This window comes from Ruegeria sp. CG8 (assembly GCF_056537165.1).
On record NZ_JBQFRA010000003.1, the window covers coordinates 288,428 to 342,218 of the forward strand.

60 protein-coding genes (2 of these 60 cut by a window edge) are annotated in these 53,791 nt (G+C 62.8%); 36 read left to right on the forward strand and 24 right to left on the reverse strand.

Translation table 11 applies throughout. From position 1 onward, the window contains the following. The 4 genes in view from ACR0EF_RS11540 to ACR0EF_RS11555 are tightly spaced (at most 34 nt apart) and all read left to right on the forward strand, a layout consistent with a single transcriptional unit that may run on beyond the window. Window positions 1–434 carry the end of an ABC transporter permease gene (locus ACR0EF_RS11540; protein WP_170370295.1) on the forward strand. It extends 514 nt beyond the left edge of the window, so 434 of the gene's 948 nt are visible here — the last part of the coding sequence; the start codon falls outside the window, past its left edge; its stop codon occupies window positions 432–434. Continuing rightward, window positions 431–1,246, forward strand: coding sequence for an ABC transporter permease (locus tag ACR0EF_RS11545; RefSeq protein ID WP_170370294.1), 816 nt, complete (start codon window positions 431–433; stop codon window positions 1,244–1,246). The genes ACR0EF_RS11540 and ACR0EF_RS11545 overlap by 4 nt, the downstream gene beginning before the upstream one ends. Further along, complete coding sequence (locus tag ACR0EF_RS11550; protein WP_170372842.1) at window positions 1,243–2,841, forward strand: ABC transporter ATP-binding protein; 1,599 nt, start codon at window positions 1,243–1,245, stop codon at window positions 2,839–2,841. Before ACR0EF_RS11545 ends, ACR0EF_RS11550 begins: the two co-directional genes overlap by 4 nt. A 34-nt stretch (window positions 2,842–2,875) precedes the next feature. Further along, a complete protein-coding gene (locus tag ACR0EF_RS11555; RefSeq protein ID WP_170372844.1) occupies window positions 2,876–4,321 on the forward strand; it encodes an aldehyde dehydrogenase family protein in 1,446 nt (481 codons plus the stop codon). A 6-nt stretch (window positions 4,322–4,327) separates the two neighbouring features. Here the strand turns inward: ACR0EF_RS11555 and pncB are convergent, their stop codons facing one another. Then, window positions 4,328–5,620, reverse strand: coding sequence for a nicotinate phosphoribosyltransferase (pncB, locus tag ACR0EF_RS11560; RefSeq protein ID WP_170372845.1), 1,293 nt, complete (start codon window positions 5,618–5,620; stop codon window positions 4,328–4,330). A gap of 166 nt (window positions 5,621–5,786) precedes the next feature. On the opposite strand from pncB, the gene ACR0EF_RS11565 reads away from it, so the two are divergent. Continuing rightward, a complete protein-coding gene (locus ACR0EF_RS11565; RefSeq protein ID WP_170364630.1) occupies window positions 5,787–6,320 on the forward strand; it encodes a hypothetical protein in 534 nt (177 codons plus the stop codon). A gap of 4 nt (window positions 6,321–6,324) precedes the next feature. Here ACR0EF_RS11565 and pncA read toward each other — a convergent pair whose 3' ends face one another. Beyond that, window positions 6,325–6,918: a bifunctional nicotinamidase/pyrazinamidase gene (gene pncA / locus ACR0EF_RS11570; protein ID WP_170372847.1), complete on the reverse strand. Its 594-nt coding sequence runs from the start codon at window positions 6,916–6,918 to the stop codon at window positions 6,325–6,327. A 96-nt stretch (window positions 6,919–7,014) separates the two neighbouring features. Between pncA and trhO the strand changes: the two genes are divergently transcribed. Further along, on the forward strand, window positions 7,015–7,920 hold the full coding sequence (trhO, locus tag ACR0EF_RS11575) for an oxygen-dependent tRNA uridine(34) hydroxylase TrhO (RefSeq protein WP_170372849.1): 906 nt from the start codon (window positions 7,015–7,017) through the stop codon (window positions 7,918–7,920). An 80-nt stretch (window positions 7,921–8,000) separates the two neighbouring features. Next, the gene (locus ACR0EF_RS11580) at window positions 8,001–8,519 is read left to right on the forward strand and encodes a potassium channel family protein (protein WP_170364636.1); all 519 of its coding nucleotides are present in this window, start codon (window positions 8,001–8,003) and stop codon (window positions 8,517–8,519) included. Window positions 8,520–8,538: 19 nt separating this feature from the next. Here the strand turns inward: ACR0EF_RS11580 and ACR0EF_RS11585 are convergent, their stop codons facing one another. Then, a complete protein-coding gene (locus tag ACR0EF_RS11585; protein ID WP_170372851.1) occupies window positions 8,539–8,868 on the reverse strand; it encodes a hypothetical protein in 330 nt (109 codons plus the stop codon). A 187-nt stretch (window positions 8,869–9,055) separates the two neighbouring features. Between ACR0EF_RS11585 and betB the strand changes: the two genes are divergently transcribed. From betB to ACR0EF_RS11600, 3 genes are all read left to right on the forward strand, one after another. Next, a complete protein-coding gene (gene betB, locus ACR0EF_RS11590) occupies window positions 9,056–10,510 on the forward strand; it encodes a betaine-aldehyde dehydrogenase (protein ID WP_170372853.1) in 1,455 nt (484 codons plus the stop codon). Window positions 10,511–10,652: 142 nt separating this feature from the next. Then, on the forward strand, window positions 10,653–13,097 hold the full coding sequence (locus ACR0EF_RS11595; protein ID WP_170372855.1) for a GcvT family protein: 2,445 nt from the start codon (window positions 10,653–10,655) through the stop codon (window positions 13,095–13,097). Continuing rightward, complete coding sequence (locus tag ACR0EF_RS11600) at window positions 13,094–14,452, forward strand: MmgE/PrpD family protein (protein ID WP_170370285.1); 1,359 nt, start codon at window positions 13,094–13,096, stop codon at window positions 14,450–14,452. Before ACR0EF_RS11595 ends, ACR0EF_RS11600 begins: the two co-directional genes overlap by 4 nt. Here ACR0EF_RS11600 and thpR read toward each other — a convergent pair. The 6 genes from thpR to ACR0EF_RS11630 form a co-directional block, all read right to left on the reverse strand. After that, a complete protein-coding gene (gene thpR / locus ACR0EF_RS11605; RefSeq protein ID WP_170370284.1) occupies window positions 14,425–14,988 on the reverse strand; it encodes an RNA 2',3'-cyclic phosphodiesterase in 564 nt (187 codons plus the stop codon). The genes ACR0EF_RS11600 and thpR overlap by 28 nt on opposite strands. Window positions 14,989–15,111: 123 nt before the next feature. Further along, complete coding sequence (locus tag ACR0EF_RS11610) at window positions 15,112–17,256, reverse strand: hypothetical protein (RefSeq protein ID WP_170370283.1); 2,145 nt, start codon at window positions 17,254–17,256, stop codon at window positions 15,112–15,114. Then, window positions 17,253–18,122 (reverse strand): flagellar motor stator protein MotA, encoded by an 870-nt coding sequence (gene motA / locus ACR0EF_RS11615; protein WP_170341910.1) that lies wholly within the window; start codon window positions 18,120–18,122, stop codon window positions 17,253–17,255. Before motA ends, ACR0EF_RS11610 begins: the two co-directional genes overlap by 4 nt. A gap of 46 nt (window positions 18,123–18,168) precedes the next feature. Further along, window positions 18,169–18,684, reverse strand: a complete 516-nt coding sequence (locus tag ACR0EF_RS11620) for a MotE family protein (protein WP_254433996.1) — start codon at window positions 18,682–18,684, stop codon at window positions 18,169–18,171. A 65-nt stretch (window positions 18,685–18,749) separates the two neighbouring features. Beyond that, on the reverse strand, window positions 18,750–19,304 hold the full coding sequence (locus ACR0EF_RS11625; protein ID WP_170370280.1) for a hypothetical protein: 555 nt from the start codon (window positions 19,302–19,304) through the stop codon (window positions 18,750–18,752). 9 nt (window positions 19,305–19,313) lie between these two features. Beyond that, window positions 19,314–19,811, reverse strand: a complete 498-nt coding sequence (locus ACR0EF_RS11630; protein WP_170370279.1) for a flagellar basal body-associated FliL family protein — start codon at window positions 19,809–19,811, stop codon at window positions 19,314–19,316. 119 nt (window positions 19,812–19,930) lie between these two features. On the opposite strand from ACR0EF_RS11630, the gene fliF reads away from it, so the two are divergent. The 4 genes from fliF to fliP are packed head-to-tail and all read left to right on the forward strand — an operon-like array spanning window position 19,931 to window position 23,130. After that, on the forward strand, window positions 19,931–21,526 hold the full coding sequence (gene fliF, locus ACR0EF_RS11635; RefSeq protein WP_170372857.1) for a flagellar basal-body MS-ring/collar protein FliF: 1,596 nt from the start codon (window positions 19,931–19,933) through the stop codon (window positions 21,524–21,526). After that, window positions 21,526–22,122 carry a FliH/SctL family protein gene (locus tag ACR0EF_RS11640; RefSeq protein WP_170341921.1) on the forward strand — a complete coding sequence of 199 codons (597 nt, stop codon included), beginning with the start codon at window positions 21,526–21,528 and terminating at the stop codon, window positions 22,120–22,122. Before fliF ends, ACR0EF_RS11640 begins: the two co-directional genes overlap by 1 nt. Beyond that, window positions 22,115–22,402: a FliM/FliN family flagellar motor switch protein gene (locus ACR0EF_RS11645; RefSeq protein ID WP_170370277.1), complete on the forward strand. Its 288-nt coding sequence runs from the start codon at window positions 22,115–22,117 to the stop codon at window positions 22,400–22,402. Before ACR0EF_RS11640 ends, ACR0EF_RS11645 begins: the two co-directional genes overlap by 8 nt. Then, window positions 22,402–23,130, forward strand: coding sequence for a flagellar type III secretion system pore protein FliP (gene fliP, locus ACR0EF_RS11650; RefSeq protein ID WP_437342731.1), 729 nt, complete (start codon window positions 22,402–22,404; stop codon window positions 23,128–23,130). The genes ACR0EF_RS11645 and fliP overlap by 1 nt, the downstream gene beginning before the upstream one ends. A gap of 17 nt (window positions 23,131–23,147) precedes the next feature. Here the strand turns inward: fliP and ACR0EF_RS11655 are convergent, their stop codons facing one another. Both ACR0EF_RS11655 and ACR0EF_RS11660 read right to left on the reverse strand, forming a co-directional pair. Next, window positions 23,148–24,587, reverse strand: coding sequence for a sensor histidine kinase (locus tag ACR0EF_RS11655; RefSeq protein ID WP_170370276.1), 1,440 nt, complete (start codon window positions 24,585–24,587; stop codon window positions 23,148–23,150). Next, the gene (locus ACR0EF_RS11660) at window positions 24,584–25,321 is read right to left on the reverse strand and encodes a response regulator transcription factor (protein ID WP_170341928.1); all 738 of its coding nucleotides are present in this window, start codon (window positions 25,319–25,321) and stop codon (window positions 24,584–24,586) included. Before ACR0EF_RS11660 ends, ACR0EF_RS11655 begins: the two co-directional genes overlap by 4 nt. Window positions 25,322–25,539: 218 nt before the next feature. On the opposite strand from ACR0EF_RS11660, the gene ACR0EF_RS11665 reads away from it, so the two are divergent. Genes ACR0EF_RS11665 through ACR0EF_RS11680 form a run of 4 tightly spaced genes read left to right on the forward strand, consistent with a single transcriptional unit; the run spans window position 25,540 to window position 29,707 of the window. Beyond that, window positions 25,540–26,784 (forward strand): ABC transporter substrate-binding protein, encoded by a 1,245-nt coding sequence (locus tag ACR0EF_RS11665; RefSeq protein ID WP_170360522.1) that lies wholly within the window; start codon window positions 25,540–25,542, stop codon window positions 26,782–26,784. A gap of 57 nt (window positions 26,785–26,841) precedes the next feature. After that, window positions 26,842–27,714, forward strand: a complete 873-nt coding sequence (locus ACR0EF_RS11670; RefSeq protein WP_170360524.1) for a carbohydrate ABC transporter permease — start codon at window positions 26,842–26,844, stop codon at window positions 27,712–27,714. Continuing rightward, complete coding sequence (locus ACR0EF_RS11675) at window positions 27,707–28,606, forward strand: carbohydrate ABC transporter permease (RefSeq protein ID WP_170372860.1); 900 nt, start codon at window positions 27,707–27,709, stop codon at window positions 28,604–28,606. The genes ACR0EF_RS11670 and ACR0EF_RS11675 overlap by 8 nt, the downstream gene beginning before the upstream one ends. A gap of 3 nt (window positions 28,607–28,609) precedes the next feature. Next, complete coding sequence (locus ACR0EF_RS11680; protein WP_170372862.1) at window positions 28,610–29,707, forward strand: ABC transporter ATP-binding protein; 1,098 nt, start codon at window positions 28,610–28,612, stop codon at window positions 29,705–29,707. A 60-nt stretch (window positions 29,708–29,767) separates the two neighbouring features. Here ACR0EF_RS11680 and ACR0EF_RS11685 read toward each other — a convergent pair whose 3' ends face one another. Next, a complete protein-coding gene (locus ACR0EF_RS11685) occupies window positions 29,768–30,376 on the reverse strand; it encodes an MlaC/ttg2D family ABC transporter substrate-binding protein (protein ID WP_170364106.1) in 609 nt (202 codons plus the stop codon). Further along, window positions 30,366–31,193, reverse strand: a complete 828-nt coding sequence (locus tag ACR0EF_RS11690; RefSeq protein WP_170341043.1) for an MlaA family lipoprotein — start codon at window positions 31,191–31,193, stop codon at window positions 30,366–30,368. Before ACR0EF_RS11690 ends, ACR0EF_RS11685 begins: the two co-directional genes overlap by 11 nt. 296 nt (window positions 31,194–31,489) lie before the next feature. Here ACR0EF_RS11690 and ACR0EF_RS11695 point away from each other — a divergent pair, with 296 nt between their 5' ends. Genes ACR0EF_RS11695 through ACR0EF_RS11710 form a run of 4 tightly spaced genes read left to right on the forward strand, consistent with a single transcriptional unit; the run spans window position 31,490 to window position 34,234 of the window. Further along, entirely contained in the window at window positions 31,490–31,945 is a 456-nt protein-coding gene (locus ACR0EF_RS11695) for a RidA family protein (RefSeq protein WP_170372864.1), read from the forward strand. Beyond that, entirely contained in the window at window positions 31,942–32,709 is a 768-nt protein-coding gene (locus ACR0EF_RS11700; RefSeq protein ID WP_170372866.1) for a glycerophosphodiester phosphodiesterase family protein, read from the forward strand. The genes ACR0EF_RS11695 and ACR0EF_RS11700 overlap by 4 nt, the downstream gene beginning before the upstream one ends. Window positions 32,710–32,756: 47 nt before the next feature. After that, window positions 32,757–33,944 carry a GNAT family N-acetyltransferase gene (locus ACR0EF_RS11705; RefSeq protein ID WP_170341939.1) on the forward strand — a complete coding sequence of 396 codons (1,188 nt, stop codon included), beginning with the start codon at window positions 32,757–32,759 and terminating at the stop codon, window positions 33,942–33,944. Next, window positions 33,941–34,234, forward strand: a complete 294-nt coding sequence (locus tag ACR0EF_RS11710; RefSeq protein ID WP_170341049.1) for a 4a-hydroxytetrahydrobiopterin dehydratase — start codon at window positions 33,941–33,943, stop codon at window positions 34,232–34,234. The genes ACR0EF_RS11705 and ACR0EF_RS11710 overlap by 4 nt, the downstream gene beginning before the upstream one ends. Here the strand turns inward: ACR0EF_RS11710 and ACR0EF_RS11715 are convergent. The 4 genes from ACR0EF_RS11715 to ACR0EF_RS11730 all read right to left on the reverse strand — a co-directional run bounded on the left by ACR0EF_RS11715 (window position 34,231) and on the right by ACR0EF_RS11730 (window position 35,803). Then, window positions 34,231–34,542 (reverse strand): hypothetical protein, encoded by a 312-nt coding sequence (locus ACR0EF_RS11715; protein ID WP_170360533.1) that lies wholly within the window; start codon window positions 34,540–34,542, stop codon window positions 34,231–34,233. The genes ACR0EF_RS11710 and ACR0EF_RS11715 overlap by 4 nt on opposite strands. Window positions 34,543–34,591: 49 nt before the next feature. Beyond that, on the reverse strand, window positions 34,592–34,939 hold the full coding sequence (locus tag ACR0EF_RS11720) for an EF-hand domain-containing protein (protein ID WP_170372871.1): 348 nt from the start codon (window positions 34,937–34,939) through the stop codon (window positions 34,592–34,594). An 11-nt stretch (window positions 34,940–34,950) separates the two neighbouring features. Continuing rightward, window positions 34,951–35,196, reverse strand: coding sequence for a glycine zipper 2TM domain-containing protein (locus tag ACR0EF_RS11725; protein ID WP_093964393.1), 246 nt, complete (start codon window positions 35,194–35,196; stop codon window positions 34,951–34,953). A gap of 121 nt (window positions 35,197–35,317) precedes the next feature. Beyond that, a complete protein-coding gene (locus ACR0EF_RS11730) occupies window positions 35,318–35,803 on the reverse strand; it encodes a peroxiredoxin (RefSeq protein ID WP_170360950.1) in 486 nt (161 codons plus the stop codon). Window positions 35,804–35,902: 99 nt separating this feature from the next. Between ACR0EF_RS11730 and ACR0EF_RS11735 the strand changes: the two genes are divergently transcribed. Genes ACR0EF_RS11735 through ACR0EF_RS11750 form a run of 4 tightly spaced genes read left to right on the forward strand, consistent with a single transcriptional unit; the run spans window position 35,903 to window position 38,505 of the window. Further along, window positions 35,903–37,114, forward strand: a complete 1,212-nt coding sequence (locus ACR0EF_RS11735; RefSeq protein WP_170372873.1) for an NAD(P)/FAD-dependent oxidoreductase — start codon at window positions 35,903–35,905, stop codon at window positions 37,112–37,114. Beyond that, window positions 37,111–37,674 (forward strand): 16S rRNA (guanine(966)-N(2))-methyltransferase RsmD, encoded by a 564-nt coding sequence (gene rsmD / locus ACR0EF_RS11740; protein WP_170372874.1) that lies wholly within the window; start codon window positions 37,111–37,113, stop codon window positions 37,672–37,674. Before ACR0EF_RS11735 ends, rsmD begins: the two co-directional genes overlap by 4 nt. Then, window positions 37,667–38,302: an HAD family hydrolase gene (locus ACR0EF_RS11745; protein ID WP_170372877.1), complete on the forward strand. Its 636-nt coding sequence runs from the start codon at window positions 37,667–37,669 to the stop codon at window positions 38,300–38,302. Before rsmD ends, ACR0EF_RS11745 begins: the two co-directional genes overlap by 8 nt. A gap of 23 nt (window positions 38,303–38,325) precedes the next feature. Next, window positions 38,326–38,505, forward strand: coding sequence for a hypothetical protein (locus ACR0EF_RS11750; RefSeq protein WP_093964114.1), 180 nt, complete (start codon window positions 38,326–38,328; stop codon window positions 38,503–38,505). On the opposite strand, the gene map is transcribed toward ACR0EF_RS11750, so the two are convergent. Further along, a complete protein-coding gene (map, locus tag ACR0EF_RS11755; protein WP_170360548.1) occupies window positions 38,493–39,305 on the reverse strand; it encodes a type I methionyl aminopeptidase in 813 nt (270 codons plus the stop codon). The two genes, ACR0EF_RS11750 and map, sit on opposite strands and share 13 nt — an antisense overlap. A 251-nt stretch (window positions 39,306–39,556) precedes the next feature. On the opposite strand from map, the gene ACR0EF_RS11760 reads away from it, so the two are divergent. Next, window positions 39,557–39,952 (forward strand): RidA family protein, encoded by a 396-nt coding sequence (locus ACR0EF_RS11760; protein WP_254429964.1) that lies wholly within the window; start codon window positions 39,557–39,559, stop codon window positions 39,950–39,952. Between the two features lie 29 nt (window positions 39,953–39,981). Here the strand turns inward: ACR0EF_RS11760 and sfsA are convergent, their stop codons facing one another. Then, the gene (gene sfsA / locus ACR0EF_RS11765) at window positions 39,982–40,689 is read right to left on the reverse strand and encodes a DNA/RNA nuclease SfsA (RefSeq protein WP_170372879.1); all 708 of its coding nucleotides are present in this window, start codon (window positions 40,687–40,689) and stop codon (window positions 39,982–39,984) included. A gap of 50 nt (window positions 40,690–40,739) precedes the next feature. On the opposite strand from sfsA, the gene ACR0EF_RS11770 reads away from it, so the two are divergent. From ACR0EF_RS11770 to ACR0EF_RS11785, 4 genes are read left to right on the forward strand one after another with little or no spacing between them, the layout of a single operon-like run. Further along, complete coding sequence (locus ACR0EF_RS11770; protein WP_170372881.1) at window positions 40,740–41,462, forward strand: competence/damage-inducible protein A; 723 nt, start codon at window positions 40,740–40,742, stop codon at window positions 41,460–41,462. Further along, window positions 41,459–42,169, forward strand: a complete 711-nt coding sequence (locus tag ACR0EF_RS11775; protein ID WP_170372884.1) for a GNAT family N-acetyltransferase — start codon at window positions 41,459–41,461, stop codon at window positions 42,167–42,169. The genes ACR0EF_RS11770 and ACR0EF_RS11775 overlap by 4 nt, the downstream gene beginning before the upstream one ends. Window positions 42,170–42,181: 12 nt before the next feature. After that, window positions 42,182–42,754 (forward strand): peroxidase-related enzyme, encoded by a 573-nt coding sequence (locus ACR0EF_RS11780; protein WP_170372886.1) that lies wholly within the window; start codon window positions 42,182–42,184, stop codon window positions 42,752–42,754. Continuing rightward, window positions 42,751–43,650 (forward strand): OmpA family protein, encoded by a 900-nt coding sequence (locus ACR0EF_RS11785; protein ID WP_170372888.1) that lies wholly within the window; start codon window positions 42,751–42,753, stop codon window positions 43,648–43,650. Before ACR0EF_RS11780 ends, ACR0EF_RS11785 begins: the two co-directional genes overlap by 4 nt. Window positions 43,651–43,706: 56 nt before the next feature. Here the strand turns inward: ACR0EF_RS11785 and ACR0EF_RS11790 are convergent, their stop codons facing one another. Continuing rightward, window positions 43,707–44,612, reverse strand: a complete 906-nt coding sequence (locus ACR0EF_RS11790; RefSeq protein ID WP_093964122.1) for a LysR family transcriptional regulator — start codon at window positions 44,610–44,612, stop codon at window positions 43,707–43,709. A gap of 229 nt (window positions 44,613–44,841) precedes the next feature. Between ACR0EF_RS11790 and ACR0EF_RS11795 the strand changes: the two genes are divergently transcribed. Together ACR0EF_RS11795 and ACR0EF_RS11800 are read left to right on the forward strand one after the other, a co-directional pair. Further along, the gene (locus ACR0EF_RS11795; protein ID WP_170372890.1) at window positions 44,842–45,279 is read left to right on the forward strand and encodes a DUF4399 domain-containing protein; all 438 of its coding nucleotides are present in this window, start codon (window positions 44,842–44,844) and stop codon (window positions 45,277–45,279) included. Window positions 45,280–45,404: 125 nt separating this feature from the next. Beyond that, entirely contained in the window at window positions 45,405–46,337 is a 933-nt protein-coding gene (locus ACR0EF_RS11800; protein WP_170372892.1) for a glycosyltransferase family 8 protein, read from the forward strand. 107 nt (window positions 46,338–46,444) lie between these two features. Here the strand turns inward: ACR0EF_RS11800 and ACR0EF_RS11805 are convergent, their stop codons facing one another. Beyond that, complete coding sequence (locus ACR0EF_RS11805; protein ID WP_170370259.1) at window positions 46,445–48,472, reverse strand: NADPH-dependent 2,4-dienoyl-CoA reductase; 2,028 nt, start codon at window positions 48,470–48,472, stop codon at window positions 46,445–46,447. 135 nt (window positions 48,473–48,607) lie between these two features. Between ACR0EF_RS11805 and ACR0EF_RS11810 the strand changes: the two genes are divergently transcribed. Then, the gene (locus ACR0EF_RS11810) at window positions 48,608–49,093 is read left to right on the forward strand and encodes an RNA pyrophosphohydrolase (RefSeq protein WP_170341971.1); all 486 of its coding nucleotides are present in this window, start codon (window positions 48,608–48,610) and stop codon (window positions 49,091–49,093) included. 35 nt (window positions 49,094–49,128) lie between these two features. On the opposite strand, the gene ACR0EF_RS11815 is transcribed toward ACR0EF_RS11810, so the two are convergent. Then, a complete protein-coding gene (locus ACR0EF_RS11815) occupies window positions 49,129–49,827 on the reverse strand; it encodes a glutathione S-transferase family protein (protein ID WP_170364121.1) in 699 nt (232 codons plus the stop codon). A 246-nt stretch (window positions 49,828–50,073) separates the two neighbouring features. On the opposite strand from ACR0EF_RS11815, the gene ACR0EF_RS11820 reads away from it, so the two are divergent. Continuing rightward, entirely contained in the window at window positions 50,074–51,339 is a 1,266-nt protein-coding gene (locus ACR0EF_RS11820) for a SulP family inorganic anion transporter (RefSeq protein ID WP_170370258.1), read from the forward strand. A 225-nt stretch (window positions 51,340–51,564) separates the two neighbouring features. Here ACR0EF_RS11820 and ACR0EF_RS11825 read toward each other — a convergent pair whose 3' ends face one another. Both ACR0EF_RS11825 and nth read right to left on the reverse strand, forming a co-directional pair. Then, entirely contained in the window at window positions 51,565–52,554 is a 990-nt protein-coding gene (locus ACR0EF_RS11825) for an adenosine kinase (RefSeq protein WP_170370257.1), read from the reverse strand. Continuing rightward, window positions 52,551–53,195: an endonuclease III gene (gene nth / locus ACR0EF_RS11830; protein WP_170360575.1), complete on the reverse strand. Its 645-nt coding sequence runs from the start codon at window positions 53,193–53,195 to the stop codon at window positions 52,551–52,553. The genes ACR0EF_RS11825 and nth overlap by 4 nt, the downstream gene beginning before the upstream one ends. Window positions 53,196–53,327: 132 nt before the next feature. Here nth and ACR0EF_RS11835 point away from each other — a divergent pair, with 132 nt between their 5' ends. Then, window positions 53,328–53,791 carry the 5' portion of a bifunctional helix-turn-helix domain-containing protein/methylated-DNA--[protein]-cysteine S-methyltransferase gene (locus tag ACR0EF_RS11835; protein ID WP_170370256.1) on the forward strand. The gene runs 388 nt beyond the window's last position, so only the first 464 of its 852 coding nucleotides appear in the window; its start codon is at window positions 53,328–53,330; its stop codon lies off the right edge, out of view.

Below are 53,791 nucleotides of genomic sequence, written 5' to 3' on the forward strand. Positions count from 1 at the left end.
ACGGCCTGTGGGCCGGGCTGCACTCGCTGACCCTGCCGGCGATTGCGCTGGCTCTGCCACAGGCGGCGATATTGGCGCGGGTCATGCGCTCGGCGCTGCTGGACATTCTGGGTGAGGATTTCATGCGCACCGCCCGCGCCAAGGGCCTGTCGCGCCGCCAGGCGCTGTGGCGGCACGGGGTGCGCAACGCGCTGATCCCGGTGCTGACCATCATCGGGCTGCAGTTTTCCTTCCTGCTGGCCGGGTCGATCATCATCGAGCAGGTCTTCTATCTGCCCGGGCTGGGGCGGCTGGTGTTCCAGGCGATCTCGGCGCGGGACCTGATCGTGGTAGAGTCGGTGGTGATGCTGCTGGTCTTTGCGGTCATCACGGTGAATTTCCTGGTCGATCTGGCCTATGCCGCGGTCGACCCCCGGTTGCGGAGCCGCACATGAGCCGGTCTCTGATCCTGGGGGCGGGGCTGTCCTCGGTGGTGGTGCTGATGGCCCTGCTGTCCTTCGTCTGGACACCCTATGACCACGCCGCGCTGAACATCCCCGAAAAGCTGCAGCCGCCCAATGCGCAGCACTGGTTCGGTACCGATCATTTCGGGCGCGATATATTCTCGATGATCATGGTCGGCGCGCGCACCTCGATCGCGGTGGCGCTGGTGGCGGTGGGCATCGGCATGGCGCTGGGCGTGCCGCTGGGGCTGACGGCCGCGGCGCGCAAGGGGTCGTGGCTGGACGAACTGATCATGCGTGGCAACGATCTGGTCTTTGCCTTCCCCTCGCTGGTCATCGCCATCCTGATCACCGCCGTCTTCGGCCCTGGTGCGGTGAACGCGATCATCGCCATCGGCATCTTCAACATCCCCGTGTTTGCCCGCATCACCCGCGGCGCGGCGCTGTCCCTGTGGGAGCGCGAGTTCATCCTGGCGGCCCGCGTGGCGGGCAAGGGCGCGGCGCGCATCTCGGCCGAGCACATCCTGCCCAACGTCGCCAATCTGCTGATCGTGCAGGGCACCATCCAGTTCAGCCTGGGCATTCTGGCCGAGGCGGGGCTGTCCTATGTCGGCCTCGGTGCGCAGCCACCCACGCCCAGCTGGGGTCGGATGCTGGCGGATGCGCAGACGATGGTCAGTTTTGCCCCGCATTTGGCTCTGATTCCGGGGCTGGCGATCATCGTGTCGGTGCTGGGGCTGAACCTGCTGGGCGACGGGTTGCGCGATTGGCTGGATCCCCGAATTCGGGTGGCCCGCGCATGAGCCTGCTGGAAATCCATAACCTGTCGCTGTCGATCCACGGGGTCCCCGTTCTGGACCAGGTCAGCCTGTCCATCGACCCCGGGCAGATCGTGGCCGTCACCGGTGAGAGCGGCTCGGGCAAGTCGATGACCGCGCTGGCGGTGATGCAGTTGCTGCCCGCAGGGGCCGAGGCAGGCGGCTCGGTCCGCCTTGACGGGCACGAGGTTCTGAACAGCCCCGAGGACGAGATGTGCCGCCTGCGCGGCGCGGCCGTCGGGATGGTGTTTCAGGAGCCGATGACGGCGCTCAATCCGGTGAAGACCATCGGTGATCAGGTGATGGAGACCATCCTGATCCACAAGGCCATGCCCCCTGACGCCGCCCGCACGCGCGCCCAAGAGGTTCTGACCCGCGTCGGCCTGCCGCCCGACCGCCTTCCCCTGTCGCGCTATCCGCACGAACTGTCGGGCGGGCAACGGCAGCGTGTGGTGATCGCCATGGCCATCGCGCTGCGTCCCCGGCTGCTGATCGCGGACGAGCCGACGACGGCGCTGGACGTGACCACGCAGGCGCAAATCCTCGATCTGCTGCGAGGGCTGGTCACGGAATACGGCATGGGCCTTCTGATGATCACCCACGATCTGGCGGTGGTGGCCGACATGGCCGACCGGGTCGTGGTGATGCAGAAGGGGCGGGTGGTCGAAACCGGGGCCACCGACCACCTGCTGCGCCACATGCAGCACCCCTATACGCGGATGCTGTTTCAGGCCTCGGGCCACCGGGTCGCATTGCCTGCGCCGCCCGCGCCTGCGTCGCTGCTCGAGGTCCGCAACGTGGTGCGCGACTATCGCCTGCCGCGCACGCGGCTGTTCGAAAAGCCGGGTCATCACCGGGCCGTGGACCATGTGAGTTTCACGCTGAACCGAGGCGAACGCCTTGGACTTGTGGGCGAGTCCGGCTGCGGAAAATCGACCCTGACACGGGCTATTTTGGGGCTTGAGGAGGTGCAGGGCGGTCAGATCCTGCTGGACGGCCAGCCGGTATTTACCGGGCACAAACCCAATCTGGCCGTGCGCCGCAAGATGCAGGTGGTGTTCCAGGACCCGTTCGGCAGCTTCAATCCCCGCCACCGGGTCGCCCGCCTGATCACCGAGCCTTTCCACCTGCTGGAAACGCCGCCCACAGGCGCGGAACGGCAGGACCGGATCGCCGAGATGCTGACCGCCGTAGGGCTCTGGCCCGATGATGCGGGGAAATACATCCACGAATTTTCGGGCGGGCAGCGCCAACGCATCGCCATCGCCCGCGCCCTGATCATCCGGCCCGAGCTGATCCTGTTCGACGAGGCCGTCTCGGCGCTGGATGTCTCGGTCCGGGCGCAGATCCTCGACCTGCTGGCCGAGCTGTGTGCGGCCTATGACCTGACCTACCTGTTCATCAGCCATGACCTGAGCGTTGTGCGCACCATCACCGACCGGGTGATGGTGATGCAGTCGGGAAAGATCGTCGAGCAGGGCGAGACCGAGCGCGTGTTCGCGGACCCGCAGCACCCCTATACGCAAACCCTGATCCAAGCCGTGCCGAAATTGCCCGAGATCGGGCAGGGCGCAGCATGAAACCCCTTAGTTAGAGCCTGTTTTGGAGGCAGATATGCAAAATCCTATCTGGTTTGATCCCACCCTGTGCCTGATCGGCGGCGATTGGGTCGCGACCGAAGACACGCTTGATCTGACCAACCCGTCCGACGGCTCGCCGCTCTGCCGGATTGCGCGCGGTGAGGCGCCGCAGATCGATGCCGCCGTGCAGGCCGCGCAGGCGGCGCTGGACGGTGACTGGGGCCGGATGACCGCGCTGGAGCGGGGCCGCATCCTGACCCGACTTGGACAGTTGGTGCAGAACAGGACCGAAGAGCTTGCGTTGCTCGAAGCGTTGGACGTGGGCAAACCGCTGACCCAGGCGCGCGCCGATGCGTTGGCGTTGGCGCGGTATTGCGAATTCTACGGCGGTGCGGCGGACAAGGTGACGGGCGAGACCATCCCCTATCTGGACGGCTACACCGTCTATACCCTGCGCGAACCGCATGGCGTGACCGGCCATATCGTGCCGTGGAACTATCCGATGCAGATCATTGGCCGCTCGGTGGGGGCGGCGCTGGCCATGGGCAATGCCTGCGTTCTGAAACCGGCGGAAGAGGCCTGTCTGACCGCACTGGCCTTTGCCCATCTGGCCACCGAGGCGGGGCTGCCCGCCGGTGCGCTGAACGTGGTTCCCGGCATCGGAGCCGAGGCGGGCGCGGCCCTGTCGGCGCATCCGGGTGTGCATCATATCTCGTTCACCGGGTCCGTGGCGACGGGCGCGCTGGTGCAGCAGGCGGCCGGGGCCAACGTGGTGCCGGTGACGCTGGAACTGGGCGGGAAATCTCCGCAACTGGTGTTCGATGATGCCGATTTGCAGGCCGCGTTGCCGTTTCTGGTGAATGCGGGCATCCAGAACGCGGGTCAGACCTGCTCGGCCGGGTCGCGTGTTCTGGTGCAGCGCGGGGTCTATGCCGAGGTCAAGGCGCGCATGGCCGCCGCCTATACCGACCTGACCGTCGGCCCCGCGACCGAAGATCTGCGGGTCGGGCCGTTGATCTCGGACCGGCAGAAGCAGATCGTAACCGGCTTTCTGGCGCAGGGGGCCGATCTTGAAATCGCAGCACAAGGCCGGATCGTGGATCACGCGCCGCCGGGCGGGGCCTATGTGCGCCCGACGCTGTTTGGGGACGTGCCGCCCGATCATCCGCTGGCGCAGCAGGAAATCTTTGGCCCGGTCCAGGTTCTGATCCCCTTCGACACCGAGGAACAGGCCATTCAAATCGCCAACGGCACCGATTACGGACTGGTGGCCGGGGTCTGGACGCGGGACGGCGCGCGGCAGATGCGGCTGGCCAAACGTCTGCGCGCGGGGCAGGTGTTCATCAACAATTACGGCGCAGGCGGCGGGGTCGAGCTGCCGTTCGGCGGGGTCGGAAAATCGGGCCATGGCCGCGAAAAGGGGTTCGACGCGCTGTATGGGTTTTCCCAGTTGAAAACCGTGGCCGCCCATCACGGCTGAGCCGGGCTAGACGATCACTTCGATCGCTTCTTGGTCCCCTACGCCAAAGACGCGCTTGTAGCGTTCGATCTCGTCTTTCGGCCCCATCGCCTTTTCGGGGTTGTCCGACAGTTTCACCGTCGGCCGCCCATTGGCCGAGACCGCCTTGCACACCAGCGAGAACGGCGCCAGCGCATCCCCCGGCACCAGACCGCGGAAATCGTTGGTCAGCAACGTGCCCCACCCGAACGAGACCTTCACCCGGCCCGCGAATTGGCCATGCAATTCGCGGATCTTGTCCACGTCGAGCCCGTCCGAGAAGATGATCCGCTTCTGGCTGGGATCCTCGCCGCGCGATTTCCACCAGTCGATGGCGATCTCGGCGCCCTTGGCCGGATCGCCGCTGTCGATGCGGATGCCGGTCCAGCCGGCCAGCCAGTCGGGCGCGCGGTCCAGAAACCCCTTGGTGCCATAGGTGTCGGGCAGGATGATCCGCAGGTTGCCGTCATGTTCGTCATGCCAGTCGCTCAGCACGTCATAGGGCGCGCGGGCCAGTTCCTCGTCGGTTTCGGCCAGCGCCGAATAGACCATCGGCAGTTCATGCGCATTGGTGCCGATCGCCTCGACCTCGCGGCGCATGGCGATCAGACAGTTCGAGGTGCCGGTAAACGCCGGGCCCAGCCCTTCGATCATCGCCTGCACGCACCAGTCCTGCCACAGGAAGGAATGCCGCCGCCGGGTGCCGAAATCTGCGATCCCCAAACCGGGAATGCCGCGAAGCGTTTCGATCTTTTCCCAGACACGGGTCATGGCGCGGGCATAGAGAACCTGCAACTCGAACCGGCGCATGTCATTCAGAACCGCACGCGAGCGCAACTCCATCAGAACTGCAAGGGCCGGGATCTCCCACAGCATGACCTCGTGCCATTTGCCCTCGAAGGTCAGCTCGTACTGGTCGCCTCGGCGTTCCAGGTAATAGGGCGGCAGGCGCAGATTCTCGAACCATTCCATGAAATCGGGGCGGAACATCTGGCGTTTGCCGTAGAAGGTATTGCCCCGCAGCCAGGTGCTTTCACCCCGGCTGAGGCTGAGCGAACGGATGTGGTCCAGCTGTTCGCGCAGCTCGCCCTCGTCGATCAGCTTGGCCAGCGGGACGTGATTCGACCGGTTGATCAAGGAAAACTCGACCGTTGTTTGAGGTCGGTTTCGAAACACTGACTGGCACATCAGCAGTTTGTAGAAGTCTGTGTCGATCAAAGACCGGACAATCGGGTCGATCTTCCATTTGTGATTGTAGACACGGGTCGCGATGTCGACCATGGGGAACTCCTGCCATTTCCGTTGTTAGATCAATCAGGGCGGTGAATGGCAAGAGTCGCGGATTTGGTAACAATGCCAAGGACAGGCCATAATGCGGGCATAATGTCTGTTCTTTTCGCGGTCTAGTTAAACGGTGGGATGGTACGAGAAGGTAGTAGTTGGTTGAATGGGTCTGGCTTACGACTTTGATATTGTAACGATTGCAAAAGATGGGGGCGATTGCGGTTCGTCGGCTAAGACCGAGCCGAAAACCGTAACGGTCTGTGCGCGTTTTCGCGACGTGAAGACGGCCGATGCTCTGAGGGGGGCGTCACCGAAGCTGCGTCAGGTGTTCGTGGATGCCGGGTTCATTCTGGACAGCCACGGCAGTGGTGAATCGCGTGGTTTCTATCCGCCCGAAGACGCCGCGGCCCGCGAAAAGATCCTGCGCCAGCTGTTTGCAAATATTCGGGCCACGGGATTGCGCGGCCAGTATTGCGGTGAATTCGATCTGCGCGACTTTCTGCGCCATGTTCGCAGCGCGCAGCCTGGGATCGGCATCAAACGCCGCGATCCGGTGCGCCGCCCGCAGCCGGCCACACCTGCGCCCGCAAAACCTGACCGAAGAACCGTGCCCGGGCGCATTGGCTTCGCCCTTGGCCTTGCGGTGATCGTGTTCGTCCTGCTGAAATACCTGGCTGCGGCGGGAGCGACGCCCTGAACCGCTAGACCAGCGTAACACCCGTGTCGCGCATGGCCTGTTTCGCCGCTGCGAGCGATCCATCCAGATCGATTGCGCGGCAAGCGTCGGTTCTGACGGTCACGTCAAAGCCCAGCCGGGCCGCATCCACAGCTGAATAATGCACGCAGAAATCGGTCGCCAAGCCTACCAGCGTCAGCCGGTCGATCCCGCGCGTGCGCAGATAGCCTTCCAGCCCGGTGGGCGTGGTGCGGTCGTTTTCGAAGAAGGCCGAATAGCTGTCGATCGCGCTGCGAAAACCTTTGCGCAGGATCAGGTCGGCATCGGTACGCAGGTCGGGGTGGAATTCGGCGCCGGGCGTGCCCTGAACGCAATGGTCGGGCCACAGGACCTGCGGGCCATAGGGCATCTCGACCACGTCATAAGGCGCCTTGCCCGGATGGGATGACGCGAACGAGGAATGACCCGCCGGGTGCCAGTCCTGCGTCAGGATCACCGCGTCGAAATCGGGCATCATGGCGTTGATCGGTGCGACGATCTCATCCCCGTTGGGAACCGCCAGCGCGCCGCCGGGGCAGAAGTCGTTCTGGACATCAATCACGATCAGGGCATGGGTCATGGCGGCCTCCTTTGCGTGCCCTATCGGTAGGCGGGCGGGCGGGGGTCGTCAATGCGGTGTCTTGCGTTGCGGGGGGCCGCGCATTAGATCGCGGCCATGTACACGATCGCCGCACTGTATCACTTCACCCGTTTTGCCGACCCGGACGCCCTGCGCGTGCCGCTGCTGGAGCTATGCCGCGTGCAGTCGGTCAAGGGCACGCTGCTGCTGGCGCATGAGGGCATCAACGGCACCATCGCCGGCCCACGCGCCGGGATCGACGCGGTTCTGGCGCATATCCGGGCGCTGCCGGGCTGCGCCGATCTGGAATGGAAAGAGGCCACCGCCAGCCAGCCGCCTTTTGGAAAGATGAAGGTGCGCCTGAAGAAAGAGATCGTGACCATGGGCCAGCCGGATGTCGATCCGCGCGCCCGCACCGGCCACTATGTCGAGCCTCAGGACTGGAACGATCTGATCCGTTCGGATGATGTGGTGGTGATCGATACGCGCAATGATTATGAGGTGTCGATCGGTACGTTCGACGGCGCAATCGACCCTAAAACGGCCAGTTTCCGCGATTTTCCTACCTGGTGGGAGCATAACAAGGACCGGTTCCACAACAAGCGCGTCGCCATGTTCTGCACAGGCGGCATCCGCTGCGAGAAATCCACCAACTATCTGCTGGGGCAGGGGGTCGAGGATGTCTATCACCTGAAGGGCGGCATCCTGCGCTATCTCGAGGAGGTCCCGCCCGAGGACAGCACCTGGAAGGGCGAGTGCTTCGTGTTCGACAATCGCGTTTCCGTAGGGCACGGGTTGGCCGAGGGACCGCACCAGCTGTGTCATGGCTGCCGCCGCCCGATCCTGCCCCAGGACATGGAGCGCCCCGAATACGAGCACGGCGTGTCCTGCCACCAATGCATCCACGAGACGTCCGAGGCCGACAAGGCCCGGTTCCGCGAACGGCAGAAACAGATCTCGCTGGCAAGGGCGCGGGGCGAAGAGCATATCGGTGGCCAATAGCTTCGAATCCCGCAAAAAAGCTTGCGATGATGCGCCCGGCGTTAAAAAATGGCCGGTACCCGTGCTTGGGGAGGGGGACGATGGCGCATGATCCAACCACATTGCAGGATTGGAAGCCCACGCTGATCGCAGCGATGGGCCTTGTCATGCTAAGCGCTCTGGCTTGGTACATCCTTTCACACCTGACCGAATCCGCCGCCGGCGACACGATCGGAGCCGCAGCCACCATCGGGTTGGCGATTTGGCTGTTCTCGCAAACCTGGTACTACATTGCGCTTGTGCGCTCGCCCAAGCGGCAGTTGCTGCTGATGGGGATTTCCTTCATTCAGGTCGTGCCGTTTCTGTTCGCTGCAGTCTACGGGTCATACGGGTACTACGATCTGTGCGTTGAAGGCGCCCGCGGTCCGGCGGATGTCCTGTATTTCTCGTATGTTACCTTCACGACGGTTGGTTTTGGTGACTTGCGGCCAGTTGGTGTGTGCCGCGCGCTTGCCGTGGCTGAGGCGATTACCGGCTATATTCTACTGGGCCTGTTCGTGGCAGCGGCCGTGGGGCTGTATGGTCGGTCGCATCGCCATCGCCATGACAAAGACGCCTGAGCCCGCCGGCCACATTTCTTCACTTGTTCCGCTCAATCCATTGCGACATCGCACGTTTGTCGCGGAAGCACTCGCTGGGGATCGGGCGGCGTTTGGTGCGCGAGATCCGCTCGGCAAAGGCCACCTGTTTGCCCGTCGGGTAGTCGGCAAAGGGGGAGGGATCGTGCGGCTTGTGCGCCGAGATCCAATCGGACATGGATCGCCGGTCGCGCTGCGCCTCGACCGGGATCTCCAGAGCGGACTGCTGGGCGATCGCGCGCGCATAGCGCATCTGACGGTCTGTGACGGGCAGAATGTGGTAGTCGTTGGTCGGCCCCATCGGGGTGGATTTGCGCAATGACTGTTCCATCTGGTGATCCTCCGATCATGCAGAACAGAAATGGAACATTAACCATTTTTTTCAAGAGGGCCCCTTTTTTTGTTGGCAAGAATTCGCCCAAAGCAGTGCTTTATTGACTGATCAATCAATAATCATTACCTGCGGATGAAACCGACCGGCACCTGACTCCCCGGGGCCCGAGAAAAAAGGATCCGCAATGAATGTTCAGCCCAAGGCCAGCCACTTTGTTGATGGCGAATATGTCGAAGACACCGCAGGCACCCCGATCGACGTGATCTATCCGGCCACGGGCGAGGTCATCGCCCGCCTGCATTCGGCGACGCCGCAGATCATCGAACAGGCTCTAACAAGTGCAAAGCGCGCGCAAAAGGCCTGGGCGGCGATGACCGGGACCGAGCGCGGCCGCGTCCTGCGCCGCGCCGCCGACATCCTGCGCGACCGCAACCGCGAGCTGTCGATCCTGGAAACCCATGACACCGGCAAACCGTTGCAGGAAACGCTGGTGGCCGATGCGACCTCGGGCGCGGATGCGTTGGAATATTTCGGCGGGCTGGCCGGGTCCCTGACCGGTGAGCACATCCCGCTGGGTGGCGGTGATTTCGTTTATACCACCCGCGAGGCGCTGGGCGTCTGCGTCGGTATCGGCGCGTGGAACTATCCGACCCAGATCGCCTGCTGGAAGGGCGCCCCGGCGCTGGCCTGCGGCAATGCGATGGTGTTCAAACCCTCGGAGACCACGCCCCTGTCGGCGTTGAAAGTGGCCGAGATCCTGATCGAGGCCGGCGCCCCCAAGGGTATCTACAACGTGGTTCAGGGCTATGGCGAAGTGGGCGCCGCGCTGGTCACCCACCCGCGTGTGGCCAAGGTATCGCTGACCGGCTCGGTGCCCACGGGCCGCAAGGTCTATGCCGCCGCGGCCGAGGGCATGAAACACGTCACGATGGAACTGGGCGGCAAGTCGCCCCTGATCGTGTTCGACGACGCCGATATCGAAAACGCCGTCTCGGGCGCGATCCTGGGCAATTTCTACTCATCCGGTCAGGTCTGTTCCAACGGCACGCGCGTCTTCGTGCAGAAGGGTATCAAAGAGGCCTTCCTGAGCCGACTGACCGAACGCCTTGCCAGTGTGAAGATCGGCGACCCGATGGATGAGGCCGTGAATTTCGGGCCGATGGTCAGCGAGGCCCAGATGAACATCGTTCTGGGCTATATCGAGAGGGGCAAGGCCGAGGGCGCGCGGCTGGTCCATGGTGGCGCGCGGCTGGATCTTCCGGGCTTCTACATTCAGCCCACTGTCTTTGCCGACGTGACCGACGACATGACCATCGCCCGCGAGGAGATCTTCGGCCCCGTCATGTCGGTGGTGGATTTCGAAACCGAAGACGAGGTGATGGCCCGTGCCAACGCCACCGAGTTCGGCCTGGCCGCCGGCGTGTTCACCAACGACCTGACCCGCGCCCATCGCGTGGTGGCCGGGTTCGAGGCAGGCACCTGCTACATCAACACCTACAACCTGGCCCCTGTCGAGGCCCCGTTCGGCGGGTCGAAAATGTCGGGCGTCGGGCGCGAGAATTCGAAGCTGGCGATCAACCACTATTCGGAAATGAAAACCGTCTATGTCTCGATGAACGACGTCGAGGCACCCTACTAGACGTTCCCAAATCGGGATTCCGGTCCAACTTGCCCTGTTCCCGACATTTGGGGTCGGGAACAGAGCATACGGTGTGCAGGTCCTGTGGCTGACTTCTGAGGCAGAGGGGTGACGCGTCCCCGCCAGTCAGGAGAAAAGCCCAATGAGAACCCATGCACAGGCCGTCGTGATCGGAGGGGGCCTTGTCGGTTGTTCGATCCTCTACCACCTTGCCAAGCTGGGCTGGACCGACGTGATCCTGCTGGAGCGGGACGAGCTGACCAGCGGGTCCACCTGGCACGCGGCGGCCAACATTCACGGGCTGCACGACAACAACAACGTCACCCGCATCCAGCACTACACGATGAACCTGTACAAGCAGCTGGAAAAGGAAACCGGGCAGGGCTGCGGGGTGTTCCAGCCGGGATCGCTGTATCTCGCCCAGACCGAGGCGCGCGAGCACCAGCTGCGCCTGCAAGAGGCCAAGGCGCGGTTCTACGGCCTGAACTTCCATGAAATCAGCCGCGAACAGGCGATGGAGCTGCATCCGCTGGCGCAGTTCGATGATGTCCGCTGCATCATGTATGAACCCGACGGCGGCAACGTGGACCCGTCGGGCGTGACCCATGCCTATGCGGCCGGGGCGCGGGCGCTGGGGGCCGAGATTCAGCGGTTTTGCCCCGTAATAGGGACTGAACAGCAGCCCGACGGCTCGTGGATCGTGCGAACGGAAAAGGGCGACATCCACACGCAATGGGTGGTGAACGCCGCCGGGCTGTGGGGGCGCGAGGTGGCCGCAATGGCCGGGCTGGACCTGCCGCTGCAACCGACCGAGCACCAGTATTTCGTGACCGAGGCGATTGACGAGGTCGCCGCCCTTGGCCGCCGTCTGCCCTCGATCGCCGACCGCGACGGCGAGTATTATTTCCGGCAGGAAGGCAACGGGCTGCTGATCGGCGCCTACGAGAAGGACATGCGGTTCTGGGCCGAGGACGGCACGCCGCTGGACTTCGCCCATGACCTCTTCCCTGACGATCTGGACCGGATCATGGAGAACGTGATCCGCGCGACCGAGCGTGTGCCGGTGGCCGCGACCGCAGGCGTGAAACGGGTGATCAACGGCCCGATGATCTGGTCTCCGGATTCCAACGCCATCTGGGGGCCGGTGCCCGAGCTGCGCAACTATTTCTGCTGCACCGGCATCATCCCCGGATTCTCGCAATCGGGCGGGCTGGGGCTGTTGGCTGCGCAATGGATGATCGAGGGCGAGCCGCAATACGACATGTTCGCCTGGGATCTGGCGCGGTTTGGCGACTGGGCCGACAAGAACTTCACCAAGGCGCGGGTCGCCGACCAGTATTCCCACCGCTTCGCCATCCATTTCCCGAACGAAGAGCGCAGCGCCGGCCGTCCGGCCCGCGTGCGCCCTGCCTACGAGATGCAGAAACAGATGGGCGCGGTCTTCGGCCTCAACTGCGGCTGGGAACACCCGCTGTGGTTCGCCGACCGGCCCGGGACGGTCGAGACCACCGGCTTTACCCGCCAGAGCTGGTTCGAACCGGTGGGGCACGAGGCCCGGATGCTGCGTGAAAGCGTGGGCGTGATCGACATCTCGAACTTTGCCAACTACGTCATCAAGGGGCCGGGCGCCCATGACTGGCTCGACCGGCTGGTGGCCAACCGGGTGCCGACCGAGGTGGGGCGGTCTTGCCTGACCCCGCTTATTTCCGTGCGTGGCGGCGTGGCGGGCGATTTCACCATCACCAAAACGGCCCAAGACGAATACATGATGATCGGCTCGGGTATGGCCGAACGCTATCACCAGCGGTTCTTCAACATGGTGGACCTGCCCGAGGGCACCACCTTCGAGGTCGCCACCAACCGCATCGCGGGCTTCAACATCGCCGGCCCGAAATCGCGAGAGGCCTTGCAACGGCTGACCAATGCCGACCTGTCGAACGCGGCGTTCCCCTTCATGCGCTCGGCCACGATCGAGGTTGCCGGGGTCACCTGCCTTGCCATCCGCGTCAGCTTCACCGGCGATCTGGGGTGGGAGCTGCACTGCGCCGAAGAGGACCAGATCAGACTCTATACCGCGATTCTGGACGCTGCCCGCGCCTGCGGTGGAGGGCCGGTCGGCGGCCGGGCTCTGGGTGCGTTGCGGATCGAAAAGGGCTATGGCTCATGGGGGCGTGAGTATTCGCAGGAGTACTGGCCGCACGAGGTCGGTCTGGATGGGTTGATCAAGCCAGACAAGGATTTCCTGCACAAGGCGGCTTGGCTGGCGATCAAAGACAATCCCGCGCGCGAGGTGCTGTCGATTTTCGAGGTCGATGTCCCCCACGATGCCGATGCCAGCGGGGGCGAGCCGATCTTCACCCCAGATGGTACGCCCGTCGGGCGCGTCACCTCGGGCGCTTATGGCTATACGGTCGGCAAGTCGCTGGCCATCGGATACGCCAACCCAGCCGTGGCCCAGCCGGGTGACGAGGTGCATATCTTCATCCTGGGCAAACCGCACAGGGCTCGGATCCTGCATGCGCCTGCGTTCGACCCCGAAGGCCTGCGCCTGCGAGACCAGAAACCGGCGATGGAGGGTGCCAAGTGACCGAAACCTTCGCCCGCGTCGCCGAGTTTGTTCTGAACCGCCCGGCGGACCAGATGCCCGACAGCGCGCGCGAAGCGGCAGCCCTGATGCTGCTGGATACTTTGGGCATCGTGATCGCCTCGACCCCGATGGGGGCCGGCGTGATCGCCCGCGACACTGCCGCATTGCTGTACGGATCGACCGATCCTGCATTCTCGGCGCGGATGCTGTGCGATGGGCGCCGGGTCAGTCTGGCAGGCGCGGCCTACGCGGCCGCCACGCAGACCGACAATCTCGACGGGCACGACGGCTACAACCCGACCAAGGGTCATATCGGCGTGGTGGTCGTGCCCGCGCTGTGCGCATTGGCCGAACACTGCCCTGATCTGTCCGGACCCGATGCATTGGCCGCCGTCATCACCGGCTACGAAATTGCGGGCCGCGCGGGTATCGCGCTGCACGCCACCGTCAGCGACTACCACACCTCGGGAGCGTGGAACGCACTGGGCGCGGTTGCCATGGCCGCCCGCTTGCGGGGCCATTCACCGGACCAGTTGCGCCAAGGCCTTGGTATTGCCGAATATCACGGCCCTCGCAGCCAGATGATGCGCGAGATTGCCAACCCCACCATGCTGCATGACGGCTCAGGCTGGGGCGCGCTGGTGGGCATGTCGGCGGCAATTCTGGCCGAGCGCGGCTTTACCGGCGCCCCCGCCATCACCATCGAGGAGGACCGCGCCGCACCCTATTGGCAGGACCTCGGAACGTTTTGGCAGATGGAACATCAATATGTGAAACCCTATCCGATCTGCCGCTGGGCCCATGCCGCCATAGACGGGCTGCGCATGGTGATGAACTCGCACGGTCTGACCCATCACCAGATCGCCCGTGTCGAGATCCACAGTTTTCACGAAGCGGTTCAACTGTATTCGGGGATGCCCGAGACGACGTCGCAGGCGCAATACTCGCTGCCATTTGCTGTCTCGACTTTTGCGGTACACGGGCGGATCGGGGTCGAGCACATCGGCGGCGATGGATTGTCCGATCCGATGGTTGCCGATTTCCTGAGCCGCATCACCGTATCCGAGTCGGACCGCCATAATTCCCGCTTTCCCGCTGGGCGCTGGGCCGACGTTCAGGTAACGACGCAAGACGGTCGCGTTTTCCGCTCGGGCGACATCCATGCCCGGGGCGGGCCTGAGTCTCCGATGTCGCGACAGGACGTCATCGACAAGTTTGTCGAGTTTTCTTCTCCGGAAATCGGAGGGTCTGCTGCCACGAATCTGAGCAGGGCGGTTTTGAACCTTACCGATCCCGGCACCCGGTTTAGTGACATAGTGCAGCCTCTCTACCGGTCGGTGAAGTCGTCAGCCTGACCCGACCAGCCTTGCAGTTGCAAAGGATAGGTCGACAGCGTTTCATATCGTGCGCCGTCCGGCCGAAGTGTGGAAGAGTTCAGGTTGAACTGGGTCACCACCATGGTGGTTTGGGGAACTGGGATATGCAAAATGGCCTTGTTTAGAGCCGATTCAATACCCCGAACTATGGTGATATGCGGTCGAAAGCGGCGGCGTTGCAGCGTCAGCCCGGCCCGCCCAATGCACTGCAGGACGCTTTCATGCAGGTGCAGGAGTCCAGGATCGGGCTCTACCACCATGTGCAGCGAGTTTCCGAAACTGCCCAGCCCGGACAGTCTGATGGAAAAGGCCGGGCGCTTCAGCGCTTCGAGGTGATCATTTAATTCGATCAAGGCGTTTCGGGTCTGGTCGCCCAGGAAAGCCAGCGTCAGATGAAGGTTTTCAGCAGGCAAACTTCGACCGCAATGTGCTGCGCGCGCGACGTCGGCGCATATCTGGGCGATTTCGGAAGATACGGGAATGGCGACAAAACACCGAATGAGCGCTCCGGACATCCGTTGCCCCTGATCTGGATAAGGTTGAATTTGCCGGGCAGTCTGGCGGTGCTTGCTCTTTCAGACAAGCGCATGCTCTCAATGCGAGGCGCACAAGCCGGCTGTTCGTCGCGCGGATCCTGACTATTCCAATTCAGTTGTCACGTTCAGCAATTCGGCTATCTTCTGCCGCGTGTCGGCGCTGGCCTCAAGCAGCTGTTCAGCGTCTGAAATCGGCTTGTCCGGTTCTCGCTGCACTGGCACACGCAGGGCCGAGCTCAGATCTATGACCTGCCCCAGCGCGGTGTCCTTCGCCCCAACTTCTTCCAAGTTGAACCCCGCCCACCATGACAGGCGCGCGGCGGTATCTTCATCCCCTATGTCCCGCCAAGCCTCAACGGCGGCCGTGTAATTGCCCATATCGGTCAGGGCTTGTGCCCGCAGCCTTTCAGCGACATCGGAGGGATCCTCGGCCAATTCGCGCAGGGCCAGATCCGGTCGGTTTTCCAGCAGCGCGGCCCGGGCCCGAAGGATGGCGCGGTCGCGCCTGCGTGTCCCATCCGAACCTGCATCAGTCAAGTCTCGGGCTTGCTTGGCAAAGCCGAGGTCCGCAAAACGCTTGGCAAGCAACAGCGAAGTCTCGGTCGAATTAGACTCTAGTTCATATGGTTTCAGAGTACTTGAATACAGCAGAAAGGTCAGATCATCGGCGCGCTCTGCTGTCAGATGCAAGATACGATTGCGCGTGCCGGACCAGGTCTCGTCTCCGCGATGGGCATCAATGGTATTGAAGGCCGCAGAAAACTCGCCGCCCAGGGCAAGCGCCAGGGCGTGACCGCGGGCCATGACCGGGCCCAATTCAGAATTGCGCAGTTCGATCGCGTAGCCCGAGATCAGATCGATTTGGCGTCGCGAAACGGCCCCACCCTCTGCCCACTTCTTTTCAACAAGCCGGGCCAGGGCAAGCGGGGCTTCCAAATCCGAGCTTGGGTTGTCGATGACGTCGTTCAACAAAATGTCGCTGGTGTCGGCATCTCCCTCAGCGGCGGCAACAGTTGCCTGCGCGAGTGTCGTCTCGGGGTGTTGCAGAGTTTGGACGCGATCTACCGAACGCAGTACCCGCCGGGCGGCCTCAAGCCGGCCAGAGTTGACGAATATCTCGGCCAGCCGGGGGCCGAGGATCCGGCGTAGATGCTCAGGAAGCTTCAGGTACGCCTGTTCCATCCGTTCCTGCTGCGCATCATCCCGCAACTGGCCATCCGCCATCGCGGCCCACATGGCAACCGCGCCGTCGCAGCGTTGCGACCCAAGCAGTTGATTAGGCTCTGATACAGGCTGATCATCAATTATTTGCGCGACCGCTCGAACCCATTCCTGTTCCGGCGATGCATCTTCCATCAACTGCAGAACCTGAATGGCCTCTGAACCGAAACCCCAGTGTGCCAACAGCTTTGCGAGCTTGAGCGCGATGGATCTGTCGACCCTGTCGAACTCCAGGAACAGCCCTGCACGCAGCTCAGCCACCTGATGCGCAAAGGGTCGACCGTCAGACCAGGTGTCGAACCCCAATTCGGCATCCGAAATACACGCTGGCAGCGACTCCAGAGGTTGCAGAGGTGGCTCTCCCAGTTTGCCCAACTCGTCAAGGATCGAGCTTACCTGGATATGGGCAGGCAGATCCCGCGCGATGTCTGGAAGCGCTTCCGGCACCGAAGCACGCGGACCCGGAGGTGTGACGTTCAGGTCGACAAGCTCGCGATCCGCGCCTTGCAACAGACGGGTCGAAAGGCGCTGCTGCAGGCCATCGCGATCCAGTTGCAGAAGGGGGGCAACCAATTCAATTGATGGGGCTTCGGCCTGTGGACGACGTTTGGAAGTCTGCTCTGGGATCATGATCGATGGAATGTCCAGACTTGGCGGAGGCAAGGCTTTTTGCGCCGCTATGTCCACAACGATCATCGTATCCTTGTACAAAAAAGCGGTCGCGGCGCAGTCACAGCCGAAGTCCAGCTCAAGCGGTGCGCCGGGATCGGCCTGCGATATCGCCTCAAGCCGGCCTGCGGACAATCGTGCAAAGACCGATCCGGTCTTGAATTCCACGTCGTCCAATTCGACCGCCAGGCGCGCACCGTTTTTCCGGTGGGCGAGGCTCCAGTTGGTGCCCGCAGGAACGCTGAGAACAAGCCGCGTGAAGCCGTCATGTTCGCCGGACCGCACCGGAACATCCTTTGCCAGCACTCCAGTTGCCGATGCGCTCAGGCCAAGGGTCAGGAGCAAAACCCGGATCATGCTGCTGCCTGCTTGATCTCTTTCAAGGCTTCTTCCAATTCGGTGAAGCCGGGGCGATTGTGGGTCGGCGTGTTCTGGCGACCAACCTCGATACACATTGCGGGGTTGTGATTGTGCAAGTTGGCAACCAGAACTTCCCGGATCAGTTGATAGAAGTGATTGTCTTCCTCCACGACCGCTTTCAGCTTTCCGGCGAAGGGGCCGACCAGCCCGTAGGCCAGAAAGACGCCCAGGAAAGTCCCGACAAGGGCACCACCGATCAACTTGCCCAAGACCTCGGGCGGTTGGTCGATCGAGCCCATGGTCTTGATCACACCCAGAACGGCCGCGACGATCCCCAGTGCCGGCAACCCGTCCGCCACGGTTTGCAGGGCGTGGCTGGAATGCATGGCGTGGTGGAAATTGGCATCCATCCGCTTTTCCAGAACCTCTTCAACCTGATGGGGATCGTCATAGTTCATCGCCGCCGACCGCATGGTGTCGCAAATCAGGTCCACCGCCTCTTTGTCCGCCTGTATCTTGGGGAAGGCCGCAAAAATGGCTGAGTTTTCAGGGTCTTCTATGTGCTGCTCGAGCTCGACCGGATTTGAACGGGCAAGCCGGATCAGCGAGAACAGAAGGCACAGCAGATCGCGGTAGTCTTCGGGCTTCCACTTCGGGCCTTTGAAAACCTTGCCCAGATCCTTGATCGTGTGTTTGACCGCCGACATGTCATTGCTGATCAGAAAGGCGCCGATGGCAGCCCCGCCGATCATCATCATCTCGAACGGCAGAGATTTGAGGATGATGGCCATCTTGCCGCCGGCGGCGAGGTAGCCGCCGAACACCATTACGAAAATAACGACGATTCCAAGAATTCCGATCATGTGGTCTCTCCGGCAGAGCGGTCTTTGAGGGTGGGGCTCATGGCGGCTACTCAGTGGGGGCGTTGGCGTTGCGTCCGGCCATTACGACGCTGATGGTATAGGCGGCCTCGGGGCTGAGACCGGCCATCACACCCGCAGCAGCCTCAGGCGGCATACGCGAAAGGAAACCGGCCGCAAAAACCGGATCCATCGTTTCGAACAACGCCGCGGCGTCCTTGGGATTCATGTTCTGATAGACATCGGTCAGACGGGTGAGGTCGGTTTCAGCCGCCTTGTCCGCCACGGCCAATGTCTCGCGCAGCGATGCCTCGGCCTCTTGCAAATCAGAGAGGCGCGTCGCAATGGCCTCGTTTGCAATCTCCAGGGCACGCTCCCTGTCGCGCAGCGCGCTCTCACGCTGTTTGACGGCTGCTTCCCGACGCAGCAATTCGGTCAGCAAGGCTTGCATGTCCGGTTTTTCGTCCGATTCGGTGCTGTGTGCAGAGACTTCCGAGGGGTCAGGCCCCCTTGCCAAAGCCGGCCCAGCCTCAAGCCCCAGCCGTATGATGGCGGAACTGATCATCAAGGCTGAAATGAGGGTCAGAACGCCACCACGTGGTCGACGCTGGGCAGGTTGCAGGCTGAGCATCAGGATCGGGCCTCGCTACCTTGCGCCTTGTGCCTGAAGAACAATACGCCTTTGGGAATCGGGCCCGGATCCTCTGCGGAGTCGTTGGTGGATTTGACCTTGGCTTCCGGCTTGGATGGCTTTGGTTCCACAGCCGCAGGCTCGGCGGGTTGCTCGGGTGCTTGAGGCCCGGATTCCGCTTTCAGCGAGTCCGGTTCCGCCTCGAGAGGTGACGGCTTTTTGGTTTCGGTCGAGGAAATTGCAGGCTCCCCAGTCCCGGGTTTGTCCTCGGGGATCACGTCGTGCATCGACGCCATGATCAACTCAAGCCGCTGTGCGACTGACTCGGCGCGCTCGGTCAGATCCTGCAGTTTGTGCCCGGACTGGTCAGATGCCGCACGCGCGGCATCCAGGGATTTTTTCAGTTCTTCCGCCTGTGCGGATAGCACGGAAACCGCGCCACCGACGCCCCGCTCCAGGTCCGTGAACCGCCTGAGGCGTCGGGCCAGAACAAAACAGTACAACCCGGCCCCCAAGGCGCCGGCGACCAGCAGAATGTCCGAGATCAGTTCCAATTTCGCCTCCTAGTTTAATACGAATTCCGTGACCAGAACGTCACGTACCCGACCTTCGCCAACGACGATGCCGATGCGCCGCAGCAGGTGCCCGCGGATGCGAACCAGAGCCAGCGAGTCCTCGAGGTCGGACAGGTTGATGGCCCGGAGATAGCCGTTCATCACGTCCATGATGCGGGGAATCATCTTTTCCACCTCGGCCTCGTGACCGGCGGCCACCTCAAGTTGCGCGTGGAATTTCAGATGCCGCGAATCGCCGGAATTCACGGACACGATCACGGGCGGCAGGTCGACGAACCCGACATCCGGCAACGCATCGATCGCATGTCCGGCGTCCGCGTTTTCCGCTGTGTTTCCCTCGGCCTCGGGTGCTTTGCCCAAAAGCCCGGACGCGGTCACATAGTACCCTCCCGCAGCACCCAGCAGCGCCAGAACCGCGCCAATCATCAGTCCCTTTTTGCCCGACTTCTTCTGGTCTTCTGCCTCATCCACGGTCGCGTCTGTCATGGCGTCCTCATTCTTGCGTTCGGCACCCGTCATAACCCCGCAGGGACTAACCGATTGTTAAGGGCAATCGTTCAAACAGGGCACGAGCCGCACAGAATGTCGGCGAGTCGGAGGTGAGCGTGCAGCAGATCGGAACTGTCTGGGCAAGTTTGGGCAGGCGCAAACAATTCATCGTGGCGGGGGCGGTTGTCGTCGTGTTCCTGAGTGTCCTGGCGATGTCGCGGTTGGTTACATCGCCATCCATGACACTCCTCTATGCGGGGCTGGAAAGCGGGGCAGCGGGGGATATCGTCCGGGCCCTGGATCAACGCGGTGTCACCTACGAGATTCGTGGCGGCTCAATCTATGTTCCGGGCTCGCAACGCGACGAGTTGCGCATGACCCTGGCAAGCGAGGGTCTGCCTGCAAATGGCAGCCGGGGTTATGAACTGCTGGATACGCTGAGTGGGTTCGGTACAACCTCGCAGATGTTCGACGCTGCCTATTGGCGCGCGAAGGAGGGTGAACTGGCGCGAACCATCGTCAGCAGTCATCACGTAGGGCAGGCGCGGGTTCACATTGCCAGCGGGTCCACAAGCCCGTTCCAGCCGAGCGTTTCGCCAACCGCTTCGGTCTATCTGGTGCCATCCGGGGCCAAGATCACGGTTGAGCAGGCCAAGGCGATCCGTTTTCTGGTGGCCTCCGCCGTGACCGGCCTCGCGCCCGAGGATGTCGCGGTGATCGATTCCAACGGTGCGGTGATCGGCCCGCAAGAGACGGCGGTTGCAGCCGACACTGCCGATGACAAGGCCAAGGTCCTGCGCGACCGCGTCCTGCGGCTGGTCGAGGCACGCGTCGGACCTGGCAATGCGGTGGTCGAAGTCAGCGTCGACACGGTCACCGAGACCGAATCCATAAGAGAGCGGCGGTTCGACCCCAAGGGCCGTGTCGCAATCAGCACCGATGTCGAGGAACGGTCGGATACCTCCCGCAATCAGTCGTCTGATGTGACGGTCGCGTCCAATCTGCCGGACGGGGACGGCAATGGCAGCGATGAATCGAATTCTTCAGCCACGCAAACCCGCGAGCGGATCAACTATGAGGTTTCAGAGACCGAGCTTGAAGTTCTGCGGGTGCCGGGCGCCATCAAACGCCTGACGGTTGCCGTTCTCGTCAATGGAACCCGCACAACGGACGCCACCGATGCCGAGGTTTTTGAACCGATGGCACAGCCGGAACTGGACGCTCTGGAAGAGCTTGTCGCCTCGGCCGTAGGCTTCGATGCGGATCGCGGGGATGTCATCACGCTGAAATCCCTGGAACTGCCCAATGTCGAACCGCAGGGAACACTGGCGACCGCTTCGGTCTGGCAAAGCATCCATCTGGATACGATGTCGCTGATACAGATGGCAGTGTTGGCCATCGTATCGCTGGTCATGGGGTTGTTCGTGATCCGGCCGATCCTGACCGGTTCGGCCGCAGTGCCAGCCTTGCCGCCTGCCGCAGCCTCCGCCGATGGCGGCGCGCCATTTCTTGTCGGTGAAATCTCAGAAGCTGATGGACAGGAATTCAGCGCTCTCACAGGCCAGGGTGAAAACGGAGGCTCTGTGCCTGCGATTGGGTCCACGGCAAGCGAAGATGCGGTCGGCCGTCTGCGCGCCATGATCGGGGACAAACAGGAAGAGACGGTCGAAATTCTGCGGAGCTGGCTGGAAGAAAACGAGGAGAAGGTGTGATGTCGATCGCCCACCTGCTCGAGGATTTCACCGCTCAGGCCGACGGCGCGAATCTGCGATTGCTGGACGAAGAAGCTTTGGAGGAAGAGCGGCTTGCCGCTTTCGAACGCGGATATGGTGCCGGGTGGGAGGATGCGTTGCAGGCCCAAGCCCAAGGTCGCGCTGCGCTGACCGAGGATATGCGGGCTGCCTTCTCCGATATGTCCTTCACCTACCACGAAGCTCTGACCCGGATGACCTTGTCGCTTGAACCGATGTTCAGTGCTCTGGTTCAGACCGTCCTTCCGCACGCGTTGGATCGGGGGCTTGCCGCCCGCGTGATCGAGCAGTTGAGCGAAATGGCCAAGGCGCAGGTTGCAAAACCGATCCTTCTGTTGGTTCCACCCGGTGTTGAAGGGGATGTCGAGGCGTTGTTGCCCGCCGACATCACGCCCCTCCCCAAGGTCGTCGCGGACCCCGAGTTGCTGCCGGGTCAGGCGCGGTTGCAGGTCGGCACCGCCCGGTCCGAGGTTGATTGCGCCGCGCTGCTGGACGCGATCGCCGCCGCTTTCGACGCATATGTTTTTGAGGCAAAAGAGGCTTTGTCAAATGAGTGACGCACCTGCATCCACACCTGAAAGACCCAATCCGTTCGAAGCCGTTCCCATCGAGGTGACGGTTTCCGTTGGTCGGGCGCGCCCCTTGATACGCGACCTGTTGACCATGGGTGAGAACGCCGTTCTGACCTTGGACAAACGGGTCGAAGATCCGGTGGATCTGTATGTCGGCGATCAATTGGTCGCCCGTGGTCTGCTCGAGGAAATGGAGGGGGACAATGCCGGTCAATTGGCGGTGCGTCTGACCGAGATTTCGGATTTCCAGAACGGACTTGGATGATGCGCCGAGCGGCTTGGTGTGCATTGGCGATCCTTGTGCAGACACCAGCACTGGCATCGGCACAGGAGCTGTCGCTGTCATTGGGCGACGGCGGATCCATATCGGCGCGAACCATTCAGTTGATCCTGCTGATCACGGTGCTCAGCCTGGCACCAGGCCTTGCGATCATGGTGACCTGTTTTCCATTTCTGGTCACGGTACTGGCCATTCTGCGGCAGGGGATCGGATTGCAACAGTCCCCGCCCAACATGCTGATCGTCAGCCTGGCGCTGTTTCTTACCTATTTCATCATGGAGCCGGTCTTTACCCAGGCTTGGGACACCGGGATCCGACCGATGGTCGAAGAAACACTTGCGGTAGAGCCTGCATTGGAACGTGCCATGGTGCCGTTCCGCGAGTTCATGGTGGCGCGGCTGGATGGTGACACGTTTCGGGCCATGGCGGCCTTGCGCCCCGACACCGCGTCGATGGAGCTGTCGCCGGAGGCGCCACTGTCGGTTCTCATGCCGTCGTTCATGTTGTCCGAGGTTGCCCGCGCGTTCCAGATCGGATTCCTGATATTTCTACCGTTTCTGATCATCGATCTTGTAGTGGCTGCGGTACTCATGTCGATGGGGATGATGATGGTGCCGCCCGCCACGGTTTCGCTGCCGTTCAAACTGGCGTTTTTCGTGATTGCAGATGGGTGGTCCCTGATCGCCAGTGCCTTGGTGCGAAGCTATTCCTAGCCTGCGTGTGGACGGTCTCAGCGCCGGATCTGCAGCCGTGCCCGCAGACCCTGATCACCCGCTTCAAAGCGCAGCGAGCCGCCATGCTGCTCTGCCACGGTTGCAACGATTGTCAGGCCCAGCCCAAACCCGTCGGACGACCCGATGTTCGAACCGCGCCGGAACGGGGCCATCAGCGCCTCGATATCCGAAACGGACAAGTTGGTTCCCTTGTCTTCGACGACAATCGTGGCGGTTTCCGCGTCGGTTTCCAGTTCAACCGTTGCGTGGCGCCCGTATTTCAGCGCGTTGTCGATCAAGTTCGTCAACGCCCGTTTCAATGAGATCGGTCGCGCCATGACAAGGATGCGGCGGGTTTCCGGAAGCGAGCCATGCCCGCGCCGCGACATGAAGAGCGACGCCGCGCCCTCCACCTCGACCGGGGCGACCTGTTTCAGGGTCACAGGCAGATCCATGTCCTGATAGTCGGCAACCAGCGACTCGACCAGTGAGGTGAGGGAGATTTGGCGCGGGTCCTCGATGCTCAGTTCCGAGCGGGTGTAGGTCAACACGCTTTCGATCATGCCCGTCATCTGGTCGACATCGGACTCCAGCTTCTCTCGCAATTCGGCGTCCGGAATCAGCGCCGCGCGCAGACGCACGCGGGCCGCTGGCGTACCAAGGTCGTGGCTGACGCCGGACAGGACCGTGGCACGCTTTTCCAGCTGTGCGCGTTCGTCCTCCAGATGTGTATTGACCGCCGATACGATGTCGCGCAGTTCGGCCGGCCCGGACATGTCGTAGCTGTCCGGACCCCCGCTGCGCCGGCGGTCACGCAGCGACTGGGAGAACCGCGAAAAGCTGTCTGTCACATTGCCGACCGATGTCAGAATGATCGCAAGTGCCACGACGGCCAGAAAGATCGCGGGCAGGCGCAGGTCGGCCGGGGCCGCATCGCACCCCCAGACCTGCGTACCGTCGATCTTCTGCCACGCGCCCTGTCCGAACCGGCCCACCAGAATGGGTTCGCTGCAATAGGTGGCCAGCAGGCGTGTCAGGTTGCCCATCTTCTGCGGCCCGGTCTGATCGCTGCCTGACACGATGTCGGATACCGGATAGACCAGCCGGTCGGACAAGACCGCAAGCGTCAGGTTCCGCCCGCTGAGCGGCGCGGAGCTGTCGGTCAGAATGGACAGGTTGGTCAGAAACCGGCGTCCTGCAAGGTCGGGCAACTGCTCGAATTCACCCGCATCGGCCAGACTTGCGGCCTCGGGCGGCAGTGGCGTGATCAACACGTCGGGATGCGAGGCGCGACCTTTGCGCAGATCTTCGTAGACCGAGAACCCGGCAACATAGGCCCGGGTCAGATAGGCGTCCCAGTTGCGAACGGATGAAAACCACAGTCCGGCCGCCAGTAACCCGGCAGCAAACGCACCCAGGCTCCAGGCCCAGCCCAGATCCCGCAGGCGCAGGGTCATGCCTCCTGTTCCACGGTGACCTCGCAGGCGAAGACATAGCCGACACCGCGGGCCGTGCGCAGCATCTGCGGATCTTTGGGGTTGGTCTCGATCTTGGACCGCAGCCGCCCTACTAGGACGTCGATGGCCCGACCCTGCGCTTCGGGTTTGTCACCGGTGCCGGTCACGTCCAGCGCGGCGGCGATCTCGTCGCGGGTCAGCGGAATGTGCGGGTTGGCCAGCAGCACCTTGAGCAGCGCGGTTTCGCGCTGCGACAGCGACACCTGGTACCCGTCCGGGGCATGCACCTCGTCGCGTTTGCCGTCATAGACCCATCCGCCAAAGCGGAACGTGCGGATCCGCCGGCGATAGGCCAGCGATGGCGTGCGCCGCGCGCGCTGCATCACCGCGCGCACACGCGCCAGCAGCAGTTGCGGGTTGAACGGCTTGGCGATGTAGTCGTCGGCGCCCACCTCGTACCCGGCCATGCGCTGATGATCGGCAGACAGGGCCGACACGAAGATGATCGGCACGTCCTGCTCGCGGCGCAGCCGGGCGCAGATCTCGACCCCGTTCTCGTCACCCAGCATCACGTCCAGAAGGATCAGGTCGATGCGGCCTGACTTCAGGTGTGCCTGCACCTCGCGCTCGGTGGCTGCTGGCAGGGCAATGAACCCGTTCTGGTGAAAGAACTGGGTCAACATCGACCGGATTTCCGGATCGTCATCCACAACCAGCAGACGTGGAATGCTCACGCTGTTCCTCCCCGATTTCCCCCTCGACGCTGCCCTCAATTGTAACGGACTGCAACAGATTCAAGGTCAACGTAACACGCTGTAACAAAAGGCGGGAAAATTTGCAGCCCGCGCCGGATACATGGGATATTTGCCATTGCCAGACGGCAAGCGGCTGCCGGTAATGTCCCGTATCGCTGCCTCGCGGCAGCAAACAAGGATCTGGGAGGATACCAAACATGAAACGTTTCGCACTCGCCACGGCGTCATCGCTGGCCGTTCTGGCTGGCACGTCGGTGATGGCCGAACCGCAGGCCGAAGTTCTTCACTGGTGGACGTCGGGCGGCGAGGCCAAGTCGGTCGCCGTTCTGCAGGAAGAGTTCGCGGCCAATGGCGGCACCTGGACGGATATGCCCGTTGCAGGCGGCGGCGGAGACGCGGCGATGACCGCGCTGCGCGCCCGCGTTCTGGCCGGCAACGCGCCGACCGCCGTTCAGCTGAAAGGCCCGGCGATCCAGGAATGGTACGAAGAGGGTGTTCTGGCGGACATCTCGAACGTTGCCGAGGCCGAGGGCTGGGCCGAAGTCCTGCCCGCCTCGATCGCGGCGCATATGCAATGCGAAGGCACCTGGTGTGCCGCACCGGTCAACGTGCACCGTATCGACTGGATCTGGGCAAATGCCGACATCCTGGCCGCCAATGACATCGAGATGCCGACCACCTGGGACGAGTTTAACGCCGCTGCCGAGAAGCTGCAGGCCGCAGGCATCATCCCGCTGGCCCATGGTGGTCAGGCCTGGCAAGACGCAACCGTCTTCGAAGCAGTTGCGCTGGGCATCGGCGGACCCGAGTTCTTCAAGAAGGCCTTTGTCGATCTGGACCCCGAGACTCTGACCTCGGACACGATGGTTCAGATTTTTGACCAGATGCGCACCCTGCGCGGGTTCGTTGATGAGAACTTCTCGGGCCGCGACTGGAACCTGGCCACCGCCATGGTCATGAACGGTGAGGCCGCCTTCCAGATCATGGGTGACTGGGCCAAGGGTGAATTCCTGGCCGCGGGCAAGGTCCCCGGCGAAGACTTCCTGTGTGCCTCAACCCCCGGTGACGGCTATCTGTACAACGTCGACAGCTTTGCCATGTTCGACGTGGACGGCGACGACAAGCGCGCCGGTCAGGAACTGCTCGCCAAGCTGATCGTGGCCCCCAAGTTCCAGGAAGTGTTCAACCTGAACAAGGGGTCGATTCCGGCGCGGACCGACGTCGCACTGGACAAGTTCGACATCTGCGCCAAGATCTCGGCCGAAGACATGGGCGCTTCGTCCGCCAATGGCTCGCTGCTGCCGTCCTACGCGCATGGCATGGCGCTGCGCGGTGCGCAGGCTGGTGCGATCACCGACGTCGTGACCGCACATTTCAACTCGGATATGTCCTCGGCTGACGCGGTTCAGCAACTGGCGGACGCGGTGGCAAACAGCTACTGATCCAACACGCTCTGCCCCCTATAATGCGGGGCAGAGCATCTTTCCCCGGAGGAAAAAATGTCCGAATGGCTGGAAAACCACCTTCCCAAGGTGGTGCTGGCACCGTCGTTCATCGCCGTATTGATCTTTGTCTACGGATTTATCGGATGGACCGCCTGGGTGTCGCTGACCCGATCGAAACTGCTGCCGAAATACGAGATCAAGGGCTTCATCCAATATGACCGCCTGTTTGACTCGCCCCGCTGGGACACGGCGATCAACAACCTATACGTCTTTGGCGCGCTGTTCATCGTGATCGCGATGGTGCTGGGCCTGCTGCTGGCGATCCTGCTGGATCAGAAGATCCGTGTCGAAGGCGCGATCCGCACGATCTATCTGTACCCGATGGCGCTGTCGATGATCGTGACCGGCACCGCGTGGAAGTGGATCCTGAACCCGGGTCTGGGTATCGAGGCCATGGTCCAGGGCTGGGGCTTTCCAAATTTCAAGTTCGACTGGCTGGTGAACCCGGACTACGCGATCTACACAATCGTCATCGCCGCGATCTGGCAGAGTTCGGGTTTTGTCATGGCGCTGTTCCTGGCCGGACTGCGGTCGGTGGATGGTGAGATCATCAAGGCCGCGCAGGTCGATGGCATCCCCACCTGGCGGATTTATACGGCAATCATCATTCCGTCGATGGCTCCGATCTTCCTGTCGGCCTTCATCGTGTTGGCGCACCTCGCGATCAAGAGCTTTGACCTTGTCATCGCCCTGACAGGCGGCGGTCCGGGCTACGCGACCGATCTGCCCGCAACATACATGTACGCCATGGCGTTTTCGCGCGGCGATATCGGCCAGGCGGCGGCGTCCGCGATGATCATGATGCTGGTCGTCTTTGCCATCGTGGTTCCTTACCTCTACTCAGAACTGAGGGCGAAAAATGACTGATCTGTCGATGCCCCAAACCCGAACCCGCAGCCAGAGCGCCACGGGCAAGATTGCCCTGCGTTGGTTGCTGTATGTCCTGCTTGGTCTTTTTGCGCTCTACTACCTGATGCCGCTTTTCGTGATGTTGACCACATCGCTCAAAAGCCTCGAGGAGATTCGTACGGGATCGCTGATCTCCCTGCCGCGCGAGGTCAGTCTGGATGCCTGGAAAACCGCCTGGTCGGGCGCCTGCACCGGTATCCAGTGCGAAGGTCTGCGGCCCTATTTCTGGAACTCGGTCCTGATTGCGGTCCCAGCCGTGGCAATCTCGACCCTTCTGGGGGCGTTGAACGGATTTGTCGTCGCGCAGTGGCGGTTCAAAGGGGCCAACATCATCTTTTCTCTGATGCTGTTCGGTTGCTTCATCCCGTTCCAGGTGGTCCTGCTGCCGATGGCGCGTCTGTTGGGCATGATGGGGATCGCCGGAACCATTCCGGGCCTGATCTTCGTCCACGTGATCTATGGGCTTGGCTTCACCACGCTGTTCTTCCGCAACTACTACGTCACCATCCCGGGCGAGCTGACCAAAGCGGCGCGGGTGGATGGTGCCGGGTTCTTTCGGATCTTCTGGTCGATCTTCCTGCCGCTGTCGCTGCCCATCATCGTGGTGACCGTGATCTGGCAGTTCACCCAGATCTGGAACGATTTCCTGTTCGGCGTTTCGTTCAGCCAGGCGGGCACGCAGCCCGTGACCGTGGCTCTCAACAACATCGTCAACTCAACCACCGGCGTCAAAGAGTACAACGTCGACATGGCCGCCGCGATCATCGCGGGGCTGCCGACGCTGCTCGTCTATGTCGTTGCCGGTAAGTATTTCATCCGCGGCCTGACCGCCGGTTCCGTGAAGGGATAACCCATGGCTCCCATCCTCGATATCCAAAACCTGTACAAGAATTACGGCGCGACCGAGATTCTGAAAGACATCAACATCTCGATCGAACCGGGTGACTTCCTGGTGCTGGTCGGCCCCTCGGGCTGTGGCAAGTCCACCCTGCTGAACTGCATCGCGGGGCTCGAGCCGATCTCGGGCGGGACGCTGTCGATCGGCGGCAAGGACATGACTCATGTCAGCCCCAAAGACCGCGACATCGCGATGGTGTTCCAGTCCTACGCCCTGTACCCGACCATGTCGGTGGCCAAGAACATCACCTTTGGCATGAAGGTGCGCGGGGTCGATCAGGCAACGCAGGACGCCAAGCTGAAAGAGGTCGCCTCGCTTCTGCAGATCGAGCCGTTGCTGAACCGCCGCCCCAGCCAATTGTCGGGTGGCCAGCGTCAGCGTGTGGCAATGGGCCGGGCTCTGGTGCGTGACCCCAAGCTGTTCCTGTTCGACGAACCGTTGTCGAACCTGGATGCAAAGCTGCGGGTCGAGATGCGGACCGAGATCAAGAAGCTGCATCAGACGCTGGATGCCTCGATCGTCTATGTGACCCATGACCAGATCGAAGCGATGACCCTGGCAACCAAGATCGTGGTACTGAAAGGCGGCGTGGTGCAGCAGATAGGCACACCGGCCGAGATCTACAATCACCCCGCCAACCTGTTCGTGGCCGATTTCATGGGCTCGCCGGCGATGAACCTGATCCCGGCGCGGGTCCAGCGCAACGGGACCGGCACGCAGGTCGCCATTGCGCGGGATGGGGCTGACCCGATCGTGCTGACGGATACGCGCGATCTGGACCTGCCCGAAGAGGTGATCCTGGGCCTGCGCCCCGAGGACATCGCTGAATCCGGGTTCCGCGCTGGTGCCGGTGTGCAAGAGGCCGCCTGCCTGGTCGATATGGTCGAACCGGCCGGTGCCGATACCTACGTCGTGTCGGAACTGGGCGGCAAACAGGTCACTGCGCGCCTGCATGCCGAGACCAGTGCCAGGGCCGGTCAGATGCTGAACCTGGCCTTTGACATGAGCAAAGTGTCCTATTTTGCGAAAGCGACAGGCGAACGCCTGAACTGAGCCACGAAAAACGCCGCGCAGGGATCCTGCGCGGCGTCATCACTACTCTGACCGGTTGGTTCAGCCGGTCTTTTTCAGGTCATTGATCAACTGATCCAGGTTGCCCTTGCGCGCATCCAGCATGGCGCCGATCTCGGTCCTCTCTGTCAGCAGCAGGTTCACCCCTTCGATGAACATGTTGTAGAACTTGTCGCGACCCGACTTGTCCGACACCAGGAAGGTCACTTCGAACGGTGCTTCGCCGCGCAGCTTGACGCTGCTGCGAACCTCGTAGCCGGCCTTGATCTTGCGGGCATTCTTGACGGTGACCTCACCCCCGATGAATTCGCGGAAGCGTCGACCGTATTTGCGCGAGATATACCCCTGGAAAGCCTTGGTGAATTCGCGCATCTGGGCATTGCTGGCGCTGCGGGCGTCGGCGCCCAGCGCATAGCGCGCCATGATCGGAACGTCGGCATATTGCACGAAGATTTTTTCGAAATCGCGCAGCATTGCGCTTTCGGATTTGCCCGACTCGATCACGCGTGTGATGTCGGAAACGACGCTGTTGACCAGTTGTGTCGCGCTGGCCTCGGTCAACGCCAGGGTCTGCTGCGGAAGGCCAGCCACGGCCAGCCCGGCCAGGGCGGTGGCGGCAAAGGTACGGCGGTTCATGGCGTTATTCAGCATAGGGGTCCTCATATGGGTCCTCATAAGGGTCAAGGTATGGGTCCCTGACCGGGTCAGTGCCGGTATCGGCGTAGGGATCGGAATACAGACCCAGATAGGCATCCTCATCGTCCCTTGCCAGTTCGAACCGGCGGTTTTGCAAATAGATCAGGCGGGCCTGAGCGTAACTGTCTGCGCTTTCGTACAGAATCGAGTCGACCGTGTCCGAGAATCTGCCCCGATCGCCCATCCGCCGCACCACCTCGGCATAGACGCCCAGGTTGTCGGCCGGTCGCGTCGGCGAGAAGTTGATCGGGTTCGAGAACAGGTTGACCACAACGCCGACCGCATCCCGGGTCGTCGAGGGGCCGTAGAACGGAAGTTCGACATAAGCCCCTTCGCCGAAGCCCCAGACATGAAGCGTTTCGCCGAAATCGGTATCAACCGGCGGCAGGTTCAACTCATCCGCCGGTTTGGACAGACCGAACCCGCCCACGGTCGAGTTGATCACGAACCGCAGCAGGGCGTTGCCCGACTGTTTCAGATTGCCCTGCAGCAGATAGTCGACGGCCTGTCCGGGCAACGAGATGTTTTCCGCGAAATTGTTGAAGCTGGTGACCATCGGGTCGGGTACGATTTTCACATAGCCTTTCGACGCCGGGCGGAACAGGAACCGGTCGACGCCCAGATTGAACTTGTGAATGCCGCGATTTGCGTTTTCGTAGGGGTCGAAGACCTCGCCGCGGGCCGCTGCGTCCTGGGGCTGCGACGCGCAGGCCGACAGAACCGCGAACAGCGACACTGCGACGATGTGCTTGAAACGGATCCGGTTGGACACGGTCTTGGTTACTCCCGATCGTCCGGATGTAATCCAGCCGGACACTCAATCAATACGTTTTCTCGTTGGCACAACGGACCAATTCAACGGCACATAGTCGTTTCGCACCCGAAAGGAAACTCCTAGCGTTTAACCCGCGTGCCGGACCCGGGTAAAGTGGCCTGCATTCAACACATCCGCATGAGTGGAGACCTGCCCAAATCGCGGGCAAATGCGAAATTGCCGGTTTCCGGCTTTCCGTGGGCGGTGTTCCCGGTTAGCGTCCGCCAAAGTCACATGAAGTTGAGGACAATCACATGAGCATCGCAGCCAAACTGGAATCCCTGGGCGTCAGCCTGCCGGACGCCCCTGCACCGGCGGCCAATTACGTGCCGTTCGTGCGGGTGGGCAACATCGTCTATGTGTCGGGTCAGATCTCGAAGGACGATGCGTTGATCACCGGCAAGCTGGGCGCCGATATGGATGTGACCGCTGGTGCGGCGGCGGCCCGGGTCTGCGCCATCAACCTGCTGGCCCAGGTCAAGGCGGCCTGCGGCGGGGACATCGACAAGCTGGTGCGGGTGATCAAACTGACCGGCTTCGTGAACTCGACCGCCGATTTCACCGACCAGCCGCAGGTGATCAACGGCGCGTCCGACTTCCTGGTCCAGGCGCTGGGCGATGCCGGCCGCCATTCGCGCTCGGCCGTCAGCGCCGCGTCGCTGCCGTTGGGCGTGGCCGTCGAGATCGAAGGGATTTTCGAGATCCAATGACACCGTCTCTGCCTCGTGTGTTCATGGGCGCGCCGATCGCACATCGGGCGTTGCATGACATCCGCCAGAACCGCCCAGAAAACAGCCGGGCGGCCATCCGGGCCGCCATTGCTGCGGGCTACGGGATCGAGATTGACCTGCAGTTGACGTCGGACGGCCATGCCATGGTGTTCCACGACTATGATCTGACGCGCCTGACCGGCCGGTCCGGCGCGATCCAGCAGATCACTCGGGCCGAGGCCGCGGACCTTCCGCTGCTGCACGGGGACGAGGGTATCCCCTCGCTTGAGGAAGTCCTGGAACTGGTGGCGGGCCGCGTGCCGCTGCTGATCGAGTTCAAGGATCAGCACGGTGCGATGGGGCCTGTGGACGGGCGGCTGGAACGGGATGCGGTCGCGCTGCTGAAGTCCTATGACGGTCCGGTCGCGCTGATGTCGTTCAACCCCAACTCCGTGGCCGAGCTGGCCCGGCTGGCGCCGGAGATTCCGCGTGGGCTGACGACCTGTTCCTACAAGCCCGAAGTCGAGCATCTGCCGGCCGAGGTCTGCGACCACTTGCGCGAGATCCCCGATTTCGACCGGGTTGGCGCCAGCTTCATCAGCCACGAGGTGCAGGACCTGTCCCGCCCCCGCGTGGCCGAGTTGAAGGCGCAAGGCGTGCCGATCCTGTGCTGGACGGTGCGCTCGGCCGAACAGGAGGCCGAGGCGCGCAAGGTGGCCGACAACGTGACCTTCGAGAACTATCTGGCCGCCATTCCGGGTTGAACCCGGCTGCCGGCGTCACAGATAGTTCAGGGGACGCAGGAGGGCACATGGACCAGTCACAGATCGAGATACGGGTTCTGTCGGCGCTGGATCAGATCCCGGCGGCCGAATGGGACAGTTGCGCCTGCCCCGAGGCCGCCGACGGCACCCGCCCGCTGGACCCGTTCACCACGCATCGGTTCCTGCGCGCGCTGGAAGACAGCGGCTCGGTCGGGCGGGGCACCGGCTGGCAGCCGCAATACCTGACCGCCTATCTGGACGGCCTGTTGATCGGGGCCGCGCCGATGTTTGCCAAGTCGCATAGCCAGGGCGAATACATCTTCGATCACAGCTGGGCCCATGCCTATGAAAACGCGGGCGGGCGGTATTACCCGAAATTGCAGATCGCGGTGCCCTTCACCCCGGCCACCGGGCGGCGGTTTCTGACACGGCCCGGCTATGACGGGATCGCCATGTCGGCGCTGGTGCAGGGGGCGGTGCAACTGGCCGCCGACAACCGCCTGTCGTCGCTTCACGTTACCTTCTGCACCCAGGACGAGGCGCTGGCCGGGCAGCGGATGGGCCTGCTGGCGCGCGACTCGCAGCAGTTTCACTGGCTGAACGACGGCTATGCCGATTTCGACGATTTCCTCGCCGCGCTGTCTTCGCGCAAACGCAAGAACATCCGCAAGGAACGGGCGGAGGCCAATGCCTTTGGCGGCGAGATCCGCACCCTGACCGGTGCCGATCTGCGCCCCGAACACTGGGACGCGTTCTGGGAGTTCTATCAGGACACCGGCGCACGCAAGTGGGGCTCGCCCTATCTGACGCGGCAATTCTTTGACATCGTTCACGAAACCATGGCCGATGACGTGGCGCTGGTGCTGGCCGAGCGGGGCGGATACCCGATCGCGGGGGCGCTGAACTTCATCGGGCGCAAGACCTTGTTCGGGCGCTATTGGGGCTGCAACGAACATCACCCCTGCCTGCATTTCGAACTGTGCTACTATAGGGCGATCGACTTTGCCATCGCGCATGGTCTTGACCGCGTCGAAGCCGGCGCGCAGGGAGAACACAAGCTGGCGCGGGGTTATCTGCCCACGCGCACGCACAGCCTGCACTGGATCGCCGATCCCGGCTTTGCTGACGCCGTCGCGCGGTATCTCGAGGCCGAGGCCCGCGCGGTGGGGGAAGAGATCGAAATTCTGACGGATTACGGCCCGTTCAGAAAAGCCAACCCGGAGGAACAGCAATGAGCGAACTTCTGTCGACCGAGACCCGTGGCCCGCTGCTGGATCCGCTGTTCAAGAACGGCTGGACCATGGTCAAGGATCGTGACGCGATCACCAAGACCTTCATCTTCGACGATTTCGTCGATGCCTTCGGCTGGATGACCAAAGTGTCGATCTTTGCGGAAAAATGGAACCATCATCCCGAATGGTCCAACGTCTACCGCACGGTCGAGGTTGTGCTGACCACCCATGACGTGGGCGGCCTGTCGTCTCAGGACGCCAAGCTTGCCCGCAAGATGGACAGCCTGCTCTAGCCGCGGTCGCCCCGCGACCCCATGCCCCCCGCCAGCATCGCCACCTCGCCCAGACGGCGGAACTCGGCCGGGGTCACGGTGCCGTCACTCACGTCGATGTCGCGCGGGATCCCGGCGGTGCGGTTGCCCATCATCCGTACGCTGCGTGCCGCCGGATTGATGTCCAGACAGCGCGTCTGATAGCAGGTCAGACCTGCCGTATTGATCTGAATGTGCGCTTGCCCGTCCGGCCCGGTCACGACCGGCGCCTGCGGGACGTCGCACGCTGCCAGCAGAACGACCGCGCCAAGCCAATAAAATACTCTCATGCCTGCGCTCCTATTGGTCACAGGGTCAGCCGTGCCGGGGCGCCGGGCCTCAATCCAACTGACCGTTCCGGTCTTTGTCCGCAGACAGGAAATCGCCATTCATCTGCGAGTCATACTCTGACCGAGAGATAGAGTTGTCGCGATTGCGGTCAATCTTCTGGAACATCTTGATATCCATGAACGGCTTGGCCTCGTCCAGACCGAGCGTGCCGTTCTTGTCATCGTCCATTTCCTGATAGGCGTAATCCGAAAAGGCATCGAATTCGTCGCGCGACAGGAAACCGTCGTTGTTGGCGTCGATCGCGTTCAATTCGCGCTCATTCAGTTCGGCCACGCTGTCTGCGGCGGCAGGTGCTGCCATCATCAGGGCAGTCATCAATAGAACCGAGTGTTTCATCCTGGCGCTCCTCAGCATGCGAATCTCTGGCCTTCGACCCCGCCGGCCACGGCGCCGGCTGCGGTCAGAATATCCTTGCCCGACCCACCGCCGAACTGGTTGCCGATGGCGCCGCCGATCAACGCGCCGCCCAAGGTGCCGCCAAGACAGGCGATCTCGTGCTGGCGCGCAGCCTGTTGCTGCGGCGTTGGCGCAGGCCCGCACGCGGTCAACAGCCCCGCGCCGCCCAAAGTAATGACTGCCAGAAATCTTTTCATGAATGAGCTCCCGGTTCCCATGCAGGAACACTGGCACATTCCGAGGGTGCGGGCCAAGTTAATTGGCCTTCATACAACGTGACCTGTGGCATGGCTCCGGTACGCACCGGGGCCGTTCGGGTCAGATCACTTCGAGCAGGCCTTCGCCAGCCGAAATCTCGCAGGCGCCGGGGCTTTCCTCGAGGTTCAGCGCCACGACCTTGCCGTCTTCGACCAGCATCGCATAGCGCTTGGAACGCGCGATCAGGCCAGCGGGCGGGGCGTCGAAATCCATGCCGATCGCCTTGGTGAATTCCGAGGCCGGATCGGCCAGCATGGTCAGCCCGGCCGCAGTTGCTCCCGTGGCCTCGCCCCAGGCCTTCATTACGAAGGGGTCGTTGACCGACACGCAGATGATCTCGTCCACGCCCTTGGCCGCAAACTGGTCCTTGGTGCGCATGAAGCTGGGCACATGGGCCGAGTGGCAGGTGGGGGTGAACGCGCCGGGCACGGCAAAGATCACCACCTTGCGGCCCTTGACCTTGCTGGAGACCCGCACCTCTTCCGGTCCGTCAGCGCCCATCTGGATCAGGGTTGCTTCGGGCAGGGTGTCGCCGGTTGAAATCATCTTCATGCTCCTGTCGATTGAAATTGCAAACTCGCTCCTTGCCGCAATATAGGTGGGCGGGTGGCACAAGCCACGGGAAATCGACAGGGGGCGGACCAGATGAGCCATATCGTCGTGATCGGAGCCGGGCAGGCGGGGTCATCCCTGGTGGCCGGGCTGCGCAAGGGCGGGTTTGAAGGGGCGATCACTCTGATCGGAGCGGAACCCGTGCTGCCCTATCAGCGTCCGCCGCTGTCCAAGGCCTATCTGCTGGGCGAGATGGAGCTTGAACGTCTGTTCCTGCGCCCCGAAAGTTTCTATGCCGAGAATGACATCACCCTTCGGCTGGGTCAGCAGGTGGACGCGATCGACCCGGCGGCCAAGACCGTGACCATCAGCGGTGAGGTGATCTCCTACGACCAGCTTGCCCTGACCACCGGTTCGCATCCGCGCCGCCTGCCTGCCGCCATCGGTGGAGACCTGGCGGGCGTGCATGTGGTGCGCACGCTGGCCGATGTTGACGCGATGGCCCCCGCCGTCACCCAAGGCGCGCGGGCGCTGATCGTGGGCGGCGGTTACATCGGGCTCGAGGCCGCGGCCGTCTGTGCCAAGCGCGGGGTGCAGGTGAAGCTGGTGGAAATGGCCGACCGTATCCTTCAGCGGGTCGCGGCCCGCGAGACCAGCGACTATTTCCGAGCACTACACAACGCGCATGGCGTGGACATCCGCGAAGGCGTGGGGCTGGACCGGATCACCGGCGAGAATGGCAAGGTCACCGGCGCGGTGCTGGGCGACGGGACCGAACTCGAGGTCGATTTCGTGGTGGTCGGCGTGGGCATCGCTCCGGCCACCGAACTGGCCGAAGCGGCCGGGCTTGCCATCGAAAACGGTATCAAAACCGATGTGCAGGGCCGCACCTCTGCCGCCGATATCTGGGCGGCGGGCGATTGCGCCTCGTTCCCCTACAAGGGCCGGCGAATCCGTCTGGAAAGCGTGCCCAACGCCATCGACCAGGCCGAGGTGGTGGCGCAGAACATGCTGGGCGCGGGCAAGGATTACGTGGCCACGCCCTGGTTCTGGTCGGACCAGTATGACGTGAAGCTGCAGATCGCCGGGCTGAACATGGGTTATGACCACGTCGTAACCCGTCCGGGCGAGGGAGCGACCACCTCGTTCTGGTATTACCAGGGCGATCAGCTGCTGGCCGTGGATGCGATGAACGACCCGCGCGCCTATATGGTCGGCAAGCGCCTGATCGACGCGGGAAAAACCGCCGATCCGGCGGTGGTGGCCGACCCCGCAGCGGATCTGAAACCGCTGCTCAAGGCGTGAGGATCATCGCCGGAGACTTCCGGGGCCGGGCGCTGGCCTCGGTCGGCAAGGGGGATGCAGGCGCGCATCTGCGCCCCACCACCGACCGGGTGCGCGAAAGCCTGTTCAACGTGCTGAACCACCTGATCGATTTCGGCGGGCTGCGGGTACTGGACCTGTTCGCCGGCACCGGCGCGCTGGGCCTCGAGGCGCTGTCGCGCGGCGCGTCCCATGTCACCTTCGTCGATGACGGGCGGGTGGCGCAGGGGCTGATCCGCAAGAATATCGACCTGACCCGCAGCGCCGACCGCACCGCCCTGATCCGCCGCGACGCGACGCGGCTGGGCGATAATCCCGAAGCGCCGTTCGACCTGATCTTTCTCGACCCGCCCTATGGCAAGGGAATGGGGCAAAAGGCGCTGGTGGCGGCACTCAAGGGCGGCTGGCTGGCCGATGACACGCTGGTGGTCTGGGAAGAGAACGCCCCGATGGCCCCGCCCGAAGGCTTTACGCTGCACGATGCGCGCAAATACGGCGACACCCATATCTCTCTGATGTGGCGGGACGGAACGCATGCATGATCTGGTAATCTTTGATTGCGACGGTGTCTTGGTCGACAGTGAAACGATCTCCAACCAAGTGATGGTCGACAACCTGGCCGGGTATGGGCTGAACCTGTCGCTGCAGGACTGCATGTCGATGTTCGTGGGCGGCACCATGTCGGGCGTCCGGGACTCGGCTCGCAAGATGGGCGCTGACCTGCCCGATGACTGGACCGAGCAGATCTATGCGCAGATCTATGATGTGCTGCGCGCGGGTGTTCCCGTGATTCCGGGAATCCCCGAGTTGCTGCGCCATCTGGACGAACAGCGCATTCCATTCTGTGTGGCCTCGAACGGGCGGCGCGAGAAGATGCAGATCACCTTGGGCCAGAACGGGCTGTGGGACAGGTTCCAGGGCGCGATCTTCTCGGCCCATGAGGTCGGCAGCGCCAAGCCCGAGCCGGGGTTGTTCCAGACCGCGGCCCGACATTTCGGTGCGAAGTCGCCCGTCGTCATCGAGGACAGTGCGAACGGTGTGACCGCCGCGATTCGGGCCCGGATGAGGTGCCTTGCCTATGCGCCGCATGATGACGGCGCGCGCCTGGCCGGGCTCGGGGCTGAAGTCATCCGTGACATGAAGGACGTGCCGCGGCTTTTGGGTCATTGAAGGGTCTGTGCTAGACTGCGGTCATGGACCGCGCACTTTCACGCCCACTCTGGCCCGCCCGGTTCGAGGCGCAGGCCACCTCAGGACCCGAGCCGCAGCCTCGGCCCGCACCCGTCTTCATTCAGGACGCGGTGACGCCTTGGGGCCCGGACACCCTGCTGCTGAAGCTTCTACGCGATCAGGCCGCCGATCAGGAGGAGTAGGTCGGGTGGAACTTTCCGCCCGGTGACAGGGTAAAGATCTCGACCCCGTCCGCCGTCACACCCACCGAATGCTCGAACTGCGCCGACAGCGACTTGTCGCGGGTCACGGCGGTCCAGTCATCGGCCAGCGTCTTGGTCTCAGGGCGGCCCAGATTCACCATCGGCTCGATGGTGAAAAACATGCCTTCTTCCAGAACCGCGCCGGTGCCCGGGCGGCCATAGTGCAGCACGTTGGGCGGCGCGTGGAACACGCGGCCCAGCCCGTGCCCGCAGAAATCGCGCACCACGCTCATGCGGTGGGCTTCGACATAAGACTGGATCGCGTGGCCAATGTCACCGAAGGTGTTGCCCGGCTTGACCATCTCAATGCCTTTGAACAGGGCGTCGTGCGTCACCTGGATCAGCCGCTCGGCCTTGCGCGGCAGCTTTCCGGCCACATACATGCGCGACGTGTCGCCGAACCAGCCGTCGACGATCACGGTCACGTCGATATTCAGGATGTCGCCATCCTTGAGCTTCTTGTCCCCGGGAATCCCGTGGCAGACCACGTGGTTCACGCTGATGCAGCTGGCGTGCTGATAGCCTTTGTAACCGATGGTGGCCGATTTCGCGCCGGCGTCCTCGACCATCTGGGTGATGATCCGGTCGATCTCGCCAGTGGTCTGGCCGGGAAAGACATGCTCGGCAATATCATCCAGGATGCGCGCCGCCAGAGCCCCTGCCGCGTGCATGCCGGCAAAGTCAGCCTGTTCGTAGATGCGGATACCGTCCTTCGTCAGACGGCCACGATGCTCTTTCATTCGTGCGGGGCTCCAAAAAATTCTGCGCAGCATCCTTTCTACGCTGCTTGTGCAGAAAGTACCAGAGGGCGCAGGGACGCGGGTGCCTGCCCTGATCTGAATTTGGATGCGGGGGGCGAAACGTCAAGGGACGTTGCCGCGTTTTGCTCGGGTGGTCCGGCCCGGCGTCAAAAGGCCTCGACCGATGCCCGGATTTGGGGCCAAATGAATGTACACAGACTCATTTGGTCGGGAAGAGAGGAGCCGGATGAATGTCGCAGAAACGGGAACTGATATCGAATGGAAACCCGATGGAGGCGGTCGTCGGCTTCAGCCGCGCCGTTCGGGTGGGGAATTTCATCGCGGTCGGGGGGACTGCCCCGGTCGATGCGCAAGGCAAGACAGTCGGGGTCGGGGACGTCTATCTGCAGACCAAGCAATGCTTTGAGATCATCAAGGATGCGCTGGAGCGTGCCGGATCGGGTTTGCAGGACATCGTCCGAACCCGCGTGATCCTGACCGATATCGACAATTGGAAGCAGGCGATTGAGGCCCGCAAGCTGTACTGTCTGGGCGCGCGACCCGTGGACACGATCATGGCGATCAACAGGTTCGTAAATCCCGAATGGTTGGTTGAAATCGAGGTCGACGCCGTCGTCCCCGATTGAATTGCTGTGCGGCGGAAATCGACCGGCCTTCAGTCGCTGGAGATCGTCGCCTGCGGCTGAACCCAGACGCCATCCGGTGAGATGCGCGTACCACAGACCACGTGTTCAACCCCATTGGCCCGGGCAGTCGCAAACGCTGCCGCGTAGGCCGGATCGATATCCGCGGCCAACGCGAATTTGCGGCAGTCCGTGCGCTGAACAAGGTAGAGCAGGATGGCCCGGTGTCCTTGCGCGGCCATTTCGGCCAGCTCCCCCAGATGTTTGGTGCCCCGAGCGGTGACGCTGTCGGGGAATTCGGCCAGCCCCGGTTCGCGCGACAGGGTCACGCTTTTGACCTCGACATAGGCGTCGGGCAGCCCGGGTTGCGTCAGCAAAAAGTCGATGCGGCTGTTCTGGCCGTATCTGACCTCGGGCCTCACGGTTTCATAGGCGGCCAATGCGGGGATTTCCCGGGCTTCGAGAGCCGCCCGCAGCGCCCGGTTGGGCACCGAGGTATCGACCCCGGTGAAATGGCCGTTTTCATGATCGACCAGCCGCCAGCCGAATTTGAGCTTTTTCTTCGGGTCTTCATTAGGCTCAAGCCAGATCTTTTCGCCCGGTTCGGCCAGACCCATCATCGAACCCGGATTGGCGCAATGGGCCGTCACCTCGCGCCCGTCCTCAAGCCTGCAATCGGCCAGAAAGCGTTTGTAGCGGCGGATCAGGCGGGCGGGCACAAGAGGGGTTTGAAAGCGCATGGTTCCGGGCCTATACCTGCCGCAAAGGTCGATCAAGAGGAGAGCGTGCCATGCCCAACCCAACCGCTGCAATGCTGGTGATCGGGGATGAAATCCTGTCCGGCCGAACCCGCGACGCCAACATGCATTATCTGGCGCAGGAGCTGACCAAACACGGCATCGATCTGAAAGAGGTCCGCATCGTCAGCGACGAGGCACCGGCGATCGAGGCCGCCGTCACGGCGCTGTCGCAGGGCTATGACCATGTGTTCACCAGCGGGGGCATCGGCCCTACCCATGACGACATCACCGCCGATTGCATCGCCCGCGCGTTCGGGGCGCAAATCGATGTGCGAGACGATGCCCGCGCCCTGCTGCAGGCGCACTACGACCAATCGGGGCTGGAGCTGAACGAAGCGCGCCTGCGCATGGCGCGCATCCCTGACGGGGCAACGCTGATCGACAACCCGGTTTCCACCGCGCCAGGGTTTACACTGGGTAATGTCCATGTGATGGCCGGCGTCCCACTGGTTTTCCAGGCGATGGTAGCCAGCGTGCTGCCCACCCTGACCGGAGGAAAACCGTTGTTGTCGCAGACCTTGCGGGTCAACCGGGGAGAAGGCGACATCGCGGCGACCCTGGCGGCCGTGGCCGAGGAATTCAGCGACGTGTCGATCGGGTGTTACCCGTTCCAGATCAACGGCGTCTTCGGGGCCAACGTGGTTGTTCGGGGCACTGACGGGTCGCGGATCGATGCGGTCACGACGCGACTGGCCAAGGAGCTTGGCCTGTGACGGTAGACTGGGCGGCAGTGGTCGATGGCACCTGGCCCGCCGCATGGTATGAGCAATTGGGTCCGTTTCTGCTGCGCGAAGGGCAGGGCGGTGGATCACGCGTATCGGCGGCCAGCCGTACCGGCCCGGTCAAAGCGACCGACATCGAGGCGGCCGAGGCGGCCATGCTTGCGATGGGCCAAAAGCGCATCTTCTGCCTGCGCCCCCACGACGCGGACCTGGACGAAACCCTCGCACAACGCGGATACGAGGTTCTGGATCCGGTCAACATCTATGCCTGCCCGGTCTCACGGCTGACGGACCAGCCGGTCCCGCCGGTCACGGTGTTCTGCCTGTGGGAGCCGTTGGCAATCATGCGCGAAATCTGGGCCCAAGGTGGCATCGGGCCTGCCCGGCTGGCCGTTATGGACCGAGCAACAGGTCCGAAAACCGGACTGTTGCTGCGTCACCGCGATCAACCGGCCGGCACCGCTTATGTCGCCATACATGATGGCATCGCCATGCTGCACGCGCTTGAGATCGTACCCGCCCACCGACGGCAGGGGCTGGGCCAATGGGCAATGCGCGCCGCGGCCTTTTGGGCGCTGGACAATGGCGCGCATACCCTTAGCGTGATCTGCACCAAGGCCAATACCGGCGCCAACGCGCTCTACCACTCTCTGGGGATGGAGCGCGTCGGAGAGTATCACTATCGCCAGCTGGTCTGAGAGGAGACAGACGTGACCGATCGAGACATGCCCACCGCGCTTGACCTGCCAATGGTGGATCCGCTGCCGCCCGAGACTCAGAAATACTTCGATGTCTGCGTCGAGAAGCTGGGCATGGTCCCGAACGTACTGAAGGCAAACGCCTTTGACATCGACAAGCTGAATGCGTTCACGGGCATGTACAATGACCTGATGCTGGCGGACAGCGGGCTCAGCAAGCTGGAACGTGAGATGATCGCGGTCGTGGTCTCGTCGATCAATCGGTGCTTTTATTGCCTGGTGGCCCATGGTGCCGCCGTGCGGCAGCTGTCAGGTGATCCCAAGCTGGGTGAAATGCTGGTGATGAACTACCGTGTGGCGCCGCTGGATGCCCGCCATCGCGCGATGTTGGACTTCGCCGCCAAGATGACCACCGCCAGCGCCGAGATCGAGGAACCGGACCGCCAGCGCCTGCGCGATGCGGGGTTCACCGACCGCGATATCTGGGACATCGCAAATGTTGCGGGCTTCTTCAACATGTCCAACCGGGTCGCCAGTGCCACGGCGATGGTGCCCAATGACGAGTATCACGCGCAGTTTCGATGACCCGATTTGCTGTCCTTCTTTTCTGTCTGATCGCGGGTCCTGTGGCGGCGCAGGACCTGTCGCTGCCGGCGAGCGCGCGACAAATCAGCCAGCGCGTCAGCCCGTTGGACAGCTACCAATTGCCGACCGGCCCGTTTGCAGACAACGCCGTTCCCGCGCGCACGGTCGAAGGCCGGATCGAGCGCACCACATGGCGCTTGCAGGCCGGATCCAGCACGACGCTGCAGATCCTCGACCCGCTGCGGGATCAGCTCAAGGCGCAGGGTTTCGAGATCGCTTTCGAATGTGAGGCCCGCACTTGCGGTGGGTTCGACTTCCGCTTTGGAACCGAGGTGGTGCCGACGCCCGACATGTATGTGGCAATCAATGACTATCGATTTCTGTCAGCCACTCGTGGAGCCGAAGCCCTGACCTTGCTGATCAGCCGAAACCAGCCCGACGGGTATGTGCAGATGATCCGCGTCACTCCGAAGGGTAAGACCCCACCGCCGCTGGTGGTCGAGGAAACGGTGATTGGCGGCGACGGGCTGGTTGCCAGCCTTGTACGGGATGGACACGTGATACTCGGCGATCTCAGCTTTGAGACGGGCGAGGTCGCCTTGGGGGCCGGGCCATTCGAGTCGCTGGGCCTGCTGGCTGGCTACCTGGCCGAAACCCCCGGCGCGCGGCTGGCGCTGGTTGGGCACACCGACGACACCGGCGACCTGCAGGCCAATATCGAGGTCAGCACGCGCCGCGCTCAGGCTGTCCGTGCGCGATTGATCGAGGCACATGGAGTGGCCGAAGACCGCGTGCAAGCGCAGGGCGTCGGCTACCTCGCCCCGATCGTTTCCAACGCCACCCCGGAAGGGCGCGAACAGAACCGCCGGGTCGAGGCTGTTCTGCTGTTGAACTGACCAAGAAAAAAAGCCCGCGCAACTTGCGCGGGCCGGTCAGTCTTCACTGGGAGGTCTTACCAATCCATCGGACCTTTTTCGGCAAAGGACTCGACAAGGAAATCAATGAACGCCCGCACCTTGGGCTGGGTGAACCGGCCCGGCGGGTACACCGCATAGACGCCCTGAACCTCGTCCGGCAACGATGGCATCGCGTCGACCACCTGGCCGGATTTCAGCGCGTCCGCGTAAAGATAGCTGGGCAGATAAGCGATTCCGAGGCCCGAGATCGCCGCATTCAACAGGGATTGTCCGTCGTTCACGCTCAGCCAACCGGCCGTGCGCACCTGCCTCTTTTCGCCCGAGGGCGCAGTCAACTTCCAGACGTTGCCCGAGGACTGGCTGGAGTAATGCAGCAGCTTGTGTTCGTTGAGGTCATCGATCTTTGCCGGGCGCCCGAACTTCTCGATATAGCTGGGGGCCGCAACCATGCGTTTGACCGTTTCGGTCAGCTTGCGCGCGCGCAGGGTGCTGTCTTCCAGTTCGCCGATACGCACGGCCACGTCGAACCCTTCGGAAATCAGTTCGACATAGCGATTGTTCAAGACCATGTTCACGGTGATGTCGGGATAGGCCGCCAGGAAACCCGAAAGAACGGGTGACAGGTGGTTCACCCCGAAATCAGTGGCCACACTGATGCGCAGCAGACCCGAAGGCGCCGATTGCATCGACGTCACCAGCGCGTCGGCTTCGCCTGCATCATTCAGCACGCGGCGTGCGCGGTCGTAATAAGCCAGCCCGATCTCGGTCGGCGACACGCGGCGCGTCGTGCGGTTCAGCAAACGCGCGCCCAAGCGGGCCTCCAAGCTCGACACGTGCTTTGACACGGCTGATTTGGAAATGCCCATCTTTTTGGCCGCGTCGGTGAAACCACCTTGGTCCACCACGTTGGCGAAGGCCTCCATTTCTGTCAGTCGGTCCATTCTCGTTCCCCAGGTCGTCTGTTCGTTGACCGACCATCGCCTCCAATCTGGGCGGAAACTGGGCAGACATGGGATAATATCAGGGTTTTGAATCGGATCGTTTGCGCTTCGGAAACGCGGAAACAGTGGTTTCCCGCCTGCATCCGCCCCCTGTTTGCGTGTTCTTTTCTGGTAATTTCTCGCAACGTGCTAAAGTCAGAATGGCATTTTTGTGACCAGGGAGGAGATCATGAAAGCCATTCTAGCAACTATTTTTTGCCTGTTTGCTCCCTTGGCCTGGGCCGGAGGGGAGACGCCATCGAACCCGGACGCCGAAGTCTATTTCGTCAACCTGTCGGACGGCGACACGGTAACGTCGCCGGTGACGGTGGTCTTTGGCCTCCGCGGTATGGGCGTTGCGCCAGCCGGGACCGAAAAGGAAAACACCGGCCATCACCATTTGCTGATCGATCGCCCCCCATTTGGTCAGGGTGAGGACGGGGCCGACGAATTGGCCTATGGACTGCCGGCTGATGACAACCACCTGCACTTTGGCGGTGGTCAGACCGAAGTCACGTTGGAGCTTGCCCCCGGGACGCACACGTTGCAACTGGTCCTGGGCGATGCGGGTCATGTGCCTCACGCGACGCCGATCGTTTCCGAGGTGATAACGATCACCGTGGAGTAACCCGTACCGACCAACCGCAGCGCCGGGACCAACCCGCCGACAGCGGCGGGACGGTTTCGGTTTGATTGCATGTGCTTGCCTCGCCTATACACGATCCCGATCAGGGGCGGAGCCATGGTATTTGAATGAACGTTGTTTTTGGGGTCGACCGGAACTTTCTGTATCCCGCATTGCTGTCGGCCTATTCCGTGGTCAAGAACGCCAGCCGGCCTGTTGACGTTACCATTTTCGGTCAGGATTTCACCGCACAGGACATCGCAGCCGTCGAACAGCTGGACCGCGCCGTCGACAACGGCACGGTCCGCTATCGGGAGTTCCAGTCCGAGACGCTCGGCCGATTTTCAGAGTTCAAGACGAAATACCCGAAAATCACGCTGCTGCCGTTGTTTCTGCCAGACTTCATTTCGGGCCGGTGTCTGTTCATTGACGCCGACACTCTTGTGCTGGGCGATGTCTGCGAGTTGCAGGATCTCGACATGAATGGCCACGGGATCGGGGCCTGTGTCGACATGGGATTGGTCACCTTGGGCGAAGGCCGCTTTCTGCGCCCATCCCTGCAGAGTGTTCTGAGACCGGGGCACGAACACCAAAAGTCGGTCACACGCGTTTTGCGCAGCATCCGGTTGGGCTTTCTGCCCGGCGAGAATTACTTCAACGCGGGCATCCTTCTGATGGATTGCGAAGCGATCCGGAATTCACCCGCGGGCAAGGAGCTGGGCAATTTCGACAAGCTGATCCCGCATATCCACGACCTGCCCGAGCAGGATCGGATGAACCAGATTTTTGCGGGCCAGTGGCTCAGACTTCCTCAGCAGTGGAACACGCGGCCGCAGATTTGGTACGACGCTCACAGTCCGAAATTCCGGCATACCTCTGCCGAATTTCGAGACCAACTGAAACAGGCAAGCCAGAACCCGAAGATGTGGCACTATATCGGAGGCAAGAAGCCCTGGAGCGCGAAGCCGGCGTCACAGATTCTGCTGCGCCGCGCCTTTCGAGATTACCAGGAATACCTGGCACTGTTCGAGGACGAGACAGGTCTGACTTTTTCCGTTTAAGGCGGGGAATTGGCTCAACTCTCAAAAAAGCCACTTGGGCATTGCTCGGGTGGCTTTCTTGTGTCTAAGCGCCCGCGCCTTGGGGCAGTGGACGGAACGGGTCTTCCCTAAAGTGCAGCGGCCAGCCGCGTGCCCTGGTTGATCGCCCGCTTGGCGTCCAGTTCGGCCGCCACATCCGCGCCGCCGATCACATGCGGGGTGATCCCGCGTTCGATCAGCACATCGGCCAACGACCGCTCGGGCACCTGTCCGGCACAAAGGACAATCGTATCGGCTTTGATAACCGTCGGTTCCGCGCGCTCTTCTCCGAACGAGACATGCAGCCCATCTTCGTCGATGCGCTCATAGTTCACGCCGCCGACGAAGTTGACATCCTTCATCTTCAGCGTCGCACGGTGGATCCAGCCGGTCGTCTTGCCCAGACCCTTGCCATGCGCCTGTTTCTTGCGCTGCAGCAGGGTAACCTGCCGCTTGGGCGCCTCGGGCTGGGGGCCTTCGGGCGCCAGGCCTGAGCGGTGCTGTTCAGGGTCGGCGACGCCCCATTCCTTCATCCACAAGGGCAGGTCTGTGGTGGGCGAATGGCCCTCCTCCAGCAGGTATTCCGACACGTCGAACCCAATGCCGCCCGCGCCGATCACCGCAACCGATTTGCCCACCGGGGCCTTGTCGCGCAGCACGTCGATATAGTTCACGACATTGTCGCGGTCCTCGCCCGGGATCTGCGGGTCGCGCGGGTTGACGCCGGTGGCGATCACCACCTCGTCGAACCCGGTCAGATCGTCGGCGCCGACCTCGCGGCCCAGTTCGAGCTTTACGCCCAGATCGTCCAACATGGTGCGATACCAGTCCACCAGACCCCAGAACTCTTCCTTGCCCGGCACCTGCTTGGCCAGGTTCAGCTGGCCGCCGATCTCGTCGGCCTTGTCGAACACGGTCACGTCATGGCCGCGCTGGGCGGCGGTCATCGCGGTGGACAGGCCCGCCGGGCCCGCGCCCACGATGGCCACGCGCTTGGGCGTGGCGGCCTTTTCGATCACCAGCTCGGTCTCGTGGCAGGCGCGCGGGTTCACCAAGCACGAGGTCAGCTTGCCGCTGAACGTGTGATCCAGACAGGCCTGGTTGCAGGCGATGCAGGGCGCGATCTTGGCCGATTCACCAGCCATCGCCTTGGCCACGAAATCCGCATCCGCCAGCATCGGCCGCGCCAACGAGACCATGTCGGCACAGCCGGTCGACAGCACTTCTTCGGCCACTTCGGGCGTGTTGATCCGGTTCGAGGTGATGACTGGAATCCCCACCTTGCCCATCAGCTTCTTCGTCACCCAGGCAAAGGCCGCGCGCGGGACGCTGGTGGCGATTGTGGGAATCCGCGCCTCGTGCCAGCCGATGCCAGTGTTGATGATCGTCGCCCCGGCCTTCTCGACCGCTTGCGCCAGTTGCACCACCTCTTCATGGGTCGAGCCATTGGGCACAAGGTCGATCATCGACAGGCGGTAGATGATGATGAAATCGGTGCCCACCGCCTCGCGGGTGCGGCGCACGATTTCCAGCGGCAGGCGCATCCGGTTCTCATAGGACCCGCCCCAGCGGTCGGTGCGCTTGTTGGTATGGGTCACCAGGAACTGGTTGATGAAATACCCCTCGGACCCCATGATCTCGACCCCGTCATAGCCCGCCTTCTGGGCCAGCACGGCGGCGTTAACGATGTCACTGATCTGCTTCTCGATGCCCTCTTCGTCCAACTCGTTGGGGGGGAAGGGCGAGATCGGCGATTTCACTGGGCTGGGGGCCACGCATTTCGGCCCATAGGCATAGCGGCCCGCATGCAGGATCTGCATGGCGATCTTGCCGCCCGCCTGATGCACCCGGTCGGTGACGACGGAATGATTGGCCACATCCTTGTCGCTGGCCATCATCGCAGCGCCGGGCAGGACCGAGCCTTCGAGGTTCGGCCCGATGCCGCCCGTCACCATCAGCGCCACGCCACCGCGTGCGCGCGAGGCATAGAATTCGGCCACCCGGTTCCAGTCGCCGGTTTCCTCCAGCCCGGTATGCATCGAGCCCATCAGGACCCGGTTCTTCAACGTGGTAAAGCCCAGATCCAGCGGGGCCAGCAGGTTCGGGTACGCAGTCATCTTGAAACTCTCCCTCAATTCGGGGCCGACAATCGCGCCGCACCGCGCCGGTGTCACGCGAAACCTGACGTCACCCCCTTTGCCGCCGCTTTGCCAGTTGCTACAGCTTGGCCAACCACATCACGAGGCCCGCCCATGACCCCAGAACAGATCGCCAAACTGCCCTACCGCCCCTGCGTGGGCCTGATGCTGATGAACGATCAGGGCCAGATCTTCGTCGGCCAGCGCAACGACCGGTTCGAGGACGCCTGGCAGATGCCCCAGGGCGGCGTGGACGAGGGTGAATCTCCGCGCGCGGCGGCCCTGCGCGAATTGCAGGAGGAAATCGGCGTCACCCCCGACCTCGTGGAAATCGTGGCCGAGACCGACGGCTGGCTGCCCTATGACCTGCCGCACGACATCGTGCCCCACATCTGGAAGGGCCGTTATCGTGGGCAGGAGCAGAAATGGTTCCTGCTGCGGTTCCTGGGGACCGACGACCAGATCGACATTCAGACCGACCACCCCGAGTTCACCCGCTGGAAATGGCAGGACCCGGAACGGTTGATCGCCGAGATCGTGCCCTTCAAGCGCGAGGTCTACGAGCGCGTCATGGAGGCTTTTCGTGGGTATCTGCGCTAAATCGGGCCGCCGCAACTCCGCTCCGGCGTCCCGGCTCAGGCATTCTGTTTTGCGTAGACAGGCGTGCCGTCGGGCTCATAGCCTATGACGCCCGGCTCCCACCACCAGATCGGGTTTGCCTTGAAACTGTCGCGCGCATCCAGCCGGTCGAGCAGAGCCGAAACCTTGCCGTACCTGTCCAGCTCCAGATCCAACCCAAGCGGCCGGGCCTGCACGAAACGCACATGGGCGGCCAGAAAAATGTCCTGCATCGACAGGTAGCCCGGCACGAATCCGTCCTCGCCGGTCAGCCGGTCCTCCAGCCATCCCAGGATGTGGCTCAGCTTCTCGGCCGACCGCTGCAGATGCGCGTTCCGGTCCACGCTGACGCCGGACCATTTCATTTGCGAGATGGTCGTGGCCGCGTTTCCGAAGGTCTGGATGGTCGAGAACACCAGCTTGTCCTGCCACTGCGCGTCCCCGGGCCGATAGGCAAAGGGCGCCAGCTTGGGCGCAGCCTCCGGCCTGTCCGGATAGGTCGCCAGCAGGTATTCGACGATGGTGCCGCTTTCCCACAGCACAAGATCGCCATCCCAGAATGTCGGCACCTGCAATGTCGGAGTTGCCTGCGCGCGTTGCTCGGCGCTGGGCGTGGTGATCTCCTCTCGCCTTTCGAAATCCAGCGAAAGCTCGTCCAGAACGATCCTGACCGCCCGTGCAAATGGCGATCCCGTCGTGAACAGCATTGCTCTCATGACAGCCTCCCATTTTTTTGATGCCGAGAGCATAGCGACGTTCGGGCCAAGCCCGCCAGAAAAATCGGCGGGTCGCCTGCCTGAAAGCCAGTGTCAACACACACTGTTTCGTCGGTGGTTCCCGGGTGGACCGCGCGCATCGACTGCGCACACCTGCCGCACTTGACCCGGTGCATAAATCGGCGCAAATCTGGCGCGTTTCCCGGGCCGCGCAGCAGTAGCGGCCTTTTGCGGATGGTGGATTTCATGCGCCAGCCAAAGATTCTGACGACGCTCAAAACCTATGACATGGCTCAGTTTACGGCGGATCTGATCGCCGGGATTTCGGTTGCCATGGTGGCCCTGCCGCTGAGCCTGGCGATCGCCATCGCCTCGGGCGCGGACCCGGCGCAGGGGTTGGTCACGGCCATCGTCGCGGGGTTCGTCATTTCGGCGCTGGGGGGCAGCCGGGTCCAGATCGGAGGCCCGACCGGCGCCTTCATCGTGGTGGTGTTCGGCGTGATTGCCGAACACGGATATGACGGGTTGGTCATGGCCACCTTCATGGCGGGGTTCATCCTGCTGATCGCGGGTTATTTCCGGGCCGGGCGATTGATCTCATTCGTGCCCGAGGCCGTTGTCAACGGCTTTACCATCGGCATCGCCGTCATCATCGCCACCAGCCAGATCAAGGATTTCTTCGGCCTGTCGATTCAAAATCTGCCCGCCGAATTTCTTGAGAAAGTACCCGCGCTATGGGACGCGCGCGACACGCTGAACCTGCCGGCCACGGGAATCGCCCTGCTGGCGGCCGTTCTGATCGTGGCCTTTCGCCGGATCGCGCCACGATTTCCGGGGCTGATCATTGCGGTGGGCGTTGCTTCGGCGCTGGTCGCGTTGATGGGGCTGGGGGTCGACACGATCCATTCGCGGTTCGGTGATCTGCCCTCGACCCTGCCTGTGCCCCAGCTGCCCGACCTCTCGCTGTCGCGCTTTGTCGAGCTGTTCCCCTCGGCGGTCGTGATCGCCTTTCTGGCGGGGGTGGAATCGCTGCTTTCGGCCATGGTCGCCGACCGGATGATCGGTGGGCAGCACAGGCCCAACGCCGAGTTGACGGCGCAGGGTGCGGCCAACATCGCCTCGGCCCTGTTCGGAGGGTTGCCGGCCACCGGGGCCATCGCGCGCACGGCGACGAACGTCAAGGCGGGCGGCAAGACGCCGGTTGCGGGCATCATCCACGCGCTGACGATCCTGCTGATCATGCTGGTTGCGGCCCCGGCGGCGGGCTATCTGGCCATGCCGGCATTGGCCGCGCTGCTGATGATCACGGCCTGGAACATGAGCGAGCCGCACAAATGGGGCGAATACGCCCGCGCCCGACCCAGCGACCGGGCGCTGCTGGTTCTGACCATGGTGCTGACCGTCTTCATCGACCTGACGGTGGCCATCGGCGTCGGCGTGGCCATCGGCCTTGCCCTGCGGCTCAGCCGGCGCGAGTCGGTCCAGACGGACTGGACCCCGCCAGACCGGTAAGGAACTCACGCGCCCTCAACTGAACAGGTTAAATGGGCGGCCGACCACCGGCGCTATATGGCCGGTTGCTGAATTTTGGTGTGCAAAGCACGGCGAACCTGTGCGTGGTGCCGGAGAACACCCGAACTACCCCCAAGCTCACCTGCTGGTTTCGGCGGGACCCCGACGGCTTGATTGCCCAGTTCCTGCCTTTGAAGCGGTGAGCCTTTGAGCGGGTGCCCCCGCTCAAACCAACCCTTCGTCCCGCAGCAGTTCCAGCATGTTCGCCTCGGGGCGCGGGCCGATATGGCTGATTACTTCTCGGGCGCAGACGTTGCCTATTCTGGCGCAGGTTTCATAGTCGCGGCCCGTCGCCATGCCGAACAGGAATCCGGCGGCGAACTGGTCGCCCGCGCCGGTGGCGTCCACCGGCACCACTTTCTCGACCGGTACATCGATGCGCGTGCCGTCGTGCAGAACCGTCACCCCATCGCCCGAGCGGGTGCAGACCACCAGCGGGCAGATCGCAGCGGTCTTGGCCAGCGCCTCTTCCAGGTCGTCGGTCTCGAACAGCGATTTGATCTCGGCCTCGTTGCCGATCACGAAATCCAGCTCGTGTTCGATCAGCAGCAGGAAATCGGTGCGGTGACGCTCGACGCAGAACGGGTCGGAGATAGCGATGCCGGTCTTGCCGCCGCCGTTGCGACAGTCGCGCGCGGCCTCCAGGAAGGCGGTCTTGCCCTTCTCCTTGTCGAACAGATACCCCTCGAGGAACATGATCTGGCTGTTGCCCGCCACTTCGGCCGGCACGTCGGCCGAGGACAGTTCCGAGGAAATCCCCAGATAGGTGTTCATCGACCGTTCGCCATCGGGCGAGACGAAGATCATCGAGCGCGAGGTCGGCAGTTCGCCCCCCGGCACGGGCGGGTTTACGAAATCCACGCCGTCCTCGTTCATCGCATCGGCATAGAACCGGCCCAGCGCATCATCATGCACCCGCCCGATGAAGGCCGCGTCCAGACCCAGCGCTCCTGCGCCCGCGATGGTGTTGGCCACCGACCCGCCCGGCGTCTGCACCCGGTTTTCCATGGCCGCATACAGCACCTCGCCGCGTTCCCGTTCGATCAGCTGCATGATGCCCTTCTCGATCCCCATCATCTCGAGAAAGCTGTCGTCGGCCTGAGAGATGACGTCCACAACGGCGTTGCCGATGCCGGTCAGGTGATAGGTTTTCATAGGGTCTTGTCCTCGAATTGGCACAGGTCGCGGATCAGGCAGGTGCCGCATTGCGGCTTGCGCGCCTTGCAGTGGTACCGGCCGTGCAGGATCAGCCAGTGATGGGCGTGAAGCTGAAAGTCCACGGGAATATTGTCTTCGATGGCGCGTTCCACGGCATCCACATCCTTGCCGGGGCAGATACCCGTGCGGTTGCCGACGCGAAAGATATGGGTGTCCACCGCCTGCGCCGGGTATCGCCACCACATGTTCAGCACCACGTTCGCGGTCTTGCGCCCGACGCCCGGCAGCGACTGCAGTGCGGCGCGCGAGTTGGGCACCTCGCCGCCGTAGTCCTCGACCAGGATGCGCGACATCTTGATGACGTTCTTGGCCTTCTGGCGGAACAGGCCGATGGTCTTGATATGCTCGATCAGCCCCTCTTCGCCGAGGTCGAGCATCTTCTGCGGCGTGTCCGCGATCTTGAACAGCGCGCGGGTGGCCTTGTTGACGCCCGCATCGGTCGCCTGCGCCGACAGCGCCACGGCGACGACCAGCGTGTACACGTTCACGTGCTCAAGCTCGCCCTTGGGTTCGGGGTCGGCCTGCTGGAACCGGGTAAAGATCTCGCGGATCGTGTGATAATCAAGCTGCTTTGCCATCCGGGCCTTAATGCCGCCCGCGGTGCCGGGTGACAAGCCCAAAGCCCGCTGCACCGGCAATGCGCAAGTTTCGGGTCGCACGGTCGGGCCCAGCGCGGCTAGGATGGGGCAAGCCACAGCAAGGTGAATGCCATGAACGTCCAGACATCCGAATCCGGTTACCACTACAACGTGATGCGGCGCGCGATCGATCTGATCGACCAGGGCGGCGAGTCGCTGTCGCTGGAAGAACTGGCCCGCCAGATGGACATGAGCCCCGCCCATTTTCAGCGCCTGTTCTCGCGCTGGACGGGCGTGTCGCCGAAACGCTACCAGCAATACCTGACGCTGGGCCATGCCAAGGCGCTGCTGCGCGAGCGGTTTACCACGCTGGAGACCGCACATAGTGTCGGTCTGTCCGGCAGCGGCCGCCTGCACGACCTGTTCCTGAAATGGGAGGCGATGAGCCCCGGCGAATATGCCCGCAAGGGGGCCGGGCTGACCCTCTATTGGGGCTGGTTCGAAAGCCCCTTTGGCCCGGCGCTGGTGATGGGGACGGCCAAGGGCATCTGCGGCATGGCCTTTGCCGCCGAGACCGGCGAAGAGGCCGCGATGCA

What these genes read in the sequence shown, in the direction of transcription:
- ACR0EF_RS11545 (WP_170370294.1), top strand. Translation starts at nt 431, where the DNA reads ATGAGCCGGTCTCTGATCCTGGGGGCGGGGCTGTCCTCGGTGGTGGTG.
- ACR0EF_RS11550 (WP_170372842.1), top strand. Translation starts at nt 1,243, where the DNA reads ATGAGCCTGCTGGAAATCCATAACCTGTCGCTGTCGATCCACGGGGTC.
- ACR0EF_RS11555 (WP_170372844.1), top strand. Translation starts at nt 2,876, where the DNA reads ATGCAAAATCCTATCTGGTTTGATCCCACCCTGTGCCTGATCGGCGGC.
- pncB (WP_170372845.1), bottom strand. Translation starts at nt 5,620, where the DNA reads ATGGTCGACATCGCGACCCGTGTCTACAATCACAAATGGAAGATCGAC.
- ACR0EF_RS11565 (WP_170364630.1), top strand. Translation starts at nt 5,787, where the DNA reads ATGGGTCTGGCTTACGACTTTGATATTGTAACGATTGCAAAAGATGGG.
- pncA (WP_170372847.1), bottom strand. Translation starts at nt 6,918, where the DNA reads ATGACCCATGCCCTGATCGTGATTGATGTCCAGAACGACTTCTGCCCC.
- trhO (WP_170372849.1), top strand. Translation starts at nt 7,015, where the DNA reads ATGTACACGATCGCCGCACTGTATCACTTCACCCGTTTTGCCGACCCG.
- ACR0EF_RS11580 (WP_170364636.1), top strand. Translation starts at nt 8,001, where the DNA reads ATGGCGCATGATCCAACCACATTGCAGGATTGGAAGCCCACGCTGATC.
- ACR0EF_RS11585 (WP_170372851.1), bottom strand. Translation starts at nt 8,868, where the DNA reads ATGGAACAGTCATTGCGCAAATCCACCCCGATGGGGCCGACCAACGAC.
- betB (WP_170372853.1), top strand. Translation starts at nt 9,056, where the DNA reads ATGAATGTTCAGCCCAAGGCCAGCCACTTTGTTGATGGCGAATATGTC.
- ACR0EF_RS11595 (WP_170372855.1), top strand. Translation starts at nt 10,653, where the DNA reads ATGAGAACCCATGCACAGGCCGTCGTGATCGGAGGGGGCCTTGTCGGT.
- thpR (WP_170370284.1), bottom strand. Translation starts at nt 14,988, where the DNA reads ATGTCCGGAGCGCTCATTCGGTGTTTTGTCGCCATTCCCGTATCTTCC.
- ACR0EF_RS11610 (WP_170370283.1), bottom strand. Translation starts at nt 17,256, where the DNA reads ATGATCCGGGTTTTGCTCCTGACCCTTGGCCTGAGCGCATCGGCAACT.
- motA (WP_170341910.1), bottom strand. Translation starts at nt 18,122, where the DNA reads ATGATCGGAATTCTTGGAATCGTCGTTATTTTCGTAATGGTGTTCGGC.
- ACR0EF_RS11620 (WP_254433996.1), bottom strand. Translation starts at nt 18,684, where the DNA reads ATGATCAGTTCCGCCATCATACGGCTGGGGCTTGAGGCTGGGCCGGCT.
- ACR0EF_RS11630 (WP_170370279.1), bottom strand. Translation starts at nt 19,811, where the DNA reads ATGACAGACGCGACCGTGGATGAGGCAGAAGACCAGAAGAAGTCGGGC.
- ACR0EF_RS11640 (WP_170341921.1), top strand. Translation starts at nt 21,526, where the DNA reads ATGTCGATCGCCCACCTGCTCGAGGATTTCACCGCTCAGGCCGACGGC.
- ACR0EF_RS11645 (WP_170370277.1), top strand. Translation starts at nt 22,115, where the DNA reads ATGAGTGACGCACCTGCATCCACACCTGAAAGACCCAATCCGTTCGAA.
- fliP (WP_437342731.1), top strand. Translation starts at nt 22,402, where the DNA reads ATGCGCCGAGCGGCTTGGTGTGCATTGGCGATCCTTGTGCAGACACCA.
- ACR0EF_RS11655 (WP_170370276.1), bottom strand. Translation starts at nt 24,587, where the DNA reads ATGACCCTGCGCCTGCGGGATCTGGGCTGGGCCTGGAGCCTGGGTGCG.
- ACR0EF_RS11665 (WP_170360522.1), top strand. Translation starts at nt 25,540, where the DNA reads ATGAAACGTTTCGCACTCGCCACGGCGTCATCGCTGGCCGTTCTGGCT.
- ACR0EF_RS11670 (WP_170360524.1), top strand. Translation starts at nt 26,842, where the DNA reads ATGTCCGAATGGCTGGAAAACCACCTTCCCAAGGTGGTGCTGGCACCG.
- ACR0EF_RS11675 (WP_170372860.1), top strand. Translation starts at nt 27,707, where the DNA reads ATGACTGATCTGTCGATGCCCCAAACCCGAACCCGCAGCCAGAGCGCC.
- ACR0EF_RS11680 (WP_170372862.1), top strand. Translation starts at nt 28,610, where the DNA reads ATGGCTCCCATCCTCGATATCCAAAACCTGTACAAGAATTACGGCGCG.
- ACR0EF_RS11685 (WP_170364106.1), bottom strand. Translation starts at nt 30,376, where the DNA reads ATGCTGAATAACGCCATGAACCGCCGTACCTTTGCCGCCACCGCCCTG.
- ACR0EF_RS11695 (WP_170372864.1), top strand. Translation starts at nt 31,490, where the DNA reads ATGAGCATCGCAGCCAAACTGGAATCCCTGGGCGTCAGCCTGCCGGAC.
- ACR0EF_RS11700 (WP_170372866.1), top strand. Translation starts at nt 31,942, where the DNA reads ATGACACCGTCTCTGCCTCGTGTGTTCATGGGCGCGCCGATCGCACAT.
- ACR0EF_RS11705 (WP_170341939.1), top strand. Translation starts at nt 32,757, where the DNA reads ATGGACCAGTCACAGATCGAGATACGGGTTCTGTCGGCGCTGGATCAG.
- ACR0EF_RS11710 (WP_170341049.1), top strand. Translation starts at nt 33,941, where the DNA reads ATGAGCGAACTTCTGTCGACCGAGACCCGTGGCCCGCTGCTGGATCCG.
- ACR0EF_RS11715 (WP_170360533.1), bottom strand. Translation starts at nt 34,542, where the DNA reads ATGAGAGTATTTTATTGGCTTGGCGCGGTCGTTCTGCTGGCAGCGTGC.
- ACR0EF_RS11720 (WP_170372871.1), bottom strand. Translation starts at nt 34,939, where the DNA reads ATGAAACACTCGGTTCTATTGATGACTGCCCTGATGATGGCAGCACCT.
- ACR0EF_RS11725 (WP_093964393.1), bottom strand. Translation starts at nt 35,196, where the DNA reads ATGAAAAGATTTCTGGCAGTCATTACTTTGGGCGGCGCGGGGCTGTTG.
- ACR0EF_RS11730 (WP_170360950.1), bottom strand. Translation starts at nt 35,803, where the DNA reads ATGATTTCAACCGGCGACACCCTGCCCGAAGCAACCCTGATCCAGATG.
- ACR0EF_RS11735 (WP_170372873.1), top strand. Translation starts at nt 35,903, where the DNA reads ATGAGCCATATCGTCGTGATCGGAGCCGGGCAGGCGGGGTCATCCCTG.
- ACR0EF_RS11745 (WP_170372877.1), top strand. Translation starts at nt 37,667, where the DNA reads ATGCATGATCTGGTAATCTTTGATTGCGACGGTGTCTTGGTCGACAGT.
- ACR0EF_RS11750 (WP_093964114.1), top strand. Translation starts at nt 38,326, where the DNA reads ATGGACCGCGCACTTTCACGCCCACTCTGGCCCGCCCGGTTCGAGGCG.
- map (WP_170360548.1), bottom strand. Translation starts at nt 39,305, where the DNA reads ATGAAAGAGCATCGTGGCCGTCTGACGAAGGACGGTATCCGCATCTAC.
- ACR0EF_RS11760 (WP_254429964.1), top strand. Translation starts at nt 39,557, where the DNA reads ATGTCGCAGAAACGGGAACTGATATCGAATGGAAACCCGATGGAGGCG.
- sfsA (WP_170372879.1), bottom strand. Translation starts at nt 40,689, where the DNA reads ATGCGCTTTCAAACCCCTCTTGTGCCCGCCCGCCTGATCCGCCGCTAC.
- ACR0EF_RS11770 (WP_170372881.1), top strand. Translation starts at nt 40,740, where the DNA reads ATGCCCAACCCAACCGCTGCAATGCTGGTGATCGGGGATGAAATCCTG.
- ACR0EF_RS11785 (WP_170372888.1), top strand. Translation starts at nt 42,751, where the DNA reads ATGACCCGATTTGCTGTCCTTCTTTTCTGTCTGATCGCGGGTCCTGTG.
- ACR0EF_RS11790 (WP_093964122.1), bottom strand. Translation starts at nt 44,612, where the DNA reads ATGGACCGACTGACAGAAATGGAGGCCTTCGCCAACGTGGTGGACCAA.
- ACR0EF_RS11795 (WP_170372890.1), top strand. Translation starts at nt 44,842, where the DNA reads ATGAAAGCCATTCTAGCAACTATTTTTTGCCTGTTTGCTCCCTTGGCC.
- ACR0EF_RS11800 (WP_170372892.1), top strand. Translation starts at nt 45,405, where the DNA reads ATGAACGTTGTTTTTGGGGTCGACCGGAACTTTCTGTATCCCGCATTG.
- ACR0EF_RS11805 (WP_170370259.1), bottom strand. Translation starts at nt 48,472, where the DNA reads ATGACTGCGTACCCGAACCTGCTGGCCCCGCTGGATCTGGGCTTTACC.
- ACR0EF_RS11810 (WP_170341971.1), top strand. Translation starts at nt 48,608, where the DNA reads ATGACCCCAGAACAGATCGCCAAACTGCCCTACCGCCCCTGCGTGGGC.
- ACR0EF_RS11815 (WP_170364121.1), bottom strand. Translation starts at nt 49,827, where the DNA reads ATGAGAGCAATGCTGTTCACGACGGGATCGCCATTTGCACGGGCGGTC.
- ACR0EF_RS11820 (WP_170370258.1), top strand. Translation starts at nt 50,074, where the DNA reads ATGCGCCAGCCAAAGATTCTGACGACGCTCAAAACCTATGACATGGCT.
- ACR0EF_RS11825 (WP_170370257.1), bottom strand. Translation starts at nt 52,554, where the DNA reads ATGAAAACCTATCACCTGACCGGCATCGGCAACGCCGTTGTGGACGTC.
- nth (WP_170360575.1), bottom strand. Translation starts at nt 53,195, where the DNA reads ATGGCAAAGCAGCTTGATTATCACACGATCCGCGAGATCTTTACCCGG.